General features: G+C 59.8%; 30 protein-coding genes. 17 read left to right on the top strand and 13 right to left on the bottom strand.

What is annotated here, in order from left to right:
- The first annotated feature begins 312 nt into the window (after nucleotides 1–312).
- The 4 genes from DX909_RS17325 (at nucleotide 313) to DX909_RS17340 (ending at nucleotide 5,103) form a co-directional block, all read left to right on the top strand.
- Complete coding sequence (locus tag DX909_RS17325; RefSeq protein ID WP_128546449.1) at nucleotides 313–669, top strand: LytR/AlgR family response regulator transcription factor; 357 nt, start codon at nucleotides 313–315, stop codon at nucleotides 667–669.
- A gap of 113 nt (nucleotides 670–782) precedes the next feature.
- Nucleotides 783–1,541, top strand: a complete 759-nt coding sequence (locus DX909_RS17330; RefSeq protein WP_128546450.1) for a hypothetical protein — start codon at nucleotides 783–785, stop codon at nucleotides 1,539–1,541.
- Nucleotides 1,542–1,546: 5 nt separating this feature from the next.
- Entirely contained in the window at nucleotides 1,547–3,094 is a 1,548-nt protein-coding gene (locus tag DX909_RS17335) for a hypothetical protein (protein WP_128546451.1), read from the top strand.
- Between the two features lie 47 nt (nucleotides 3,095–3,141).
- Complete coding sequence (locus DX909_RS17340) at nucleotides 3,142–5,103, top strand: heparinase II/III family protein (RefSeq protein ID WP_128546452.1); 1,962 nt, start codon at nucleotides 3,142–3,144, stop codon at nucleotides 5,101–5,103.
- A 122-nt stretch (nucleotides 5,104–5,225) separates the two neighbouring features.
- Here the strand turns inward: DX909_RS17340 and DX909_RS17345 are convergent, their stop codons facing one another.
- The 4 genes from DX909_RS17345 to DX909_RS17360 all read right to left on the bottom strand — a co-directional run bounded on the left by DX909_RS17345 (nucleotide 5,226) and on the right by DX909_RS17360 (nucleotide 13,697).
- Nucleotides 5,226–5,447 carry a hypothetical protein gene (locus tag DX909_RS17345; RefSeq protein WP_128546453.1) on the bottom strand — a complete coding sequence of 74 codons (222 nt, stop codon included), beginning with the start codon at nucleotides 5,445–5,447 and terminating at the stop codon, nucleotides 5,226–5,228.
- Nucleotides 5,448–5,717: 270 nt separating this feature from the next.
- Entirely contained in the window at nucleotides 5,718–10,514 is a 4,797-nt protein-coding gene (locus tag DX909_RS17350) for a putative Ig domain-containing protein (RefSeq protein ID WP_128546454.1), read from the bottom strand.
- 282 nt (nucleotides 10,515–10,796) lie between these two features.
- On the bottom strand, nucleotides 10,797–13,022 hold the full coding sequence (locus DX909_RS29920; RefSeq protein ID WP_128546455.1) for an ATP-binding protein: 2,226 nt from the start codon (nucleotides 13,020–13,022) through the stop codon (nucleotides 10,797–10,799).
- Nucleotides 13,023–13,229: 207 nt separating this feature from the next.
- On the bottom strand, nucleotides 13,230–13,697 hold the full coding sequence (locus DX909_RS17360; protein ID WP_128546456.1) for a group II truncated hemoglobin: 468 nt from the start codon (nucleotides 13,695–13,697) through the stop codon (nucleotides 13,230–13,232).
- Nucleotides 13,698–13,773: 76 nt separating this feature from the next.
- Between DX909_RS17360 and DX909_RS17365 the strand changes: the two genes are divergently transcribed.
- The 3 genes from DX909_RS17365 to DX909_RS17375 all read left to right on the top strand — a co-directional run bounded on the left by DX909_RS17365 (nucleotide 13,774) and on the right by DX909_RS17375 (nucleotide 17,775).
- Complete coding sequence (locus DX909_RS17365) at nucleotides 13,774–14,505, top strand: GAF domain-containing protein (protein ID WP_164851318.1); 732 nt, start codon at nucleotides 13,774–13,776, stop codon at nucleotides 14,503–14,505.
- A gap of 277 nt (nucleotides 14,506–14,782) precedes the next feature.
- Nucleotides 14,783–15,121, top strand: a complete 339-nt coding sequence (locus tag DX909_RS17370; RefSeq protein WP_128546458.1) for a PadR family transcriptional regulator — start codon at nucleotides 14,783–14,785, stop codon at nucleotides 15,119–15,121.
- Nucleotides 15,118–17,775, top strand: a complete 2,658-nt coding sequence (locus DX909_RS17375) for an ABC transporter permease (protein WP_229311086.1) — start codon at nucleotides 15,118–15,120, stop codon at nucleotides 17,773–17,775. Before DX909_RS17370 ends, DX909_RS17375 begins: the two co-directional genes overlap by 4 nt.
- Before the next feature lie 10 nt (nucleotides 17,776–17,785).
- Here DX909_RS17375 and DX909_RS17380 read toward each other — a convergent pair whose 3' ends face one another.
- Together DX909_RS17380 and DX909_RS17385 are read right to left on the bottom strand one after the other, a co-directional pair.
- Entirely contained in the window at nucleotides 17,786–18,508 is a 723-nt protein-coding gene (locus DX909_RS17380; protein ID WP_128546459.1) for a LytR/AlgR family response regulator transcription factor, read from the bottom strand.
- Nucleotides 18,505–19,638: a sensor histidine kinase gene (locus DX909_RS17385; RefSeq protein WP_128546460.1), complete on the bottom strand. Its 1,134-nt coding sequence runs from the start codon at nucleotides 19,636–19,638 to the stop codon at nucleotides 18,505–18,507. The genes DX909_RS17380 and DX909_RS17385 overlap by 4 nt, the downstream gene beginning before the upstream one ends.
- Nucleotides 19,639–19,891: 253 nt before the next feature.
- On the opposite strand from DX909_RS17385, the gene DX909_RS17390 reads away from it, so the two are divergent.
- Nucleotides 19,892–20,602: a hypothetical protein gene (locus DX909_RS17390; protein ID WP_128546461.1), complete on the top strand. Its 711-nt coding sequence runs from the start codon at nucleotides 19,892–19,894 to the stop codon at nucleotides 20,600–20,602.
- A 3-nt stretch (nucleotides 20,603–20,605) separates the two neighbouring features.
- Here the strand turns inward: DX909_RS17390 and DX909_RS17395 are convergent, their stop codons facing one another.
- Nucleotides 20,606–21,619, bottom strand: a complete 1,014-nt coding sequence (locus DX909_RS17395; protein ID WP_229311087.1) for a LacI family DNA-binding transcriptional regulator — start codon at nucleotides 21,617–21,619, stop codon at nucleotides 20,606–20,608.
- Nucleotides 21,620–21,835: 216 nt separating this feature from the next.
- Between DX909_RS17395 and DX909_RS17400 the strand changes: the two genes are divergently transcribed.
- The 9 genes from DX909_RS17400 to DX909_RS17440 all read left to right on the top strand — a co-directional run bounded on the left by DX909_RS17400 (nucleotide 21,836) and on the right by DX909_RS17440 (nucleotide 38,654).
- Nucleotides 21,836–23,215, top strand: coding sequence for a Gfo/Idh/MocA family protein (locus DX909_RS17400; RefSeq protein ID WP_128546462.1), 1,380 nt, complete (start codon nucleotides 21,836–21,838; stop codon nucleotides 23,213–23,215).
- Between the two features lie 3 nt (nucleotides 23,216–23,218).
- Nucleotides 23,219–24,325, top strand: a complete 1,107-nt coding sequence (locus tag DX909_RS17405; protein ID WP_128546463.1) for a mevalonate kinase family protein — start codon at nucleotides 23,219–23,221, stop codon at nucleotides 24,323–24,325.
- Between the two features lie 7 nt (nucleotides 24,326–24,332).
- Entirely contained in the window at nucleotides 24,333–25,400 is a 1,068-nt protein-coding gene (locus DX909_RS17410; RefSeq protein ID WP_206513016.1) for an isoaspartyl peptidase/L-asparaginase family protein, read from the top strand.
- 28 nt (nucleotides 25,401–25,428) lie between these two features.
- Nucleotides 25,429–26,466 carry a 3-hydroxyacyl-CoA dehydrogenase family protein gene (locus DX909_RS17415; RefSeq protein WP_128546494.1) on the top strand — a complete coding sequence of 346 codons (1,038 nt, stop codon included), beginning with the start codon at nucleotides 25,429–25,431 and terminating at the stop codon, nucleotides 26,464–26,466.
- 16 nt (nucleotides 26,467–26,482) lie between these two features.
- Complete coding sequence (locus DX909_RS17420; RefSeq protein ID WP_128546465.1) at nucleotides 26,483–27,226, top strand: SDR family NAD(P)-dependent oxidoreductase; 744 nt, start codon at nucleotides 26,483–26,485, stop codon at nucleotides 27,224–27,226.
- A 265-nt stretch (nucleotides 27,227–27,491) separates the two neighbouring features.
- Complete coding sequence (locus DX909_RS17425) at nucleotides 27,492–30,584, top strand: SusC/RagA family TonB-linked outer membrane protein (RefSeq protein WP_128546466.1); 3,093 nt, start codon at nucleotides 27,492–27,494, stop codon at nucleotides 30,582–30,584.
- Nucleotides 30,585–30,614: 30 nt separating this feature from the next.
- Nucleotides 30,615–32,168: a SusD/RagB family nutrient-binding outer membrane lipoprotein gene (locus tag DX909_RS17430; protein WP_128546467.1), complete on the top strand. Its 1,554-nt coding sequence runs from the start codon at nucleotides 30,615–30,617 to the stop codon at nucleotides 32,166–32,168.
- Nucleotides 32,169–32,233: 65 nt separating this feature from the next.
- Nucleotides 32,234–35,248 (top strand): DUF5107 domain-containing protein, encoded by a 3,015-nt coding sequence (locus tag DX909_RS17435; RefSeq protein ID WP_128546468.1) that lies wholly within the window; start codon nucleotides 32,234–32,236, stop codon nucleotides 35,246–35,248.
- Nucleotides 35,249–35,285: 37 nt separating this feature from the next.
- On the top strand, nucleotides 35,286–38,654 hold the full coding sequence (locus DX909_RS17440) for a VCBS repeat-containing protein (protein WP_229311088.1): 3,369 nt from the start codon (nucleotides 35,286–35,288) through the stop codon (nucleotides 38,652–38,654).
- On the opposite strand, the gene DX909_RS17445 is transcribed toward DX909_RS17440, so the two are convergent.
- The 6 genes from DX909_RS17445 to DX909_RS17470 form a co-directional block, all read right to left on the bottom strand.
- On the bottom strand, nucleotides 38,578–38,817 hold the full coding sequence (locus DX909_RS17445) for a hypothetical protein (RefSeq protein WP_128546469.1): 240 nt from the start codon (nucleotides 38,815–38,817) through the stop codon (nucleotides 38,578–38,580). The two genes, DX909_RS17440 and DX909_RS17445, sit on opposite strands and share 77 nt — an antisense overlap.
- A gap of 162 nt (nucleotides 38,818–38,979) precedes the next feature.
- Nucleotides 38,980–39,456, bottom strand: coding sequence for a hypothetical protein (locus DX909_RS17450; RefSeq protein WP_128546470.1), 477 nt, complete (start codon nucleotides 39,454–39,456; stop codon nucleotides 38,980–38,982).
- Nucleotides 39,457–39,502: 46 nt separating this feature from the next.
- A complete protein-coding gene (locus DX909_RS17455; RefSeq protein WP_164851319.1) occupies nucleotides 39,503–39,946 on the bottom strand; it encodes a hypothetical protein in 444 nt (147 codons plus the stop codon).
- A 580-nt stretch (nucleotides 39,947–40,526) separates the two neighbouring features.
- On the bottom strand, nucleotides 40,527–40,934 hold the full coding sequence (locus DX909_RS17460; protein WP_128546472.1) for a hypothetical protein: 408 nt from the start codon (nucleotides 40,932–40,934) through the stop codon (nucleotides 40,527–40,529).
- Nucleotides 40,935–41,050: 116 nt separating this feature from the next.
- Complete coding sequence (locus DX909_RS17465) at nucleotides 41,051–41,524, bottom strand: hypothetical protein (protein ID WP_128546473.1); 474 nt, start codon at nucleotides 41,522–41,524, stop codon at nucleotides 41,051–41,053.
- 17 nt (nucleotides 41,525–41,541) lie between these two features.
- Nucleotides 41,542–41,945 (bottom strand): hypothetical protein (locus DX909_RS17470; protein ID WP_128546474.1); only part of this gene is annotated, 404 nt, incomplete at its 5' end.

Below are 41,945 nucleotides of genomic sequence, written 5' to 3' on the forward strand. Positions count from 1 at the left end.
AAATTGTCGGCCTTTCGTTTCCCGGATCACAGGTGCTTCCGTCACCGTAGAAATCCACCCTGGTTCTCCGGACGATTCTCCGGGTAGATTGGGCTTACTGGTATATCGGTCTCACGGACAGGGATTTAAGTCAGTATCTTGCTGGCTTGGAGGGAGCGTGCGGGGCCGGGGCCGATAGCGAATTCACCGGATACTACAAAACGTAATCCGTGAACAAATATTTAATTAACAGACAAAAGAAATTCGTGGTGGCATAGAGTTTGCTCACCTTGACTGAAAGTAGAGGAGGTTGTGAACTCAACGTTAAAGTCCATGAATACAGCACGTACCAGTATCAAAGTAAGAGATCGCCGGGGAAGGGCCGTCACCATTGCTGCCAAGCAAATCCTTTTTTTTGAAGGCTGGAGCAATTATAGCCGAATCCATCTGAATAACCAGAGCGGATTCGTTTCAAGTTACACATTAAAGGAGCAGCAGGAGTACCATCCCACGTTCTGGCGCATTTCAAGATCGCATCTGGTCAACCCGGAACACATCGTACGGCTGGACCTGAATGATATGCACAACAGCTGGGTCGAATTGTCGGACGAAACCCGATTGTCCGTCAGCCGCCGGAGGGTGAAGTCCATCGTCATGCTGTCAAAGTATTTTAGCCTGCCGCTTCCCTGACCCGTTATTCCGGATCGGAGTTTCCTTCCCGCCCGGCAGGGTTCAAACCTGAAAAAAGGCCCTGCCGGGGTTAATCGCCCGGTTTGTACGAAGCATACCGGCTACTCGACGTTATGAAAAACATTTCCGGAATTACGGGCCTCTGGCTCGCTTTCGTCCTGCTGACGGTCGGCCCGGCCGCCAACGGCCGGGCCGTGGCCGGGCCGGGCTACGATGGGCCGGGCCGCGATGGGTCGGGCCGGGATTCGCTCACGGTCCAGCCCCGTTTCGGGCTGAATGCGTCGGCGGGCCTGCCCGGCTTCGGCCTTCAGTTGGCCTATCGTCTGCCGACCCGGCCGCAGCTGGCCGTTCGGGCCGGTTTCACGTATTTTGCCCGTCGTCGGCCCTTCCGGTTATCGGTGGGCGACGATTCCCGCCTGTCGGTCGATCCCGACCTGGTCATCAGCATGGCGCAGGCGTCCCTGAAATGGCATCCTTTTCCGAAGAGTTCGTTTTTTGCGTCCCTCGGGGGCGGCTATGCCTGGCATCCGGGCCTGGGAGCCATGCTTCAGGCCGAAGACAAACTGAATCTCGGCGGCATCGAAATGACCCCGGATAACGTTGGTGTCATCCGTACCTCGCTGGTCTGGAGCCGCCTGCGCGGCTATGCCGGGCTGGGCTTCGGCCGGTCGGTTCCGCGCCGGCGCTTCGGCTTCGGGGCCGAGCTGGGCGTTTATTACCAGGGAGCGCCCCGGGTCGATCTGCAATATGAAGGATTTCTGGAAACCACTACGCTGAAGGAACAGGTGCCGACCATCGAGCACAACCTGCGCGGTTACCGCTGGCTGCCCGTTCTCCAGTTTGTTTTCACCTACGCCATTCGTCCGCACTGACCGTTATGAAAAAAGCTTTCCTTCTTTTCCTGATCCTGACCGGCTGGTTTGCCGGCTGCCGGAATCCGCTGGAGAACGTCGAACTGACGTTTCGTAAACCACTGACGACCTCCGTTCAGCTCGACTTCCGGACGCAGGGCGGCCGGGTAGCCGAAAACGTCAGCGTGAAGATCAAAGGCCGGGACGCCGACCAGATCGTGACCCTCCTGAATACCACCAACTTCAGAATTTCCAAAGACGGCAGCCTGCCGCTGGCGACTTTGGTGGCCCCCAGCCCGGAAAAACCGCTCTATTTTACGATCGTAGCCACGGCCGAAAACGCGCTGGAAACCGTGGTACCCATCGCCCTGATCGGCTCGGGCGTTCGCCGGCAAACGGTTGTCCTGACCGAGAAGGAGTCGAACGAAGCTAAAAAGCTGGTGGCGACCACCACCGGGCAGAGCGCCGGAGACGGGGCAGTGAATGGTCCGCTGGTGATCCGGACGCCCCCGACCGAAGCCGGAACCTCGGTGATTTCCATTCCGGCCGGAACCCGGGTGGTCGATGCCCAGAACCAGCCCGTCGACGGCCCGTTGACGGCCACCGTGCAGGTGATCCCGACCAGCCTCGTCTGGCAGCTGCCCAACGGCGGCAGCTTGTCGCGCACCAAAAAGATTACGGTTGTGGCCAGCGCCTTTCAGGCCGAAATCTACAATGAGGAATACCGGCTGGTGAAATCGTTCTCGCAGCCGGTCGGGGTTACGTTCGGGCTGAATGCGGGCGCCCGCAATCCTGCCACCGGCCTGCCGGTCCGGGCGGGCGACGTGCTGCCGCTGTACAGCTACGACGGGGCCACCAACCAGTGGAAGGAGGAAGCGCCCGGTAAAGTGGTTCTCGATAAGGAGAACCGCCCGGTCATTGAAACCCGCATCTCGCACTTTTCCACCTGGGTGGTCGGGTATGTGACGGAGCTTTGCCCCAACGACGGCGTTCGGTTCTCGTTCCAGAGCCAACTGCCCAACGACTACGACTACAGCTATCGGGTAGAAGCCTTTTACGTCGACGGCGACAAGGCCGAGTCGGCGGGTAGTTCCTACTACCGGCTTCAGAACGGCTTCACATTTTCACTTCAGCACCAGTTATTTAAAGACCGTAAGGTGAAACTGAAGGTCTATGACCGGAACTCGTCGCTGGTCGTCGAGTCGCCGGTGGTCGGTTCCTGTGATAACGTGACGGTTCCGCTGGATGTCCGGGCGTTCCGGCCGGCGGCCGGCGAAGCGCCGGTGAAAGCCAGCGTTCAGTTTCCGTGTAAGAACATTCAGCTCGACAAGCTGCCCGATCAGGTCACGACCTATTACCGGGAGTCCGGTTCGGCCCACTGGGAGCCGTTCCTGACCTTCAACAAGAGCCAGCTTGTCAACGGCGTGATGAGCCAGACCACCTACCGGGTGAAGAAAAACCGCAAATACGACTTCAGCGTATCGGTGCTGAGTTATGATTTCGAACAGCCCAACACGCTGATCGATCAGAACGAATGGGTCATTAAGATCAAGACCAAAGAATTCTGCCAGTAAGACCGGCCCTGGGTGAAGGCGGCTTACCGGCTTAGGGCATACTCAACGTGCAAAGGACAAAAATTATAAGTCATTATTACTGGTTTTTCAACCGGTTTCGGGAGCTGACCAACACCGAGGTTCTCCTGCGATTCCGGCATTATGTTCGGAAACAGGCCGATCGGAAGCAGGCCGGGCGGACGCCTTCGGTCAGCCTGCTTTCCTGGCCGGATTCGATCCTGACGATCAACCCCGCCGGCTTTCCGGCCATTTCATTCCGGACCGAACAGGCGATGTTCGGGCATACGCTCGACTACCGGTATCCGGTCGACTGGCACCTCGACATCAGTACCGGAAAACGGTTCCCGACGGAATTTGCCCCGAACATCGACGTCGGCCATCCCAAAGCCGGCAACGTATATTACGTCCGTCAGGTCAACCGCCAGTTTTTTCTGCAAATGATCGCCCTGCGCTTCCGGCTGACGGACGACTCGCGGCACCTGAACCGCTTCACGACGCTGCTGACCTCCTGGGTGAAGGCCAACCCTTATCTGCGGGGCGTCAACTGGACCAGCAATACGGAGGTCAGCCTCCGGCTGATCAACTGGTTCCTCTGCTGGAACATTCTGGACGTTTCGGGGCTGGTGCAGACCGACCCGGCTTTCCGGCGGTTTGTGGAGACGGTCTGGCTGCCGTCCATTCATCAGCATTGCGCCTACCTCTACGCCAACACGCCCCAGCAGGCATCGACCGGGAGTGAGTCGGCCGTCGGGTTCGCCGGCCTGTTCATGGCCGGCTCGTTCTGGCCGTTTCCGGATTCGGTCGGCTGGAACATCTACGCCATGACCGGTATAGAGCGGGCGATGCAGCGATACGGCTTCGGCGAGATGGGCGGGGAGCAGGCCGACTGCCCCATGCCCCTGCTGACCGATTTTTTCGTGCTGGCCTGGGTGACGGGTCTGCGAACCGGCTACCGGCTCTCGGCAGACTATCTCCGGGGCCTCCGAAACCGGTTCGACCGGATCGCCCAGCTGCTGGATACGGAAGGCAATCATCCGCTCTGCCGCCCGGATGATGCCGGGCGGCTTCTGGACCTCGATGACCCCTGGTCGTTCAACGACTTCTGCTCTCTGCTGACCTCCGGAGCCATTCTGTTTCAGGACCCTCTCTTCAAACGGCGGAGCCGGGGTTTCGACCTCAGGAATCTGCTGCTGTTCGGTGAGGAAGGGCTGCGGGGGTTCGAGGCCGTTCCGGTGGAGGAGGCAGAGCCGAAAAGCCGTTATTTCTCCCGCGAAGGGCATTTCGTGTTACGGAAAAAAGAGCGTGAAAACGGCGAGATCTACGTGTATTTCGACGCCGGGAAGCCCGTGGTTCCCCGCCCCGATCAGCACGCCGATGCGCTTTCCTTCGTGATGCACATCGACGGAAAGCCGTTTTTTGTCGATTCGGGCCGGTATTTCAGTCCGGCGGAGCCGGGCTGGAGCGGCTATTTCGCCGGCACCCGGGCCCACAATACGGTCTGTATCGATTATCAGGATCAGGCGGAGCCTGCCCCGGATGCGGGCCACCGGTTCCCGGCGGCCACCACGGTTCTGCGGGCGCAGGGAAATGACTATGCCGACGAAATTATTGCCGCTCACAACGGTTATGACCGCATGGGATGTGCCCACGAGCGAAGACTGGAGTTCGACCGCATCCGGAACCGGCTGCTGATCGGCGACCGGATCGACAACCGGGAGAGCACCGGTCATACCGTCGAAGTCCTGTTTCATCTTCATCCGGCGGTTCGGTTCCGGGCGCGGGGCCGGAATCACTTCGTACTTTCGCACCCCGGAACGAAGCGGCTCGTTACCCTGCTGATCGACCCGAAGCTACAGGTGGAGGTGATCAGCGGCCAGGTCCGCCCTACGCCCCTGGGATGGTATTCGGAGGGATTCGACCAGAAACAGCCTGCCTCGGTCTTCCGGGCTTACCTGTCGCTCGGCGGAGAAGACCGGGTCAGCCTGAACCACCAGATTTCGGTTGAATAAATGATACCCGGTGAGTAGTAACATGGATAGTTGAACAAAAAAACCAGTCAGACGACTGGTTTTTTCTTTTGAATTCTCAAGAAAGAGTACGGGTGGGTACGGTGCAAAAGGAACGCTTTGGTTCAGTTACCGTACAAAAGTTTATAACCCTCCGCAACCAGCTGGCTGGCATCCGAGTCCTGAACCACCCAGTAACGGTTGTTACCCCGGGTGACGATCTGGACATTGATCCCCTCCATGAAAAACCGGTCGGCGCATTTTACTGCCTGAGAGATACTCCGGAAGTGATGGGACGAAGTTTCGTTGATCAATAAACTGGTTTTCCCCAGGGCCGTTCCTCGCATGGCTTTAAAGGTAGAACAGAGAAAAATGTTTACAATATTAACGAAATAGTAACCAATTAAGTACTACTACTTATGAAATTTATTCTGCGGTAGCATAAAGAAGGCTGGTGGCGGCTGAATTGCCGGACAAAATCTTTTTTGTTATAAAGCCTGCAAAAATAATTACATATTTTTTGCGTATAGCCCCTTTTCTACAATTCTCCCCGGATTCTGCCTTCGGAACCGGCCGAAATGCAGCACCCGGGGAGGTGGAACGGGAGGGAGAAACCGTTAATTTTTCAGCACTTTAATCGTTCGCAGCCGGTGGTTTCCCCGGCCTATCTGAAGCAGATAGAGACCCGACGGAAGCCGGAGGGAGCGGAGATCGAGGGTGGCTTTCCGGTCTTCCACCAGGACGGCTTCATCTCCGACGGGCCATTCCTGGCCGGACGTCGAGAAGATCGAGAACCGGTAGGGGGCCGCCGGTCCTTCCGTGTCCGGGCCGGCCGACGGAAGGGTGACTTCCACGCGATCCGCAAACGGGTTCGGGTACACCTTCCAGACATCCGGTTCGGCATCCCGGAGGCCTTCCGGGACCGCCTGCTCGGCGGCCATCCGCCCGCCGGGGGCCGTAATCGTAAACCGGATCGTCCGGCTGATCAGGGGCGTACTGCTGCCGTTGGGGCCTTTGAAGCCGGTCACTTTCAGCGTATAGGTGCCGACCAGGGGCGTAATGCCGCCGTTATCCCCACAGAGGCCGTAGGGCGCAAAGTTCTCCGCAAAGGTGACGGTCCGGGGGCCGGTCAGTTCGAACTTCACACTCTCCACTTTGGTGGCAACCGCGCTGAAGATGTTGATCGATGAGGGCAGCGTGTTGATCGGAATGCGGGTGCCTTCGTTCAGATCGGTGATAAACTGACGGGCGGTGGCGGTCGTACCGGCTTTGAAAAGCTGGATGGTGATGTTTTCCACCACCTTCAGCGTGAAACCGGCCGTTACGGAAGCGCCCTGGTTGTCGGTAGCTTTGGCGGTCAGGGAGTACGAGCCGGCCACGGTAGCGGTTCCGCTGAGGAGGCCCGTCGTCTTGTTGTAGGTCAGGCCGGCCGGCAGTCCCGTCACATCAACCGATGCGATGGTGCCGTCCGAATCGGAGAACTGCGCTTTCCCGAGCGTGTAGCTGAACGGAAGCCCTACGGTGGCCGACTGGCTCACCGGAGCCTGAACCACCACCGGCGGCTGGTTGACCGGCGGGGCAGGGGCCTGAACCGTGAGCGTAAAGGTGGTCGAGACGCCCGCGCCCTGATCGTCGGTGGCCGTAGCCGTCAGCGTGAAGGTGCCCGCGGCCGTGGGCATACCGCTGAGAGTGCGGGTTTCGGAATTGTAGGTCAGCCCCGCCGGCTGCCCGCTCAGGTCCACTTTGGTGATTGATCCGTCGGCGTCGGTAAAGGTGGCGGCCGGAATCGTCAGGCTGAAGGTCTGCCCTACGGTAGCCGTCTGGCTTGGCACCGTTTGTGCCACGGTCGGGGCCTTGTTGGCCGCCGGCTGCACACTCAGCGTAAAGGTGGTCGAGACGCCCGCGCCCTGATCGTCGATGGCCGTGGCCGTCAGCGTGTAGCTGCCCGCGGCCGTGGGCGTACCGCTGAGGGTGCGGGTTTCGGGATTGTAGGTCAACCCCGCCGGCTGACCGCTCAGGTCGATCCGGGCAATCAAACCGTCCTCGTCCCGGAAGGTTTCTTTCAGAATCGTCAGGCTAAAGGCCTGTCCTACGGTGGCCGACTGGCTCACCGGAGCCTGAACCACCACCGGCGGCTGGTTGACCGGCGGGGCAGGGGCCTGAACCGTGATCGTGAAGGTGGTCGAGACGCCCGCGCCCTGATCGTCGGTGGCCGTGGCCGTCAGCGTGTAGCTGCCCGCGGCCGTCGGTGTACCGTTAAGAGTGCGCGTATTCTGGGTGTAAGTCAGTCCGGCCGGCTGACCGCTCAGGTCCACTTTGGTGATTGATCCGTCATCATCCCGGAAGGTTTCTTTAGGAATGATCCAGTTGAAGTCCTGGCCCACGGTGGCCGTCTGACTTGCTATGGCCTGACTGACTACCGGAGCCTGATTCGGCTTCTCGCTGATCGTGATGACAAAGCTGACGGTGGCCGCTGCGGTCGGTGCTGCCAGCGCTTGGGTGGTCTGGCTGCCTTTTGCCGCCGTCGACGGACCGGAGGCCCTGACCGTCACGGTCGTGGAGGTCGGACTCGTCGGAACCCCGCTGATTTTGCCGGTAGCAGGGTCGTGGCTGAGGCCGTCCGGTAGCCCGATCACCTCGATGCTGGAGACGGGGCCGGTAAAAATGTCACCCGGAATGACCAGGTTGAACGGCTGGCCCACCGTGGCGGTCTGGTCCGGGATGCTTCCGGCCACCTGCGGTTCTTCGGTCGGTGCCGGGCCGACCGTGAGCGTAAAGGTGGTCGAGACGCCCGCGCCCTGATCGTCGGTGGCCGTGGCCGTCAGCGTGTAGCTGCCCGCGGCCGTGGGAATGCCGCTCAGGGTGCGGGTTTCTTCGGCCCAGGTCAGCCCTTCCGGACTGCCGTTCAGGTCCACTTTGGTGATTGACCCGTCGGCGTCGGTGAAGGTGGCGGCCGGGAGCGTGAAACTGAAGGATTTGCCTGCGATGGCGGTCTGGTTCTCAATGGCCTGGGCCACCACGGGCGGCTGGTTGGCCGGAGCCTCCGTCACCACCACCGTCACGAGGGATGGGGTATAGCCGCCCACGCCGTCGGATACGATCAGGCTGACCGTGAACGTCCCGGTATTCGAGGGTGTGCCGCTGAAGGTACGGGTCGTTTTATCGTAGGCTATTCCGGGAATACTGCCGCTCACCGAATACAGGAGGGGCTGACCCTCGGGATCGGAGAAAGCCGGCAGGGTGTACGAAAGGGTCTGGTTCAGGAAGGCCGTCCGTACGGAAAGGGTCGGAGCCACCGGCGGCTGGTTGCCCGGTACGGCCGGCTGGGCCGTCGAGGCCGGGCAGTTGAGCGTTAGCGGAGAGCCGTTCAGGTAATACGCCGAATGCTGCACCCGGAGGCTGATCGTGTGCGGATTACCGTCTTTGAGAGCCGCAGGAATAACGAACTGAAAACCGTGGGCGCCGTTGCCTTTTCCGGCCGCTTTCAGGTCCGGGCGGGTTACGTCGGCCATGAGGGTCCCGATGACGGTGGAGCCGTCGAGAATTTCGACAGGCAGGGTGGAATCGGGCAGGTTTCGGTCCCAGAGCCAGCCCCAGATGTCGCCCTCGCACTGATAATCATCGACAAAGCCTTCAAAGTCTCCCGTCCGCACCGGGGGCCTGGGGGGCTCGCTCACGACGGTGTCGGGTTCGTTGACCGTCAGCCGGAAACTGCCCCCGGCCGTGGCTCCGACCTGATCCCGCGCCGTCAGGGTCACGGTGGCGACGGCGGTCTGGCTGGGGGTGCCGGTGATGACACCGGTGGAATCCACCCAGCGCAACCCGGCGGGCAGGCCGTTCACCTCCACCGCGAGCGGGCCGCCTTCCGGGTCGGTGAAGGCCTGGCCGATACTGTAGCTGAAGGGGCGGCCTGCCACGGCTTCCTGATCCGTCAGCGTGGCCGTCAGCTTCGGAGCCTGGTTGATCACCGGCGGTTCGTCGCGCAGCAGGTCTTCGTCCAGTTCGATCCGGACGGGCTTTTTGCCGTTGGCGTTGTAGCGGGTCGTCCATTTTTCCTGCGGGGTGTAGTAATCCAGGAGAACGGCTGAAAGCTTGTAACCTGTGGCCGTTCCGGCGGTCTGTACCTGAGTGACCGGTTTTTTCAGCAGGCTGTCGGCGAGGACCCGGGCCACGATGCTGGCCAGCTTGGGCTGGGCATCTTTTCCGCCGAAGTTTGCCAGGGTAATCATGGTGGCGCCGTGTTCGAAGCATTGCGCCACCTGCTGGTAGTAGGTATCGATGCTGACCGAATTATGGAACATCCCGTCGACGGCGTTGATCAGGAAGGCCCCCGGGCGGAAGTTGCTCCGGACGAGGTCCATCGAAAAGCGGTGGTTGTAGTCCGGGCCGTCGTTAAATTTCAGGCCGTCGGCGGTCTGGCCGAGGCTTTTAAAGGCGAAGGTGCCGCGCAGACCCGAAATCCGGTCCCAGACGCAGCCGTGCTGGTTGACGACGCGGATGGTCGGATCGACCGACTTGACGGAGTTATTGATGCCCTGCAGGAAGTTCTGGAGAATCCGGTGCCGGAACACGTACCAGTCCTGCCCCCGACGGCCTTTCGTCACGGCCGAGTAGGGGTCGCTCGACTGGTAGGCCGGCGGCATGACCTGGCCCCACTGGCTGAAGCTGGTGCCCCAGCGGAGGTTCAGCCCGGCGAGGGTAAAGCGGGCCTGAAGATACTGACGGAAGGCCGACAGCATGGGAGCGCTGTAATCGAACGGCACCACGTATTTCGACTTGCCGGTCGGGTGCTGAACGGGTGAATATTCCGATTCGAGGGCGGGCGAAGTCACCACCGACATGAACAGCAGCCTGCCCTGTTCGTGGAGGTAGTAATACCGCCGGGTGCATTCTTCCACGAAGGCGTTGACCAGATTCAGGCTGGGCTGATGGGCGAAGCTGAACTGCGTCATGCCCTGGCCGTTGAGCCGCGAACTGTCGGCCGCCTGCATGGTTTCCTTCTCGGTCCAGAAACCGTCGGTCAGGTTCGCCATGCGGCCCACCTGGATGCGGAGAGCGACCTTCAGCCCCATCCGGAGCGCGGTCTGGACGTGTGAGTCCACCACCGACCACTCCGGCGGGCTGTTTCTCGTCGGATAAACCTTATCCCAGTGAATGGAGATTTCCACGGCGTTGCAGCCGACGGAGGCCGAGTGCTCGATCCGCTGGTCGTCGATGCGGGGGTCGGTTTCGAAGTGGAAGATGGTGACGCCGATGTAGCGCTGCGTCTCGACCGGGACGCCCGGCGGGTTGGCCCCGGACCGGGGAGAAGCGGTCGGGTGCGTACCGGCCATCGACTGAAAAGCAAGAATGAATAAAGCAAAAACCGGGGGAGAGAGTCTGCGGAAGAGAAGTAAAAGTAATCCTGTCGTCATAACGGTTGAACAAACGGTTGTGTGTACACTCAATACGGCATTGGGTTGGGTAAAAGAGTCCGGGCCGATGCGGAGTCCGCAGCCGGAACAGTTTCATATCGATAGGATTAGGGGGATGCTGGAATCGCTGGAAATATGTCCGATAACTGATAGCAACTCCGACAGTAGCTATCAATAGCAAAATGAATGCCAACGCATTTATTCTTTTTCGAATAAATACTTGTCTGATAAAAGGCTACACGGCCGGTAGGGAATCGGGAAGAAAAAAAGGGAGGGGAGGGGTCAGCCGTGAACCGGCAGCCGGATGGTCATTTCCGTGAACTGGCCGGGCTGCGTCTCGGCCAGGATTTCTCCACCGTGGCCTTTGGTGATGATATCGTAACTGAGCGAGAGGCCCAGACCGGTGCCCTGGCCGGTGGGTTTGGTAGTAAAAAAGGGCTGGAAGATTTTCTGTTTTACCGGTTCGGGCATACCGGTGCCGTTGTCGCGAACCCGGATTTCCACGGTGCCGTTCTGCCGGTGCGTCAGCACGGAGACCGTCGGCTGGTAGCCGTCCTGCGCCTTTTTCTGCTTCTCCTTTACGGCATAGAAAGCGTTGGTATACAGGTTCAGCAGGACGCGGCCCAGGTCCTGCGGCACCACCTCGACGGCCCCCAGCTTCGGGTCGAAATCGGTAACCAGCACGGCACTGAAATCTTTTTCCTTCGCCCGCAGCCCGTGGTAGGCCAGCCGCAGGTATTCGTCGGCGAGGGCGTTGAGGTCGGTCGCCTGCCGCCGGCCGGCCGAGCTTCGGCTGTGTTCGAGCATGCCCTTGACGATGCTGTCGGCCCGGCGCCCGTGGGAGTGAATTTTCTGCAGGTTCCGGGCCAGATCGTCGGCGATGGCCAGGACATCCTCCGTCCGGCCGGCGACGGCCTCTTCCTTCAGCTCCTGCACGAGTTCTTCGCTGACGTCCGAGAAGTTGTTGACGAAGTTGAGCGGATTCTGGATTTCGTGGGCGATGCCGGCCGTCAGTTCCCCCAGCGAAGCCATCTTTTCCTTATGGATCAACTGCTCCTGCGTGGTTCTCAGTTCGGTCAGGGTCTTTTCGATCTCCGTTTTCTGGGCGTGCAGCAGGGCGTTGGCCTTCCGTTTCGAAAAATAGGCGTAAAAGGCCAGCCCCGCGATCACCACGGAAAGACCCAGACCGACCGAGAGGGCGAGCTGCCGGGCGCGGGCCTCCGCCCGCCGGCGTTCCTGCCGGGCATTGAGCGTCTGCTGTTTTTTTTCGAACTCGTAGTTCATCGTCAGCTCGGTCGATTTCTGGATGTTATCGCGGCTGCGGACGGAATCGGAGATGGCGGCCGAGGTCCGGAAGGAAGCCAGCGCCTTCCGGTAGTCGCCGACCCGGCTGTAACATTCCGAAACGTGGCGGTAGGCCTCGCCGACCGATTCCTCATAATAATCGCTGCCCCGGATGGCCCCGAACCCTTTTTCGTAGTTTTCAATAGCCTCCCCGAACCGGTTCTTCATTTTCAGGGCCAGCCCCAGGGCCGAATAAGCCTGGTAGAGGTTATAAGGCTGGCGGGAAGCGGTCGCAATCGGCACGGCCCTGCGGGCCATGGATTCAGCCCGGTCCAGGTCATTCAGAAAGGCCGAGGAGATGGCGGCTTTGGAAAGGCTGGCCGCTTCGATGCCGGGGTCGCCGATCTTCCGGGCCAGCCCGGCGGCTTTCATCGCGTAATCGTACGAGGGCCCGAACCGCTTATCCTTCTCATATAGGGTGGACAGATTGGAATAGGTATACAGTTCCACGATGGGAGCGGATGCGGCTCTGGAAAGCCGAATCGCCCGGAAGAGCGACTGTTCGGCCCGTTTGACGTCTCCCATAGCGCTGTAAATCAGGCCCAGATTCAACTGGATGTAGGATTGGGAACCCACATCTCCGGTTTCCTCGAAGTGCTTCAGTGCCTTCTGGTTATACAGGATGGCATGGGGGAAGTCCGAGTTCATCTGATAGGAGATCGCGATGTTCTGATAGGAAGCGTTCAGCATCCGCCGGTCGTTGATCTGCCCGGCATACTGAATGGCTTTTTGAAAACTGGCGATGGCGCTGTCGGTCTTCCCCTGCATCCCGTACATGTTCCCGTAGCTGAGAAAGGTATTCCCCAGTCCTTTGGGGTCCTTCAGGGAGGTGAAGATCTGTGCCGCGTTTTTCAGATAGGCGGCACTGTGTCCGTAATCGCCCTTGAAATAGTTGCCGGCCGCCAGCTTGATGAGGGCATAGGCTTCCCCTTTCCGGTAGCCGATCCGCCGGGCATCGGCCACGGTCTTCCGGGCCAGGGCGATGGCCGAATCCAGGTTGGACTGGTTGAGCAGATAGATCTTCTCGATGACGAGGTTAATCCGGGCGGTATCGGTGGCGGCCTTGCGGATCAGGCGGTCCAGACTGTCGATTTTAGGGTTGCTCTGTCCGAAGGCCGGCGTCAGCAAAAAGAACGACAGACAGCAGGTAACCAGCTTTTTCATGGGGTCAGGATTTACGATCGGGCCGAAGGCATTTTCCCGGCGACGGCAGTACGGCTGGTTCCGGTTTCCGGTCGGAACGGTTTCGTTTCAGAAGGACCCGGAGGAGGCAGGTCGAATTAGAAGGACAGAAGAATTAATGGATCAATCATTAATACTACGAAAATAGCCGATACGATGCCTTCGTTTTCCGATATTAAATTTCTCCCGTCACCCGCCGGTATACGGCCCGCCGGGTTCGCCCCATCCCCAGACCGGCATCGGGGCGTCGGACTGGATCGGGTTTTCGACCGCGTTGGAGTTCAGCACGGCGATGCGGCTGCCCCATTCGAGGTATCCCAGCAACGCCGACCGGAACTCGGGGTCGTCGGGCAGGCCGATCTCGTCGGCGCTTTCGAGCAGCAGGCTCATCCACCGGCGTCGTTTCGTCTCGTCGAGGTGTTTGTCGAGGTGGTGCGCCACCATGCCGGCATGGCTGCCGCCGTCGGTGCCGGTATAGAGCTTCGGGCCTCCGAAGACCTCGCCGATGAAGTGGGCCACGTGCCGGGCGTGTTCGGGCGCCATGTGCCGGAACACCGGTTCGAGGAGGGGATCGGACAGCACCTTTTTGTAAAAAAGCGTGGTGAGCTGCTCCAGGCGTTCCGTGCCGCCGAGCCATTCGTGTAAGGAGGGAACCATAAAGTTGATGGAAAATAGGTCAGGTGATTCCATTAAATGTATAATTTGCCGATCAATTATTCAACCTGTTTTTCTTATGACCACCGGATCGCGCCCTTCCGTCCCCGTGCCTTCCAACGAGGAAGAGCGGCTGAAAGCCCTCGCCGGCTATTACCTCCAGGAGGCCATTCCTGAAGAGGTCTTCGAAGACATCATTCGCCTGGCCGCCCAGATCTGCCGGACGCCCATCTCTCACATCGGCATCATGGAACGGGACCGCCAGTGGCTGCTGGCCAAACAGGGCCTGACCGTTCAGGAAGCCCCCCGCGAGGAAACCTTCTGTTCGTACACCATCATGAACCCCGAGACCCTGACCGTGGTGGAAGATGCCCGGAAGGACGAACGCTTCCGTGAGAATCCCTACACCAGTGGCCCGACGCCCATCGTATTCTATGCGGGCGTGCCGCTGCTCAATCCGCAGGGCTTCCCGCTGGCGACGCTCTGCGTCATCGACCACCGTCCGCGGCAGCTGACCGACAACCAGCTCCTGTCGCTCCAGGCCCTGGGCAAGTGGGTCTCCACCCAGTTCGAGCTACACAAGGTGAAACGGGAACTGGCCCGCGCCGAGCAATACCTGAAAATCACCCGCCATGAGACGACGAGGGCAAAGTATTCGCTGCAAACCCAGATCCGGCCCCTGGTGAAAGACCTCCTGGCCCGCCAGGAATCGTCCGGTGAAAACCCCGGAACGCCCTCGGCCGTTCAGGACCTGCGGGTACTGAACGGTTACCTCGATGAATTGCTGAACCCGGCTCCAACCGGGCTGTGATCTCTTCAGGGCCGGACCCCGCAGCGGCACCCCCTGTCGGGGAAGTCGGAACCGGGGCGAAAATATTGCAGCGAGACCGTTCCCGCTAAAAATAAAAGCGGTTCGGGCCGCCAGTTGTCTTCCGGCCGGGCTGTCCGCTCCGGGACGGAAGCTGTCCATTTGCGGACAGCGGGAGGAGCCGTACTGCCCGGAAAACCCGCTTGTTCATGCTGAAAAGAGTATTTGAGAAATCTGGCCGGAGATTTGTACGAGATAATAGAAACAAATCCCGTCTTTCATGCGACGTACTTATCTGGGGGAGTTTGAGGAAATCGTCCTGCTGATGGTCGCCATTCTGGACGGCGATGCCTACGGCGTCACGATCAGCCAGGAGATCGAGCAGCACGTCGGGCGCGTGGTGGCCTTCGGAACCGTTCACAACACGCTGATCCGGCTGGAGGAGAAAGGGTTCGTCCGGTCGGAACTGGGCGGAGCCACCGCCGAACGCGGAGGGCGCCGGAAGCGCCTGTTCCGGGTGACCGCCCTCGGCTCCCGCGCGCTGGTCGATATTCAGGAGGTCCGGAGCCGGCTCTGGCAGATGGTGCCGCCCGGCGCCCTGAACGTCAGCGGCCTATGAAAAATCCGAACGCTGCTCCGCCCCGCTGGGTCCGTCGGCTGCTGGCCTGGTTCCATCCCGCCGAAACGCTGGAGGAAGTCGAGGGAGATCTGGAAGAACTATATAGCTTTTGGTATAATCGCGACGGAGAGACCCGCGCCACCCTGTATTACCTCCGCAGCGTTCTGTCGGTGCTGCCGCCCTTCGTTCGCCGGCGGCCCGAACGATCCGAATCCCGTCCACCCTTTCCTTTTGCTACCGATATGCTGCGCAACTACCTGAAAATTGCCTTCCGGAACCTGCTGAAGCAGCCGGTTTTCAGCCTGATCAACATCACCGGCCTGAGCCTGGGGCTGGCGACGGTCCTGTTTATTCTGCTGTTCGTGCAGGACGAAGTCTCTTTCGACCGCTTCCAGGAGCGGGGCGACCGCCTGTACCGGCTGGTCTATCACTACACCAGCGCCGACCGGCCCGACGGCCGGAGCAGCCTGTCCGGTTATCCGCAGGGACCTGCCTTCACCCGGGAGGTTCCGGAGGTCGAGGCCTTCTGCCGGATGCACGGCTGGGAGATGCTGGTCCGAAAGGGCACCGAGGGCATATACCAGCGGGTGATGTATGTCGATTCGACGTTTTTTCGGCTGTTCAGTTTCGGGCTGCTGGCGGGCGACCCCGCTACGGCGCTCCGCGACCCCGGCTCGGTGGTGCTGACCGACGAAACCGCCCGGAAATACTTCGGAACGGTCGACGTGGTCGGAAAAACGCTTTCCATCGATGCCGGCGGCCGGTTTGAACCGAATCGGATTACCGCCGTGGTCAAGGCGCCCCCCATGAACTCAAGCCTTCGGTTCGACGCCCTGCGCCCTTTCGTGGCCGCCCTGCCGCCCGACCGCAAGGCCTGGGGAGAGGACCAGTGGTTCAACTTCTTCACCAACACTTTCCTGCTGCTGCGCCCCGACGCCGACCCCGCGCGGGCCGAACAAAACATGGAGCGGGTGTTCCGGAAATACGGCGGAAAACAGTATGCCGACCTCCGGAAGCAGGAGCAGGACTACCGCATTCAATACCGCCTTCAGCCTTTTCTTCAGATGCATCTCCAGGCCGGCTACGGCATGAACAATGGGCTGGCGACCGGCTCGAACGCCCTCTATTCCTACATCCTGGGCGGCATTGCCGGTCTGATCCTGCTGATTGCCTGCATCAATTTCATCAACCTGACCCTGGCTCGGTCCCTGCGCCGGGGCAAGGAGATCGGTGTGCGAAAGGTGACGGGCAGCACCCGCGGGCAGCTCGTCATGCAGTTTCTGGGCGAATCGCTGATTCTAACCGGTCTGGCCTTCCTCCCGGCCCTTCTGCTGGTCGTCTCCCTGTTGCCGGTCTTCTCCGATCTGGCCAACAAGTCGCTCGAAATCGGCTTTCTGCTGGCTCCGCAGACCATTGGGCTGTTTCTGGGGCTGCTGCTGCTGGTCGGGCTGCTGGCCGGTTCCTACCCGGCCCTCGTCCTGTCGGGTTTCAGCCCCATCCAGACGCTGTACGGGCGGTTTCGGTTCAATGGCGGCAACTGGCTGGGCAAATCGCTGGTGGTGCTGCAATTTGCCATAGCGGTCTTTCTGCTGATCGGCACCGTCGTCCTGCACGGCCAGTTTCATTTCATCCGAACGGCCGACGTCGGCTACGAAACCGCCAACCGGGTGCGGGTCTACATTCCCTGGGGCCGGGAGCAGAAAGGCGAACTGCTTCAGGCGGCCCTGCGCGGCCGGCCGGGCATCCGGATCGCCACCCGGAAACAGGGCGGTTATTACGGCGACGCCTTTCTGGTGAACGGCCGGCCCACCCGGCAGGTCGCCGTCGAACGCATGGATGACCAGTACCTGCGTTTCCTGAACGTTCCGGTCGTGCAGGGCCGGGAACTGAGCTATGCCAACCCCGCCGACACGGTGTCCAACATCCTGGTGAACCAGACGTTCGTGCGGATGTACCTCGACGCGAAAAAACCGGCAGTGGGTCAGGTGGTTCAGAAAGAAGGAGAGAACGGCCGCCGGGAGACGTTCACGATCGCGGGCGTCGTGAGGGATTATCAGGTCGGCTCGCTGCGCAGCGAACTGGAACCCATGCTGCTGTGGCTGGGCAAACCGCATCAGATGAATCAGTTGTATGTCAAACTCGACCCGGCCTACACTCCGGCCGCGCTCCGCCGGATCGAAACCACCTACAAGGCGCTGATTCCCTTTCAGCCTTTCTCCTACGAGTTTACCGAAGACGACCGGATGGAGGCCTATGCCGACGATGCGCGGTGGAAGAGCCTGATTTCAGCGGCCGCGGCCATTGCCATCCTGATCTCGGCGCTCGGGCTGTTCGGGCTGGTGTCGCTCTCGGTCGAGCAGCGGACGAAGGAGATCGGCATCCGGAAGGTGCTGGGGGCGGGGCTGCCGGAGATCGTGGGGCAGTTGTCGGGGAACTTCCTCAAACTGGTGCTGCTGGCGATCGGGATCGGGATGCCGGTGGGCTGGTATGTGGGCCGCCGGTGGCTCGACGGGTTCGTCTACCGGATCGAGTTCGGCTGGTGGATCTTCGCCTTCGTGGGCCTGCTGACGGTCGGCATCGCCCTGCTGACGGTGAGTGTGCAGGCCGTCCGGGCGGCTTTGACGAACCCGGCCCGGACGCTGCGGTCCGACTGAAAAGCCGGTGTCAGAACAGCACGTTGTCGTTATGAAGGGCCCTCAGCGCCTGGAGTTTATAGTTTCGGCCCAGCGGCAGCACCTTGTCGCCGATGCTGACCGAAACCGGCGTGAAGGCCGTGACGCGGTCGATGGCGACCAGAAACGAGCGGTGAATCCGGATGAATTTGGTTTCGGGCAACTTCTGTTCCAGGTAGCTGATCTTCTGGTAGGTGATGATCTGGCGGTCCTGGGTTCTGACCCGGACGTAATCCCGCAGGCTTTCGATGTACAGAATGTCTTTCAGAAACACTTTCACCATTTCCCGGTCTTCCCGCAGGAAGATGTAGGCCCGGTCGAAGTCGTTGGTCAGGGGGCCGGCCGTGACCTCCGGCGCCACCAGCTGCTTGACCTGATACACTTTGCTGATCGACCGCAGAAACCGCTCGAAGGTCACCGGCTTGAGCAGGTAATCGACCACGTCGAGGTCGTAGGCATCGACGGCATAGTCGCGGTAGGCCGTGGTCATGATCACCGGCGGGCGGTTTTTGAGCGACTTCAGCAGGTCCAGGCCCGTAATCTGCGGCAGCCGGATGTCCAGAAACAGCAGATCGACCGTCCGCGACTGGAGGAACGTGAACGCTTCGACGGCGTTCGTGTAGCTTTTCAGCAGCGTCAGGCCCTCCACCCGCCGGACGTAGGATTCCAGCAGGTTCAGCGCCAGCGGCTCGTCTTCGATGATGAGGCATTTCATAACACTTGCTCGTTTTCCCGGAACGCCGGCAAATCGGCGGTATCCGGACGACCCGCCTGCCCCGGCATGGCAATCTTCAGCACGGCCAGGTAAGTCTCCTCTTCGTTGAAAAGCTGGAGCGAATACCGGTTGCCGTAGATGATGTTCAGCCGCTTCCGGACGTTGGTCAGCCCGATGCCGGAGGGCGTGTCCGAAACCGGCAGGGGAGGCAGGGACGTCTTGCTGTTCTCGATTTTGAAAATCAGCGTGTTGTCTCTCGTCAGCACGTCGATCCGCACCCATACCCGGTCGAGCTGGTGGCTGACGCCGTGTTTGAAGCTGTTCTCCACGAAGGGCAGCAGAATCAGGGGCGCGATCAGGATGCCGTCGGTGGCGGTATAGATGTTCATCGAAACGTCCAGCCGGTCGCCGTACCGGATCTTCTCCAGCGTAATATAGTTTTCCAGATATTGAATCTCCTTCCGCAGCGGCACCTGGGCCTGGTTGCTGTCGTAAAGCATATAGCTCATCAGTTCCGACAGCTTGTAGACGATCTCCGGCGCCCGGTCCGAGTGGTTCACCGTCAGTGCATAGAGGTTGTTGAGCGTATTGAACAGGAAATGCGGGTTGATCTGCGACTTGAGCAGCTTCAGTTCGGCCTCCAGTTTTTCCTTTTCCAGCTGCTGGGCCGTCTGCCGGAACTGCTGCCCGGCCTGCTGGTCGGCATACCAGTGCTTGGCAAGGTGAAACGTGGCCGGAATCGCTACCATCGAATACAGGGCGAAGTTGCTGATCAGAATCTTGGCCGGAAAAAAGAACGGGATGGAAAGCGCTTTCGGGAAGTAGAGCGGATAAATGAACGTGACCGCCACCAGCCGCTGCACCACGCTGAGCGCCAGCATCGACAGAATCAGCAGCCCCAGAAAGGCTCCGTAACGCTTGCGGATCAGAAACTTGTCGATGAGCAGGTACAGCGTCAGGTAGGTCGCCAGCATCTTCACCGGCAGTTCGATCAGCGAAATGGTAAACCGCTGGGTATAATCACCTTCCAGGCTGCCCCAGACCAGCCCTTCATATAGGGTCAGCAGCGTCCAGAAGAGGCCGTGCCAGAGGATGCGGTAACGGGAAACGAGTCGCAGCAAAGGGTCCATCGGGCGGGATGCGGTCCGGGTGGTCGATTCAAACGTTCTCTCAAGGTACGGCTTTCGCCGGTCACCCGGCTTTTTTTCACCCGGTTTTTAGACGAACGACCGGTGCGCCCGACGAACGGCGTTCCGGCCCGGCCGATGCCCTTTGTGCGCTTTCCGGTGGGTCTGTGCGGTGCGGCCCGGTGCCTGCCTAAAATTCCGGTTTCGTATCCCGGCGCGCCGGTATTTAGGAAAAAGTTTCCAACCTCTGTAAACAATGAATCCGCTAATGAACCTCGGAAAACGGCTCCTCCGGGCCGCCTGTATCCTCGGAGTTTTCACGGCCTCCGCCCAGACCGGACAGGATGACAACAACCCGCTGCAACCCGCCGGCCGCTGGCGGCTGCACACCGATGCCGCCACCCGCACCACCGTCGTGGCCTTTTACGACGACCGCGACCGGCTGATCTATGAAGAAACCCTGCCCAACCGGCACGTGCGCCTGAGCCGCCGGAACATCCGGCGGCTCGACGAAGCCTGCGCCCGGCTGGTGGCCCGGCAGGTGGTGGCCTCGGCCGTGGCTTCCGCCCGCATCGACCCCGGCCTGTCGGAACACCCCGAACCGACGGGCCCGCGTGCAGCCCTGCGGCCGGGCCTGCTGCCCGATTCGGCGGTGGCCGGCCTGCGCACCAACCTGATTCCGGCCAACGGAAAAATAACCGTGTTTTTCTCGCATTCCGGCGACGGCCCCGTCCAACTGCTGCTCCTCGACCCTCAGGACCGCCCGATCTACAAGGAGGCCAGCCGGCGGCCGGTCTACCGCCGGTCCATCGACCTCGCCCAACTGAATCGGGGCGAGTACCGCCTGATTATCGCCAGTCGTCAGTACCGCTACAGCTATCGTCTGAGTATTCCCGAATCCGGCCCGTATTTCCGTCCCGACATCCGCTCCCTCGCCCACGGCCCGGCCAGAACTGCTCTGCCGTGAGTTTCACACCCGGACCATCAGTTCGGGTTCGAGAATACGGTTCTGGAAGGTGGCGGGGTCGGTTTTGCCGTCGAAGCTGTCCATGAGGATGTCGGCCGCGCTGAAGCCGAGCTGGTAGGGATGCTGTTCGACGGAGGCCGCCGGAGGCTGTTCCAGGTAGGCATTGAGGGGCAGATTGGCGAAACTGACGAAGGTGATGTCCTGATTGATGCGAAGACCACGGCCCCGGCAGGCCTGCATGGCATCGAGCGAGACGTAATCGTTGAAGGCCAGGATGGCGTCGGGCGGAGCGGCCAGCGAGAGCAGCTGGCCGGTTTTGGCGACGGTGTCCTCGCGGGTCAGGTCGACGCGCCGGATGAGGCCGTTCTCGACCGGCAGGGCCTCCTCCTTCAGAGCGGTGATGTAGCCCCGGTAACGTTCCTCGCTGGCCGCCAGCGGTAGCGGGCCGTTCAGCAGGGCAATGCGCCGGTGTCCGTGCCGCGCCAGCCATTTGGTGGCTTCGTAGGCCCCCTTCTCGATATCGCAGCTGACCTGATGGGTCCGGATGCCGGGCGGGATGCGGTCGAACAGCACCACCGGAATCTGCTGTCCGATCAGATCCTCGACGTGGTCGAAGCGCTGCGAATTTTTGGCCACCGACAGCAGCACGCCGTCCACGCGGTTCGACGACAGCACACCCAGAATCTGTTTCTCGCGCTCATACTGGTCATGCGACTGGTAGAGCGCCACGGTGTAGCCCCGGTCGAAGGCGACGGCTTCGACGCCGTTGATGACCTCGCAGAAAAAGTTTTCGCGAATTTCGGGCAGCACCACGCCGATGACGCCCGTCCGGCCGGATTTCAGGCTGCGGGCCACGGCACTGGGGTGGTATTTGAGCTGAAGGGCCAGCGCATGGACGGCCTCCCGCATCCCGGCGCTGATGCGCGGGTGGTTCTGGAGCGCCCGCGAAACCGTCGACGGGGCCACCCCCAGCCGGCGGGCGATCTCTTTAATGGTGACGGTTTCCTTTATCGGCATGCGGCAAGTTTGAAAAAATTCGGTGAATTGCACAAACGTTTGCGCAACCCGCGCAAACGTTTGTGCACCAAATTTAAGCGGGAAAAAGTCGCCGACGGCCATAATTGCATTGACTGTTTGGGGCTATACGCCTAATTTTCGTTTCCGATCCCTGAAAACGGCAGTAGGAACCGGCTGGCTGCCGCAAGCGTCGGAAGCCGACTAACCCAACTTTTTATGGATACTCCTTCCCGTCGAGAATTTCTGCGAAAAGCCGCCCTGACCGGGGCGGCCGCGCCCTTCATCCCCGGATTGCTCCAGCCGGCTTCGGCCGCCGGGCGGGCTCCGGCCGCGCTCTCGAAGGTCCGGCTTGGCTTTATCGGTGTCGGGTCGCGCGGGCGCAGCCACGTCCAGCAGGCTCTCTACCGCGACGACGTCGAGATCACCGCCATCTGCGACGTCGACCCCGAGGCCATCAGCCGTACCAACGCCATGATCCAGAAGGCCGGCCGCAAACCGCCGGTCGCGTATACCAAAGGCAACGAGGCTTTTCTGGAGATGCTGAAACGCGACGACATGGACGGCGTCGTGATTGCCACGCCCTGGGAGTGGCATACGCCGATGGCCGTCGCCACCATGAAAGCCGGCAAGTACGCCGGGCTGGAGGTGTCGGCGACGGTGACGCTGAAAGAATCCTGGGACCTGGTCAATACGTTTGAAAAAACCGGGTCGCACTGCATGATTCTCGAAAACGTCTGTTACCGTCGCGATGTCATGGCCGTTCTGAACATGATCCGGCAGGGGCTGTTCGGCGAAATGACCTACGCCCACTGCGGCTACGAACACGACCTGCGCGACATCAAGTTCAACGACGGGAAAAAATACGCCGGCGGGGGCGTCGAATTCGGGGCCAAAGGCTACGCCGAGGCCCGCTGGAGGACCCAGCACTCCGTCGACCGCAACGGCGACCTGTATCCGACCCACGGCCTCGGCCCGGTGGCCCACTGGCTCAACATCAACCGCGGCAACCGGTTCCTGCACCTGACCTCGATGGCGACCAAGTCGCGGGGGCTGCACAAATACGTGGTCGACCACGGCGGTCCCAACCACCCCAACGCGAAGGTCAATTTCAAGCTGGGCGACATCGTGACCACCATGATCCAGTGCGCCAACGGCGAGAACATCGTCATCATGCACGACACGAACTCGCCCCGGCCCTACTCGCTCGGCTTCCGGGCGCAGGGAACGCAGGGCCTCTGGATGGACGACGGCGACACGATCTACCTCGAAGGCGTCAGCCCGAAACCGCACCAGTGGGAACCGTTTGCCCCCTACCAGGAAAAATACGACCACCCGCTCTGGAAACAGCACGCCCGCTCGGCCGAGAACGCCGGCCACGGCGGCATCGACTTTTTCGTGCTGCGGGCCTTCATCGAATCCATCAAGGCGCAGGTCGCCCCGCCCATCGACGTGTACGACGCGGCCGCCTGGAGTGCCATCAGTCCTTTGTCCGAACAGTCCATCGCGCAGGGCAGCAAGCCGGTCGAAGTGCCGGATTTCACCCGCGGCAAGTGGAAAAACAACCCGCCGATTTTCGGCCTGAACGAAGTGTATTAAGGAATGAGGACCGATTCCCTTACCGTATCGACCCCGGGCCGGATCTGCCTGTTCGGCGAACACCTGGATTACCTCGGCCTGCCCGTCATTGCAGCCGCCATTTCGCGCCGGGTGCAGATCGAAGCCGGGAAGACCGACCGGCCCGAGGTGCATCTCGACCTGCCGGACATCGGGTCGGAGGAGCGGTTTTCGCTCGCGGAAAACCCGCTTCCCTACCAGCACGACCGGGATTATTTCCGAAGTGCCGTCAACATACTCCGGCGGGAAGGCTTCCGGTTTTCGGGCGGTATCCGGGGGGAGGTGTCGGGCAATATTCCCATCAACGCCGGAACGTCCAGCTCGTCGGCCCTGCTGATTTCCTGGCTGAATGTGCTGACGCGCCTGGCCGACGAACCCCGCGAGCCGGCCCCGACGGAGCTGGCCGAACTGGCCTACCGCGCCGAAGTGCTGGAGTTCGGGGAGCCGGGCGGCATGATGGACCATTACTCGACGGCCGTCGGCAACGTCATCTACCTCGAATCGCAGCCGAAAATCCGGCTTCAGCCGCTGCGGCCGGCGCTGGGCACCTTCGTGCTGGGCGACTCGCAGGAGCCGAAGGATACCATCGGGATTCTGGGCCGGGTGAAGTTCGGGATGCTCCGGATCGCCGGGCAGTTGAAGGCCCTCGACCCGGCTTTCGACCTGCATACGACCCCCATCACGGCCACGACCGCCTACCGCGACGTGTTGCCGAAAGACGACTACATCCTGCTTCAGGGAACGCTCTCGAACCGCGACGTCCTGCGTGAAGCCCTGACCGTGCTTCAGGCCCCGTCGCTCGACCACGCGCGGCTCGGGCGGCTCCTGAACGAACACCAGGCCAACCTCCGGGAGGCCCAGCGCATCTCGACGCCCAAAATCGACCGGATGCTCGACGCGGCCCTGAAAGCCGGCGCCCTCGGCGGCAAGATCAACGGTTCGGGCGGGGGCGGCTGCATGTTCGCCTATGCGCCCGACCAGCCCGAAGCGGTGGCCGAAGCCATCGAACGGGCGGGCGGCCGGGCCTACATTATCCGCGTCGACGAGGGGACCTCTGCGGAAAAGATGTTATTATTGAAGGATCAACGGTAACTTAATTATGACCTCAAGAAGATCCTTTATTCGCTGGAGTACGCTGTCGCTCCCGTTCGCCGGTCTGTCCCAGGCCCTTGCCCGGTCGCTGGGCGGCACTCCGCCGGGCGGCAATGCCTCGGCGGCCGGCAAACCCGCGGTCGTTTCCACCTGGGACAGCGGGGTGATTGCCAACGCGGGTGCCTGGCCGGTGCTGCGGCAGGGGGGGCGGGCGCTGGACGCGGTCGAACAGGCCGGTATCGCCATCGAAAACGAAATCGGCTGCTGCGTGGGCCTGGGCGGCAACCCCGACCGTGACGGCTTCGTGACGCTCGACTCCTGCATCATGGACGAAAAGGCCAACTGCGGCTCGGTGGCCTTCCTGGACCGGATCAAACACCCGGTTTCGGTAGCCCGCAAGCTCATGGAAACCACCCCGCACGTGATGCTGGTGGGGGAGGGCGCGCGGCAGTTCGCGGTCGCCAACGGGTTTGCGCTGGAGTCGGGCAAGCTCTCGGCGGACGCCGAAAAGACCTATAAAGAATGGCTTAAAAAGTCGGAATACAAGCCGGTGATCAACATCGAGAATCAGAAACGTTCCGGTTCGAACCAGCGGGGCGGCCCGTTTGCGCCTTCGTTCTTCGACGACGGAACGCCCAACCACGACACCATGGGGACGGTGGCGCTCGACGCTTCCGGCAACCTGTCGGGGATGTGTACCACCAGCGGTATGGCGTTCAAGATGCACGGCCGCGTCGGCGACTCACCCATCATCGGAGCCGGTCTGTTCGTCGATAACGAGGTGGGCGCGGTGACCTGCTCAGGCCAGGGCGAGGAGGTGATCCGGGTGTGCGGGTCGCACCTGGTCGTGGAGTTCATGCGGCAGGGGCTGGCGCCCGAAGAAGCGTGCCGCCGGGCCGTCGAACGCATCATCAAACGCGATCTGGAGAAGGCCAAAACCTTTCAGGTCGGCTTTATCGCCCTCAACAAACAGGGAGAATACGGGGCCTATTCCATCCAGAAAGGCTTTAGTTATACAATAACGACCGAACAGATCGACGGGAAGGTGATTCCGGCCAAAAGCCACTTCTCGTAACAAGCATTAAACCCTTACCTTTTTTATGATGGAAACCGGCGAAAGCACCGCGGGCCAACCCGCCGAAACCCCTGCGCAGATCCCGGTCGGCGTGGTCGGGCTGGGGCTGATGGGATGCAGCATCACCACCTGCCTGCTGATGGCCGGACATCCGGTGGTGGCCGTGGCGCCCATCCCGGCCGATATGCAGACGGCCCTGCCCCGCATCGGCGAACACCTCACCAAATCGCGGGAACAGGGGCTCGTGACCGAATCGCCGGACCATTATTTCAATAATCTGACGCTGACCGAGGACTACGGCCGGCTGGGCAACTGCCGGCTGGTGATCGAATGCACCCTCGAAAATCTTGACATCAAACGCACGGTCTACCGGAAAATCGAGGCCGTGGTGGCCGACGACGCCCTGATGACGAGCAACACCTCGGCCATTCCGATCAGTATTCTCCAGCAGGAGACGAGTCGTCCCGAACGGTTTCTGGGGCTGCACTGGGCCGAACCCTCCCACACCACCCGGTTTCTGGAGGTCATCTGCGGAGACCGGACCGACCTCCGGCACGCCGAATGGCTCTACGAAATCTCTCATTTCTGGAACAAGGAGCCGACGCTGGTCCGCAAGGACATCCGGGGCTTCATCTCCAATCGGCTCATGTACGCCATGTACCGAGAAGCGTTTTATCTGGTCGAAAACGGTTACGCGACCGTCGAGGACGTGGACCGGGCCTGCCGCAACAACGCCGGGTACTGGATGACCCTCGTCGGGCTGTTCCGCTGGATGGATCTGACCGGCGTACCGGCCTACCACACCGTACTGACGGACCTGTTCCCGACGCTCAGCAACCGGACCGACGTGCCGCCCCTGATCGACGACATCGTCAAAGCCGGCGGCAAAGGGGTCCTGAATGCCCACGGCTTTTACGAATACACCGAGGAGGAAGCCCGGCTCTGGCGCGAGACTTTTGAAGAATTCAGCTATGAGATCCGGCGCCTGGCGCTGAAATACCCGGCCGACGTGGTGAAGAAAAAACTCGCTGCGAACGCCGGAGATAAGACCGAAACCCAACCGTAACGTTCTGAGAGACCGTATGAAAACCCTTGCAAATCAGGTGGCCGTCGTGACCGGAGCCGCTTCCGGGCTCGGCACCGCTATTGCCGGCCGGCTGGCCTCCGACGGCGTCCGGGTGGCCCTGCTCGATCTGAACACCGACCGGCTGGCCGAAGTCGTCCGCGACCTCCCGACCGAAAGCCGGGCCTATACGGTCGATATCACGCAGGAGGAACAGGTGGCGCAAACCGTCCGGCAGGTGGTAGAGGATTTCGGGACGATCGATATACTGGTCAACAGCGCAGGCATCACCGGGCGGACCAGCCTTAAAAGCCACGAAACCGAGACGGAGGACGTCCGGCGGGTGTTCGAGGTCAATTTCTTCGGGTCGTACCTGACGGCGCGGTATGTGCTGCCCTACATGCTGGCGCAGAAATACGGGCGGGTGCTGCACATCGCGTCCATCGCCGGCAAGGAAGGCAACGCGGGCATGATCGCCTATTCGGCCTCGAAAGCCGCCGTGATCGGAATGGCGAAGGTGCAGGGCAAGGAGTACGCCGAAACCGGCATTACGGTCAATGCGCTGGCTCCGGCGGTGATCCGGACACCCCTTGTCGACGCCATGCCCGACGAGCAGGTGAAGTACATGACCGACAAGATTCCCATGAAGCGCTGCGGGACGCTGGAGGAGGTGGCCGAGGTGGCGGCCTACATCGTTTCGCCCCGAAACAGCTTCACCACCGGTTTTACCTTCGACCTGTCGGGGGGGCGGGCAACGTATTGAAAGTACCTTTGTTTCGGACCCTGATAGGTTAATTGAATTTTAATTGCGCTTATTTAATAAAATATTTTAATAATTTTAGTAAAATACCTCCACGCCCCTTCAAATCCATTTTCAGTGCCGATTTTGTTGCTAACTTGACGGCAAGTAAAGACCAAACTAAATTTTATTTTTCTTCTTATTAGGTACTATTTAGTGTGGTTTGCCGGTAGTATTATGCTCTTTTATTTTCCTGTTTTCTATTTATCGCCAATTTTCTTTGACCAGTATGAAGAAACATTTCCTGTACTTATTTCTGGTACTTCTGGTAACCTCCTGGGCGATGGCTCAGGAACGAACGGTCAGTGGTACCGTCAAGGATGAGAACGCCCAGCCGCTCGGCGGGGTGAACGTAGTCATCAAGGGCACGACGCGGGGTACGACTACCGACGCGAACGGCGCCTACCAGCTTCGGGCCAACGCCGGCGACGTGCTGGTGTTCGGGTATGTAGGCTACCAGCGCCAGGAGGTGACGCTCGGGAATCAGTCCACGCTGGACCTCTCCCTGGCTCCCGACGACCGGACACTGAACGAAGTCGTCATCACGGCCCTCGGGATCCGGCGCGAAGCCAAGGCGCTGACCTACGCGACGCAGTCGATCAAACCGGCGCAGCTCAACGAAGTGCGCGACGCCAACGTTCTGAACACGCTTCAGGGCAAGATCGCCGGTGCGTACATCACCCAGGGTTCGGGCGGGGTCGGCAGCGGTTCGCGGATCGTTCTGCGGGGTAACCGGTCCATCCAGGGCACCAACAACGCCCTGGTCGTGGTCGACGGCGTACCCATCAACAACAGTACCTACAGCATTCCGACCAGCGACTTCGGCGCCGTGGCCGGAACGGACGGGGCCTCCAACGTGAACCCCGACGACATCGAGGACGTGACCGTGCTGCGGGGCGCTTCGGCCGCGGCCCTCTACGGCAGCCAGGCCGCCAACGGCGTCATCCTGATCACCACCAAGCGCGGGAAATCCGGCCGCGTGATGGTCGACCTCAACTCCGGCGTGTCGTTCGACCGGCCGTTTGCGTTGCCGAGGGTGCAGAACCAGTACGGCCAGGGCGTCGGCGGGCAGATCAACGTCGAGAAGGGCGAAAGCTGGGGCGCGGCCATGACCGGCCAGACCTACACCAACCACCTCGGCCAGCAGCGGACCTACTCCCCGCAGCCCGACAACATCCGGGATTTCTTCCGGACGGCGGCCGGGTTCAACAACTCGATCAGCGTCATGGGCGGCTCGGAGAAAAGCCAGACCTACCTGTCGTATACGAACAACGCGTTGCAGGGAACCGTCCCTCGTAACCAGCTGATGCGGCACACGATCAACCTGCGCCTGACCAACCAGATCAGCAGCAAGCTCTCCACCGACGCCAAAATCACCTACATCAACCAGGGCATCGACAACAAGCCCCGGACCGGTGAGGAGAACGCCCCGGTGATGGACATCTACCAGATCTCGCGGAACATCAGCCTCGACGACGCCAAAAATTACGAAAGGACGGATAACCTCGGCGTGCCGACGCCCACGGCCTGGCCTTCGACCCTGGCGTCGATCTACCAGAACCCGTACTGGATGATCAACCGCACCTCGATCAACGAGCGTCGCGACCGGGTGATCGGCTTCCTGACGGGCCGGTATCAGCTCACTCCGTTCCTGAGCATCCAGGCCCGGGCCAACCTCGACAAGTATTTCGACAAGAACGAGCAGAGCTACTCGCAGGGGACCGTCCTGTGGGCGTCACAGCCGGGGGGTGCCTTTGCCCGGGAGAACATCATCACCACCCAGAAGTGGTTCGACCTGATCCTGGAAGGCAAGAACGCCATCACCAGCGGCATCCAGATCGACTACCGCGTGGGGGCCATCCTCCAGGATTCGCGCTTCGAACGGACCCGCAGCAACGCCAACGGGCTGAACATCGCCAACCGCTTCAACCTGAACTTCGGTTCGACTCAGACGCTGGGCGACGACTTCTCCCGCTCGCAGACGCAGTCGATCTTCGGCCAGGCCACGATCTCGTTCAAGGACGCCGTCTTCATCGACGCCAGCCTCCGCAACGACTGGGCCTCGACGCTGCCGAAACCGCATTCGTTCCAGTATCCCTCGGTCGGCGTGTCGGCCATCCTGTCGGATCTGTTCAAGATGAACGGGGCGCTCTCGTTCCTGAAGGTGAACGCATCCTACGCTCAGGTGGGGAACGCGGCCAGCCCCTACCTGCTCCGGACCAACTACTCCTACAGCCAGGGAGCCGGCACGGGCTTCATCAGCCGCGACGGAACGCAGGCCATCGGCAACCTGAAACCGGAGATCACCAAGAGCCTCGAATTCGGGGTGGATGCCCGGTTCATGGACAACCGTCTGGGAGCCAACCTGACCGTCTACAAATCGAACTCGATCAACCAGCTGCTGACGCTGGGTCTGGCGCCGGCTTCGGGCTTCTCGCGGCAGTACATCAACGCCGGCGACATTCAGAACAGCGGGATCGAACTGGTCATCAACGGCACCGCCATCCGCAACGACCGCTTCACCTGGGACCTGACCTTCAACCTCGGACGGAACGTAAACAAGATCAAGCGGCTTTCGCCGGAAGTGAAACGTTCGGTGCTGGCGGGCGGCTACGGTCGTTCGGCGACGCCGGTGGTCGAGGAAGGCGGCTCGTACGGCGATATGCTCACTTACCGCTGGCTGACCAATGCGAGCGGCCAGTACGTCGTCACTAACGACGGCCGCCCGGTGGCAACCACGGAGCAGGTGGCGATCGGCAACTTCAACCCGAAATTCCTGATGGGTCTGACCAACACCTTCACCTACAAGGGCATCTCGCTGCGCGTGCTGGTCGACGGCCGCGTCGGTGGGGTGGTGACCTCCGGTACGGAAATGAACCTCGCTTCCAGCGGTATTCCGGAAGTGACCTCCTCCTTCCGCGAGGGCGGCTGGATTCTGCCGGGCGTGACGACCACCGGCGAGCAGAACACCAAGGCGATCAACGCCGAAACGTTCTGGCGGACGGTGTCGGGCGGACGCTACGGCTGGGGTGAGTTCTTCACCTACGACGCCACCAACTTCCGCGTCCGGGAGCTTTCCTTAGGCTACGGCATTCCGATCAAGTCGAACCAGTTCATCAAGTCGATGCGGCTCTCGTTCGTGGCCCGCAACCTGCTCTGGATCTACCGGGGCAAATCCACCCTGGACATTCCGGGCATCGGCAAGCGGACCATGTGGTTCGATCCGGACATCAACCTCGGGAACGGGAACTTCCAGGGCGTGGAATACGGCACGCTGCCCGCCAACCGCACCGTGGGTCTGAACCTCAAACTGTCTTTCTGATCCGAATATCCCAGTAATTGAAGACATCTTATGAAGACATTCAGTAATCTCATTCACAAAGCGCTTGCCATCACCTGCATGACGGTTCCGGTGATCTGGAGCATCAGCTGTACGGATAAATTCGAGGAGATCAACACCGACAAAACCAAAATTTCGGTGATCGGCAAGAGCGAAATTCCGTATCTGTTTGCCAAAGCCCAGTCGTCGGGAACGCTCAGCGCCTACGTCTACCAGGTCGGGCAGAACCTGTTTTCCGACCAGTATGCGCAGTATTTTGCCTGCGTGGCCACCTATTTCCCGTCCGACCGCTTCGTGATCCGGATGGACTGGCTCTCCGGTCCCTGGAACTCGATCTACACGGAAGCCGTGCCCCAGATGAAAACCATCCTGGAGAACACCGACGCGAGTTCGGCCGAGAACGCCATCACCAACATCTGGTGGGTGTGGGTGTTCCACCGCTGGACCGACCACATCGGGCCGATCCCGTACTTCAAGGCCGGCGAACCCGCCCAGTCGGTGCCGTATGATTCGCAGCAGGCCATCTACGACGACTTCTTCAAGCGGCTCGATGCCGCCACGACGGTGCTGAAAGGCAAGACCGGCGAAAAACCGTTCGGTGCGTTCGACCTGATCTACGGCGGTGACGTGGCGAAATGGATCAAGTTCGCCAATACGCTCCGGCTGCGGCTCGCTCTGCGGATCTCCAAGGTGGACCCGGCCAAAGCGAAGGCCCAGGCCGAAGCCGCCGTAGCCGGCGGGGTCCTGACGACCAGCCCCGACGAAGACGCCCTGGTGAAACGGAGCGCGAAAGGCAACGACTTCAACGGTCTGTCGATCATGTCCGACTGGAACGAGTTCCGGATGAGTGCCTCGATGGAATCCGTCCTGAAAGGCTACGACGACCCCCGGATGCCGGTGTACTTTCTGCCGGCGGTGAAAACCAACACCTTCGAAGGGCTGCGCAACGGTCTGACCGCCACCCAGCTCACCGATCCCTCCAACACCGCCGACTATAACTCGCACGTCGGGCAGCGCTGGACCTCCGCCGGGCTGGAAACTCCGCAGAACGTGATGGCCGTCGCCGAAGCCTACTTCCTGCGGGCCGAAGGCGCCGTGAACGGCTGGAACATGGGAGGAACAGCGAAAGACTTCTACGAAAAAGGCATCGAGAACTCGATGAAGCAGTGGGGCATCGCCGACGCGGCCGCCATCAAGGCTTACCAGGCCAGCACCAAAACGCCGGTGGCGCCCAACGACTTCCTGAAATCGCCGGCCCTGAGCAACGTGCCGGTCGCCTGGGGTGCGACGGAAGCCGTTCAGCGGGAGCAGATCGCTACCCAGAAATGGCTGGCCCTCTTCCCCGACGGTTTTGAAGGCTGGGCCGAATACCGCCGGACCCGCTACCCGAAACTGTACCCCGTCGCCAACTCCGACAATCCGGACATCCCGGCCGGTGGGGTGCTGCGCCGGATTCCGTTCCTCGACGTCGAAAGGCAGACCAACTCGGCCGAAGTCATCAAGGCCGCCGGCCTGCTCGGCGGACCGGATAAAGTCACGACCCCGCTCTGGTGGGACAAAAATTAATGGATAAGTGAACAACGTGTTTTGCCAATGCGGGCCTCGCTTCCGCATTGGCAAACTTGTTTTATATGCGGTATCTGCTTCTTTTTTTGCTGCTTTCCGTCTCCGCCTTCGCTCAGCAGGCCCGCATTCAGGAGACGACCCGAACCCTGACGACCTATCCGTATTCCGACCCTGATCCGGTGGCCCGGCCCGGGCGGTTTTATCCCTACTTCCGGTTCGACGGTTACACCGACCGGGGCCGTCCGCAGCCCTGGAAGATGGTCGAGCTGGAAAACGACTACATCCGGCTGGCCGTCATGCCCGAAATCGGCGGTAAGGTGTGGGGCGCTTACGAGAAGTCGCAGGAGTTTCCGTTCGTGTATTTCAACCACGTCGTCAAGTTCCGCGACGTGGCCATGCGGGGTGCCTGGACCTCGGGCGGCATCGAGTTCAACTTCGGCGATTTCGGCCACGCACCGACCACCTCCACGCCCGTCGATTACGTGACGCGCACCAACCCCGACGGCAGCGTGAGCTGTTTCATCGGCGCCACCGACTGGTCGTCCCGGACCACCTGGCGCGTCGAAATCAACCTCGCCCCCGACAAAGCCTATTTTACGACCCGCTCGTGGTGGACCAACGACACCCCGCTCGAAACCTCCTATTACCACTGGACCAACGCCGGATTCCGGGCGACCGGGAATCTGGAATTCGTTTTTCCGGGTACGCACTACATCGGCCATGAAGGACAGGCGGCCCCCTGGCCGGTGGATTCGGCCGGGCGGAAACTGTCGCTCTACGAGCAGAACAACTTCGGCTCCTACAAATCGTACCACGTCATGGGCAAACCCACCGACTTCTACGGCGCCTACTGGCACCGCGACGACCTGGGGTTCGGTCATTATTCGCCTTATTTCGGGAAAATGGGCAAAAAAGTCTGGGTCTGGGGCCTGTCGCGGCAGGGCATGATCTGGGAAAAACTGCTGTCCGATACCGACGGGCAGTACGTCGAACTTCAGTCCGGGCGGCTGTTCAACCAGGCGGCCCCGGAGAGCATGTACAGCCCGTTCAAACACGTCGGATTCGCGCCTTATACGACCGATTCCTGGACGGAATACTGGTTTCCCGTTCGCCGGACCCGCGGGCTGACGCAGGCTTCTCCGCGCGGGGCGCTGAACCTGCGCGTCGAGGGCGAGTGGCTTAAAATCGACTGGATGGCGCTCGAACCGCAATCCGACACGCTCCGGGTGCTGGACGGAGAAAAACCGCTCCTGAGCCGCAGACTCACGCTGAGACCGATGGAGGTGTTCCGTGATTCGGTCCGCCGGTCCGGCGATCCGGAGCCGCTGACGGTGAAACTCGGCAGCGAAATTGTAAAACCCGGCGGCTCTTTCGCCCTCGACCGGCCGCTTCAGACCCCGGCCGGTTTCGACTGGCAGTCGGAATACGGGCTGCTGCTGCGCGGAACCGACCTGATGCGCCAGCGGAACGATGCCGAAGCGGAAACGTATCTGAATCAGGCGATTCAGAAGAATCCGAGCCTGGTTCCGGCCCTGAGCCGTATGGCGGCCATCCGTTACCGGCAGGGGGCCTACGAAGAAGCCCGGACGCTGGCCGGTCGGGCGCTGGCTGTCGATACCTACGACCCCGAAGCCAACTTCTACCGGGCGCTCGCTTCGGAGAAGACCGGGCACGAAGCGGACGTGAAAGACGGCTTTTCGGCGGCCGCGCTGTCGCCGGTATTCCGGTCGGGGGCTCTGCTGCGACTGGCGTATCAGGCGGTCCGGCAGCGAGACTGGAGCCGGGCGCAGGAACCGGTTGGGCAATCGCTTCAGGCCAACCCGCAGAACGAAGCCGCCCGCAACCTGGCCGTCGTGCTGGCCCGCAAACAGGGCAAATCCGAGGTGGCAAAGGCGCTGATTCAGGAGCAGCTTACCCGCGACCCGCTGAACCACGCGGCCCGGTTTGAGAAGTATCTAAACTCCGGTAAAGAAGAAGATAAACAGGAGTTTGTCGGCCTTATCCGGCAGGAGTTACCCCAGGAAACGTACCTCGAACTGGCAATTCACTACGCCGGTCTGCACCTGACCGACGAGGCCCTGCGGGTACTGGCCCTGGCACCGGCGCATCCGATGGTGCAGATCTGGCAGGCTCACCTGCTGGACCGCACCGGCCAACGGGAAGCGGCCATGAAGGGCCTGGAAGCCGCCCTGAAAGCGTCTCCAGCCATGGTTTTTCCGTTCCGGCCCGAAACCGCCGGGGTGCTGGCCTGGGCGCAGCAGCGCCGGCCGGACTGGAAATGGCGGTATTATGAAGCCCTCCTCCGCCGGCAGCTGAACCAGCCGGAGCGGGCCAAAGCCCTCTTCGCCGAATGCGGTGACGAACCGGATTTCATGCCGTTCTATCTGGCTAAGGCCGAGCTGTTTGAAAGCGATTCGGCGGTAGTGCTTCCCGCGCTGGAGAAGGCGTATCGCATGGAGCCTTCCTCCTGGCGGACGGGCTTCCGGCTGGGGCGGTATTACGTCGACCGCAAGCAGCCGGCCAAGGCGCTGGCCCTGGCCGAAACCAACTCCCGCGCTCACCCCGACAACGCTGTGCTGGGGCTGGAATATGCCCGGATGCTCCGGCTGAACGGGCGGTATGCCGAGGCTCTGGCCCTGCTCGCCCGCCTGTCCATGCTCCCGGCCGAAGGGGCCACTGACGCCCACGGCCTGTTTCGGGAAACCAACCTCCTGTATGCCCTGGAGCAGATGAAGGCCCGGAAGTGGAAAGAGGCTGTGCGGTATTTACAGGCGGCCGAAACCTGGCCCGAGCGTCTGGGTTCCGGAGAGCCGTATTTCCCCGATAACCGCCTGACGCGCTTTCTGACGGCCTACGCATTCGACCAGTTGAAAAACCGGAAGGAAGCTGAGAAAAACTTTGCGTATCTTCAGACCTACCGGAATCCCGACGAACCCACCGACCCGCTGAATAACCGCCTTTCGGTGCTGGCGAAGTCGGCCGGGCGCGACTACCGGCGGATCGCGGAGCGACTGCTGCCCGACGCCAAAGGGAGGGCCGCCGAGGTACTGAAGGCGTTTCTGACGCTGACCACCCCCTAATCTTTTGGTTGGTGGAATTACAAACAATACGCGTCCAATGAACCAGATGATGTCCTGGAAATTCATAAAAAAACCGCTGCTGCTCAGCGGGTTCCTGGTGCTCCTGTCGGTGGCTTCCTGCCGGCGGTCGGATACGCTGTTTGAAAAGCTCGACGCGTCGGAAACCAATATTACCTTCAGTAACAAACTGGAGGAGTCGCCCGACTTCAACGTCCTGAAATACGGCTATTTCTACAACGGGGGCGGGGTGGCCGCCGGCGACTTCAACAACGACGGGCTGATCGATCTGTATTTTACCGGTAATATTTCGCCCAACCGGCTATATCTGAACAAAGGCGATTTCGAGTTTGAGGACATCACCGAAAAAGCGGGCGTGGCGGCCGCCGACGGCTGGAATACCGGCGTCAGCCTCGTCGACATCAACGCCGACGGCTGGCTCGATATCTACGTCTGCCGCTCGGCGGCCGCCGAAACCCGCCTGCGCCGAAACCGCCTGTTCATCAACAACAAAAACCTGACCTTCACGGAGAAAGCCGCCGAATACGGCCTCGACGACCCGGCCTATACGACCCAGGCGGCTTTTTTCGATTACGATAAAGACGGCGATCTGGACTGTTTTCTGTTGAACCACTCCGTGCAGCAGTACGCCGGTTTCAGCCGCGCCATCGCCGACTACCGCAGCCAGCAGAACCCGGAATACGCCAGCAAGCTGTACCGGAACGACAACGGCCGCTTTACGGACGTCAGCCCATCCGCCGGTTTCGTTTCCAACGTCCTGAGTTTCGGGCTGGGCGTGGCCGTCAGCGACTTCAACAACGACGGCTGGCCGGACCTCTACGTCTCCAACGACTATAACGAAAACGACTACCTTTACCTGAACCGCCACGACGGCACGTTCCGCGAAGCCGTCCGCGACGCCACCGGCCACGTGTCGCTCTACTCGATGGGCTCGGATGCCGCCGACATCAACAACGACGGCCGCATCGACCTCATCACGCTCGACATGCTCCCCGAAACCAACGAGCGCATCAAGCTGACCTCGGGCGACGACAACTACGACAAATACCGTATGCTGCTGAACTCCGGTTTTCACGACCAGACCATGCGCAACATGCTCCAGGTGAATACCGGTACGGCCCCGGACGGCACCCCGATGTTCAGCGAGATCGGGCAATTGGCGGGCGTCTCCAACACCGACTGGAGCTGGGCGGCCCTGTTCGCCGACGTGGACAACGACGGCTGGAAAGACCTGTTCGTCACCAACGGCTACGCCCGCGACTACACGAACATGGAGTTTCTGAAGTACACCATGGACGAGCAGATCAGCGCCCGGCAGACCGGAAAACAGCCCGACCCGATGGAGGTGATCGCCAAAATGCCGTCCATCGACGAGCCGAATTACCTGCTCCGGAATAAGGACGGCCTGACGTTCGAGAACAAGGCCGCCGACTGGGGGCTGGGCGAGAAATCGCAGTCGAACGGGGCGGTATATGCCGATCTCGACAACGACGGCGACCTCGATCTGGTGGTCAACAAGGTCAACGAGGAAGCGGGCGTATACCGGAACCATGCCGCCGAGCAGGAGAAAATCGGCTTTCTGACGGTGAAGCTGACCGCTCCGCAGCCGGCCCGGCTCATCGGCAGCCGGGTGTGGGTGTATGCCGGAGGGCGCATGCAGGTGCAGGAGTTCGTGCCGGTGCGCGGCTTTCAGTCGTCGATCTATGGGCCCCTGCACTTCGGACTGGGAGCCGCCGGACGGGCCGACTCGGTGCGCGTGGTCTGGGCCGACGGCCGCAGCCGGACGTTTCGGAACGTTGCCGCCCGCACCACGCTGGAAGCCCGTTACGAACAAGCCGCGCAACGCTTTGTCTGGCCCGAACCGGAGGCTCCCGTTCTTACGGTGGTGCCGCAGTCGGGCTGGGCGCACACGCCGGCCGATACCAATGATTTCAAACGACAGATTCTGCTGCCGTACCAATATTCCTACAGCGGTCCGAAACTGGCTTCGGGCGACGTCGACGGCGACGGGCGGACGGATGTATACGTCTGCGGGCCGAAGAACCAGCCCGGTACGCTCTGGCTTCAGCAGGCCGACGGTTTCCTCCGGAGGCAGGCGGTTCCGGCCTTCGAGGCCGACCGGGCGGGCCAGGACGAAGCCGCTACCTTCCTGGATGCCGACCGCGACGGCCATCTGGACCTCTATGTGGTCAGTGGCGGGTATCTGTTCAGCGAAAACGACCTGCTGCTTCAGGACCGGCTCTATCGGGGCGACGGAAAGGGGCATTTCGTGAAGATGGCCGGCGCGGTGCCGAAGGAGACGGCGGCCGGCTCGTGTGTGGTGCCGCTCGATGTGGACGGCGACGGCGATCAGGACCTGTTTGTCGGTACCCGGTTCGTTCCCGGTAAATATCCGCTTTCGGCGCCCAGCCGGCTGCTGAAGAACGACGGAAAAGGCCGGTTTACGGAAGCCGCGGAAGCCCTTTCGCTGACCGGCATGGTTTGCGACGCCCGCCCGGCCGACCTCGACCGCGACGGCCGGACCGACCTGGTGCTGGTGGGCGAGTGGATGCCGGTGACCGTTCTGATGAACCGGAACGGCCGCCTGACCGACCAGTCGGCGCAGTGGCTTCCGGCGGGCACCGACGGCTGGTGGAACTGCCTGACCGCGGCCGATTTCGACGGCGACGGGGATACGGATTTCGTGGCCGGGAACTACGGGCGGAACACCCAGATGCAGGCTTCCGAGAAGCAGCCTGTGACGCTGCAATACAAGGATTTCGACGGCAACGGCCAGATCGACCCCTTCCTGTCGTATTTCGTCAAAGGCAAAAGCTACCCATACGCAAGCCGGGATGAGGCTCTGAGTCAGGTCAATGCGCTCCGGGGCCGCTTCACCGATTATACCAAATACGCGAATGCCTCGATGAGCGAATTGTTTACTGAAGACGAACGGAAAGACGCCCGGCAGCTCGACGCCCGCTGGCTGAACACGACTTACTGGGAAAACAAAGACAACCGCTTCGTGCCGCATCCGCTGCCGCCGGAAGCCCAGTTTGCGCCCGTGTTCGCCCTGGAGCCGTTCGATTTCGACGGCGACGGCGACCTGGATCTGCTGGCGGGCGGAAATCTGTCGCATGCGCGCGTGCGGGTCGGCCGGTCCGACGCGTCCTATCTGCCGGTTTTCGAGAACGTAAAAGGAGCGTTCCGGTTCCGGGCCAATGCGGGAGTGCGGGGCGACGTACGCGGTCTGGCGCGGCTGAACGATTCGGAGGTGGCGGCCGGCGTCAACGGCGCTCCCCTGCTGGTATTGAAACGGGCGGCTCCGGGGCCTATGGCCGCTCGCCCAGCGTCAGCAGCACGAACGAGCAGCCGGCCACCAGCAGCGCCGACCAGAGGGTCAGGCTAACCCACAGCGTTTCGGCCGGTTGTCCGCTGGCCCAGAGCCAGACGACGGCCAGGGTAATTCCCAGAAAGAGAAAACCGGTAAGCATAGGAATCAGCACGGCATTCCGGTCGGCCGGACTGGTGCTTCTCAGGGAGTTGGATAGCAGATTGGCAAGGCGTTCCATGGATTTTCACGATCGGTGTGGATGTAAACAACCCTGCAAAACTACCGGAGCGACGGTCGCCGGCCGTGAAACGAAAACGCTTTCCGACAAAAACGGGCGGCTTCCCGCTCAAACCGCAGGAGAGAGCGATGATTGAGCGAACGGTCATGGGGGCTTCAGAAATTAAATCTTTCCAAAGATTCTCTTAGTGATCTGCCACCGGTCATTCTTTTTGGTACCGATAAAATCGGCTGCGGTGCCTGATCCGCGGAAGATAAGGACGATTTTAACTTCCCCGTTGGGAAGCCTCCGGAATATGGCTATTTCCCCATAAAATCTTCCAGGCGTTGGGTAGAATGTAGGGTTATGCAGTGTAGAGTCGTAGTCGACTATCTGGACCTGCGTGCCCTTATAGAAGAGTATGTAATCCGACTTTAGATACTCATTGCTCACCAGTTTCATCTTTTTGCCGGAATAAGCTAAGTGAAAAATCGAATCGAGCTGCGGGTCTTCCAAAGCGGTTTGCATAACTGCAATGGTATCGCTCCTTGAGAAAGCATCCTCATTGTGTCGTGACTTTTTCTGGCAGGAACAGAACCAGCAGAACAGGCTGGAAAGTAAAACCACATAAAGATAAAGCCTCTTCCAAAAAAGAATCATCAGCGCATTGTTTAGAAGTTTGTCGCTCCGGTAGAAAATTTATGCTTTAGGTACTATAAAAATGATAGTAGAAAATCTTCCAGCTTCTGACATCATCCTTACTTAATTTATAGACGCAAAGGAGACCGATCGCTTTGAAATAGACTACTCCTTCAACTTCACTTGCGGATTTAAATACCAGCTTGGTGACCCTCATGAAGAATTTCGGATCATACCACCGCCTTAATTCATCATTTGTGGAGTCAACTTCTACAAATAGAACTGGCTTATTATTTTTTATGAGTGGCAAATTGGAAGTAATTATTGAGTCTTTAACGATCTTAAGCTGCCTGCCTTTAAAAGCGAAACTTAATAAGGAGTCAAGAGGCCGGTGGTCAAGAATGGCCTGAAGGATAAATGTTGTATCCTGTTTGGTAAAAACGGCAATGGGATTTTTATCTGTCCGGCTGATTTTTCGTTCCTGCCGACAGGCAGAAAGAGACAAAAACATACAGAATGATAACGACAATGTCGTAAAGTGTCTATTCCAGTTTGACATGAGGGCAAATGTCCTTATTCATAATCTGCCAGGAGTCATCTCCTTTCCTTTCCAGAGTATATTGTGCTAATAAACCTATTTCTCTAAAAACAATGGTTACCCTGACCTGGTGGTTTGTCATGAGTTTAAACCAATCAAAACGAGCATAGAACTTCGGCTTATTCCAGATAATCAGGTCATCGTTTGTTGAGTCGACTGAGGTAAAAATGACAGGCTTGCCGTACTTTTCTAAGGGATATTCATTATTCACGAATTCAGTCTTTAAGACTCTTAAAGACTGATCTATGAATACCAACCTGAGAATCGAATCTAACTGAGGCTCATCAATCACCGTTTGAATGATTAGAGTCGTATCCGTTCGGGATAATCCAGTTTTCTGTGTTTGATCCGTTTGCTCACTTTGGTGGCAGTTGAAGAGTAGTTGTGTGATTGTTGTAAAGCTCAGTATGAAGTAGAGGGTATCTGTAACCCTTTTAACCGGAGCCTTAAAATCTATACACGTGGAAGTAGGTGACTTGCCAGTTATCATCGCTTATTTTTTTACTTTGGAATCGCACAACACACCAACGCTGTTAAACTGAAGACTTACCCGGACTTCATTATTGGGAAGGTTTTCATATCTCCCAATTTCAAGCTCGAATTTCGGTTTGTTCCAGATGGGCTGAGCTGCCGAAGAGGTATCGATAGCAGTATATTGAACCGGTTGCCTGTTCATATGCAGGACATAATCTGAATGAATAACGCCATTGCGAAGAATTTTTAATGATTGACCTTTGAAGGCGAACTTATCGTTCACCAATGAGTCTACGTGCCTGGAAGACAGCAACGTTTGAAGCACGGCTACCGTATCTGCCCGGGCCGTCAGCCCGGTAGATTTCTGCTTTCGACAGTTCCAAAAAGCAAGTGCTATTGTAAAAAGCAACAGGGTCAAACGGTTCATTACTTATCAGAAGGGTCTAAAGCAGCACATAGAATTGTCTGACGGATAAGGGAAGGTTTCGACTGGATTGTCTGCAACAATTGACCCTCGCCATACGGCTGGGGGTGAACTGATGGTTAAATTTTGCCAAAAGATCGGCTTTTAACCTTCCAGCGGCCATCGCTTTCAACCATTATAAAATCTACCGTCTGACTTATACTTCTGAATAGAAGATAGATAATGATTTCTTTGTTGGAAACCTTTTTAAAGAAGGTTACACTTCCATAAAATTTCGGAGGTGTAGGAAAAGAGGTAGGGTTATATAGTGTAGAGTCATAATCGACTATGAGAACTTGCCGCCCTTTGTAAATAATTTCATAATCTGGTTTAATTATTTTATTACTCACCAGTTTCATCGCCTTACCTGGGTAAGCCAAGCGGAATATTGAATCTAAAGCTGGATCATCAAGGGCTGTTTGTATGACCTGGATGGTATCTTCTTTTGAAAAAGATTCATTGGTTTTTTGTCCTTCTTGTCGACATGCAAATCCCAAGGGAAGGGAAATTCCGCTAAAGATTAAGCTTAGTGCTTTTAAGGTTAGCTTTTTCATTTCTCAGGATTAGCTTTTCAATTTTGCATAAAGTCATAATAGTACTGGCCAGCATTTCCTTTCCCAATAACCACTCTAAATGCTTGCTTTTCAAATTGTTCACCAAATTCTATTAAGTATTCATTAATGTTATTCGTATAAGTGCCATAATGCACAAACTCATGAAGTAGGACTACGGAAAGTAAGAAGGCTGTTGCCTGTTTTGTACTTTTTAGATTAGCCTGCTCAAGGCCACGCACAAAAGCAACTTCTATTTCTACTGCCGTTTCTGGCACACCTGGACACCGACAATGTCCATAAATTTTTGGGCCTCGACTACTCCTCAAGTCCATAATCTTTACAGTCGGCCCCTTCCCAAACTTGAGCAGTTCCCTGATCTTGGCCGGTGAGAAACCCGACCATTTCACCAGGGCATCCATCA

Origin of the sequence: Larkinella soli, assembly GCF_003703975.1 — a bacterium.
Classification (GTDB): domain Bacteria; phylum Bacteroidota; class Bacteroidia; order Cytophagales; family Spirosomataceae; genus Larkinella; species Larkinella soli.

Bases quoted from the DNA above. Each gene is read 5' to 3' on its own strand.
- DX909_RS17325 (WP_128546449.1), top strand. From the start codon at position 313: ATGAATACAGCACGTACCAGTATCAAAGTAAGAGATCGCCGGGGAAGG.
- DX909_RS17330 (WP_128546450.1), top strand. From the start codon at position 783: ATGAAAAACATTTCCGGAATTACGGGCCTCTGGCTCGCTTTCGTCCTG.
- DX909_RS17335 (WP_128546451.1), top strand. From the start codon at position 1,547: ATGAAAAAAGCTTTCCTTCTTTTCCTGATCCTGACCGGCTGGTTTGCC.
- DX909_RS17345 (WP_128546453.1), bottom strand. From the start codon at position 5,447: ATGCGAGGAACGGCCCTGGGGAAAACCAGTTTATTGATCAACGAAACT.
- DX909_RS17350 (WP_128546454.1), bottom strand. From the start codon at position 10,514: ATGACGACAGGATTACTTTTACTTCTCTTCCGCAGACTCTCTCCCCCG.
- DX909_RS29920 (WP_128546455.1), bottom strand. From the start codon at position 13,022: ATGAAAAAGCTGGTTACCTGCTGTCTGTCGTTCTTTTTGCTGACGCCG.
- DX909_RS17360 (WP_128546456.1), bottom strand. From the start codon at position 13,697: ATGGTTCCCTCCTTACACGAATGGCTCGGCGGCACGGAACGCCTGGAG.
- DX909_RS17365 (WP_164851318.1), top strand. From the start codon at position 13,774: ATGACCACCGGATCGCGCCCTTCCGTCCCCGTGCCTTCCAACGAGGAA.
- DX909_RS17370 (WP_128546458.1), top strand. From the start codon at position 14,783: ATGCGACGTACTTATCTGGGGGAGTTTGAGGAAATCGTCCTGCTGATG.
- DX909_RS17375 (WP_229311086.1), top strand. From the start codon at position 15,118: ATGAAAAATCCGAACGCTGCTCCGCCCCGCTGGGTCCGTCGGCTGCTG.
- DX909_RS17380 (WP_128546459.1), bottom strand. From the start codon at position 18,508: ATGAAATGCCTCATCATCGAAGACGAGCCGCTGGCGCTGAACCTGCTG.
- DX909_RS17385 (WP_128546460.1), bottom strand. From the start codon at position 19,638: ATGGACCCTTTGCTGCGACTCGTTTCCCGTTACCGCATCCTCTGGCAC.
- DX909_RS17390 (WP_128546461.1), top strand. From the start codon at position 19,892: ATGAATCCGCTAATGAACCTCGGAAAACGGCTCCTCCGGGCCGCCTGT.
- DX909_RS17395 (WP_229311087.1), bottom strand. From the start codon at position 21,619: ATGCCGATAAAGGAAACCGTCACCATTAAAGAGATCGCCCGCCGGCTG.
- DX909_RS17400 (WP_128546462.1), top strand. From the start codon at position 21,836: ATGGATACTCCTTCCCGTCGAGAATTTCTGCGAAAAGCCGCCCTGACC.
- DX909_RS17405 (WP_128546463.1), top strand. From the start codon at position 23,219: ATGAGGACCGATTCCCTTACCGTATCGACCCCGGGCCGGATCTGCCTG.
- DX909_RS17410 (WP_206513016.1), top strand. From the start codon at position 24,333: ATGACCTCAAGAAGATCCTTTATTCGCTGGAGTACGCTGTCGCTCCCG.
- DX909_RS17415 (WP_128546494.1), top strand. From the start codon at position 25,429: ATGGAAACCGGCGAAAGCACCGCGGGCCAACCCGCCGAAACCCCTGCG.
- DX909_RS17420 (WP_128546465.1), top strand. From the start codon at position 26,483: ATGAAAACCCTTGCAAATCAGGTGGCCGTCGTGACCGGAGCCGCTTCC.
- DX909_RS17425 (WP_128546466.1), top strand. From the start codon at position 27,492: ATGAAGAAACATTTCCTGTACTTATTTCTGGTACTTCTGGTAACCTCC.
- DX909_RS17430 (WP_128546467.1), top strand. From the start codon at position 30,615: ATGAAGACATTCAGTAATCTCATTCACAAAGCGCTTGCCATCACCTGC.
- DX909_RS17435 (WP_128546468.1), top strand. From the start codon at position 32,234: ATGCGGTATCTGCTTCTTTTTTTGCTGCTTTCCGTCTCCGCCTTCGCT.
- DX909_RS17440 (WP_229311088.1), top strand. From the start codon at position 35,286: ATGAACCAGATGATGTCCTGGAAATTCATAAAAAAACCGCTGCTGCTC.
- DX909_RS17445 (WP_128546469.1), bottom strand. From the start codon at position 38,817: ATGGAACGCCTTGCCAATCTGCTATCCAACTCCCTGAGAAGCACCAGT.
- DX909_RS17450 (WP_128546470.1), bottom strand. From the start codon at position 39,456: ATGATTCTTTTTTGGAAGAGGCTTTATCTTTATGTGGTTTTACTTTCC.
- DX909_RS17455 (WP_164851319.1), bottom strand. From the start codon at position 39,946: ATGTTTTTGTCTCTTTCTGCCTGTCGGCAGGAACGAAAAATCAGCCGG.
- DX909_RS17460 (WP_128546472.1), bottom strand. From the start codon at position 40,934: ATGAACCGTTTGACCCTGTTGCTTTTTACAATAGCACTTGCTTTTTGG.
- DX909_RS17465 (WP_128546473.1), bottom strand. From the start codon at position 41,524: ATGAAAAAGCTAACCTTAAAAGCACTAAGCTTAATCTTTAGCGGAATT.